This window comes from Brevundimonas sp. (assembly GCF_030682035.1).
GTDB lineage: Bacteria > Pseudomonadota > Alphaproteobacteria > Caulobacterales > Caulobacteraceae > Brevundimonas.
On record NZ_JAUXQZ010000046.1, the window covers coordinates 55950 to 110370 of the forward strand.

Consider the following 54421-nt stretch of genomic DNA (forward strand, 5'->3'; position numbering starts at 1 on the left):
GATGGCGACGGCGCCCCGGCCCGGCGGGGTGGCGAGGGCGAAGATGGTGCTCATGTCTCCTCCCTGTCGCATGGCGATGGAGAGGTGGCGCGCCGCGCTGGCGGCGTGACGGAGGGGTTGCCAGCGGCGAGTGCGGCCGGGGCCCCTCCACCGCTTCGCGGTCCCCCTCCCCACGCAGTAGGGAGGAGACGGCGTTTCAAGGCTTGACGGCCGCTTCCATCAGTTTGCGGAACTGGTCCTGGGCCTGCATGCCGAAACTGGTCCAGGTCTTCATCAGTTCGTCGGGCTGCATGGCGGCCATTTTCTCGTCCATGCGCCGCTTCATCTCGGCGACGAGATGGTCGTTCAGCGGCTCGACATTGGGCAGACCCAAAAAGGCTCGCGCCTCCTCCGGGGTGCATTCGACCTCGACATTGACCTTCATGCCGCCGCTCCATGTTTCACGTGAAACACGACCGTCCGTACCCGGAGGGTCAGGTGTTCATCGACTGGAAGAAGTCCGCATTGTTCTTGGACTGGCGCAGCTTGTCGATCAGGAATTCGATCGCGTCCTGCGGACCCATCGGGTTGAGGATGCGGCGCAGGACATATGTCTTGGCCAGTTGATCCTTGGGCGTGGTGAGTTCTTCCTTGCGGGTGCCGGACTTGAGCACGTCGATGGCCGGGAAGATGCGCTTGTCGGCGACCTTGCGGTCCAGCACGATTTCCGAGTTACCCGTGCCCTTGAACTCTTCGAAGATCACCTCGTCCATCCGCGAGCCCGTATCGATCAGGGCGGTGGCGATGATGGTCAGGGAGCCGCCCTGCTCCACATTGCGCGCGGCGCCGAAGAAGCGTTTCGGCCGCTGCAGGGCGTTGGCGTCGACGCCGCCGGTCAGAACCTTGCCCGACGACGGGACGGTGGCGTTGTAGGCGCGGCCCAGGCGGGTGATGGAGTCGAGCAGGATCACCACGTCCTTCTTGTGCTCGACAAGACGTTTGGCCTTTTCGATCACCATTTCCGCGACGGCGACGTGGCGGGTGGCGGGCTCATCGAAGGTTGAGGCGATGACCTCGCCCTTCACCGTGCGCTGCATGTCGGTGACTTCCTCGGGTCGTTCGTCGATCAGCAGAACGATCAGGAAGACCTCCGGGTGGTTCTTCTCGATCGATTTGGCGATGTTCTGCAGCATGACCGTCTTGCCGACGCGAGGCGGGGCGACGATCAGGCAGCGCTGACCCTTGCCGAGCGGCGCGACGATGTCGATGACCCGTCCCGAGCGGTCCTTGAGCGTCGGGTCCTGGATTTCCATGTGCAGCCGCTCTTCGGGGTAGAGCGGGGTCAGGTTGTCGAACAGGACCTTGGTCTTGACCGTCTCGGGGTCCTCGAAATTGATCGTGTCGACCTTGAGCAGGGCGAAGTAGCGCTCACCCTCCCGCGGGCCGCGCACGGCGCCGTGGATGGTGTCGCCCGAGCGCAGGCCGAAGCGGCGGATCTGCGACGGCGAGACATAGACATCGTCCGGACCCGGAAGATAATTGACATCCGGGCTGCGTAGGAAGCCGAAGCCGTCGGGCAGGATCTCGAGCACGCCGTCGGCGATGATCTCGACTTCCTCATCGGCCAGGGTCTTGAGGATGGCGAACAGCAGATCCTGTTTGCGCAGATTGCCGGCGTTCTCGATCTCGAGGCTTTCGGCGAAGGCGACCAGGTCTTCCGGCGTCTTCTCGTTCAGCTCCTGCAGGGTGATGCGGCCGTTGGGCACGATCGGCTCGCCGTCGTCATCCTCGTCGCCGGACTCCTGGTCGACCATCGGCAGGTCGGCCGCGGCCAGCTCATTGCCGATCTCCGGGCCAACCTCGGGCGCATCGGCCTCGGGAGTCGCTTCGGTCTCTGGGGTGTCGGTGGCATCGGTCATGGCGTGCAATCAAAAGCATCGCCGCGAGACAGGGCGTCGCGCGGGCGGGAAAATCCAGCGATGTCTGGCCTTGCGGCCGGGTGGGAAAGCGACGGGTCGTCCCGGCGAGGTAGGCGGGCGTCGCGAAGAGAGGAACGGCCCCAGACTCCTGCAGGGCAGTCGCCTTGAGCGAAACCACGCGGCGCCGGCTACGTCAAGCTGAGCGGATCAACCGAAGGTCCACTGCGTCGTCACCGACAGCACCATGACGATGGCGATGACGAACGGGATTTCATTGGTCATGCGCCAGAAGCGGCCAGATTTCGTCGAGGTCCCGGCGCGGATGCGCTTCAGTTCTCCGGCGAGGAACCCGTGCCAGGCCGACAGGGCGATCACGCCGGCCAATTTGGCGACCATCCACGGCTGGGCGAGGAAACCCCAGCCTTCGCCGTACTCGAAGACATGGATGCCGATCATCCAGAGGCCGAAGATCCAGGCCGCGGTCATGGCGGGATTGATGATGATCTTCAGCAGCCGCTGCTGCCAGGTCCGCAGCAGGCCGCGCATCTCCGACCGCAGCGGCTCGGCCTTGTCCGCCTGTTCGGCGTCATAGGCATAGAGGCGCGGCAGGAAAAGCATGCCGGCCATCCAGGCGATGACGGCCAGGATGTGCAGGCCGCGCACAATCTCGAACGTCATGCCGCCCTCCGCTTGCAGGACCGCGGACAGGCCTTCCAGTCCGCCCGGCAACCGGGACCGTAGGGCGCCACGTCCGTCCGCGACAAGGCTTCGACCGCCGCCTCGGCCAGGGTCTGGATGAAGGGCGCGGCGACCCCGACCGCCGGGCTGCGGAGGTAGGGTGTTACGCCGAGATTGTGGGCCAGTTCGGCGTATTCGATGTCCAGCTCGACCAAGGTCTCGATATGCTCCGAGACGAAAGCGACGGGCGCGACGACCACGCCCACGCCGTCGCGCGCGGCCTGTTCGATCGCCTCGATCGTCGAGGGACCCAGCCATTTCATCGGCCCGACCCGGCTCTGGTAGCAGATCGACCAAACGCCTTCAGCCAGTCCCACGCGTTCGGCGATGGCGGCGCAGGTCGTTTCGATCTGCTCCTGATAGGGGTCGCCCTTCTTCGCGATCAGGCTTTCGGGAATGCCGTGCGCCGAGAACAGGACGCGGACGGGCCGGTCGCCGGCGTCGGCCAGTTTCGCCCTCACGCCGTCGGCCTGGGCCTCGATCCAGCCGGGAGCCTCAGGGTAGCAACAAACGGTCCGGCTGCCGCCCGGCCCTGTGTAGGCCTCTTGCCAAGCCTTCAGTGAGGACTGGGTCGTCGTGGTTGAGAACTGCGGATAGAGCGGCAGGAGCACGATCTCGTCCGGGGCGAAGGCGGCGACCTCGGTGGCGGTCTCCTCGCTCAGGGGCGACCAGTAGCGCATGGCGACGAAAGTCCGGACCGTGTCGCCGGGCAGGCGGCTCGACAGGACCTCGGCCAAGGCGGCGGCCTGTTTGCGGGTCTCCGCCAGCAGGGGCGAACCACCGCCCATCAGGGCGTAGTTGGCCTGAGACGATGCCTCGCGGCGACTGGAGATCAGGTGCGCCAGCAGCGTGCGGAACGGATTGGGCAGGCCGATGATGGCCGGGTCGCGGAACAGGTTGAACAGGAAGGGTTTGACCGAGGCCTGGTCGTCTGGACCGCCAAGGTTGAACAGCACCACCGCGATGCGGCGGCCGTTCAGGGGGCCGTTCATTGGGCGCCGATCCGCTTCAGCACCTGTTCGACATGATTGATCGGCACGTCGGGGAGGATGCCGTGGCCGAGGTTGAAGATCCACGGCCCCTGCCCCCAGGCTTCGAGCAGCTGGTCGACGCGGCGGTCCAGCATCGGTCCGCCGGCGCGCAGCAACAGCGGGTCCAGCGCGCCCTGGATCGGCTTGATCGCCTGCACGCGCTTGCCGACCTCAAGCGGACAGGCGGTGTCAAGCGCCACGGCCTGAACGTCCACCTCGGCCGCATAGCGTTCCGCCAGAGCTGCGGAGCCGCGCGGGAAGCCGATCAGAGGTACGGTGACGCCCAGCTCCCGCACCCGCCGCACGAGTTTCTGATGCGGCCGCAGGACCAGGCTTTTGAACAGGTCGTCCGGCAGGCCCTCCGCCCAGCTTTCGAAGATCTTGAGCACCTGGGCGCCGGCGTCGGCCTGCATCTTCAGATAATGCGCCGTGGCCTCGACCAGAACGTCCAGCAGGGCGGCAACCTTGTCCGGTTCGGCATAGGCATAGGTCCGGGCCTGGGCGCGCTCTCCCTTGCCGATGGTCCGCGCCGCACCGTCCAGCATATAGGTGGCAACGGTCCACGGGGCCCCGGCGAACCCGATCAGGGCGCGTTCGGGCTCCAGCTCTGCGCGCACCAGAGACAGGGTCTGGCCGACCTGTTTCAGGGCCTCTCCGGCCCCCGCGGTCAGATCGCGCATGGCCTCGACCGGCGGCAGGATGCCCAGCCTCGGGCCCTCGCCCGCCTCGAACCAGACCTCCTGGCCTAGGGCCTGGGGGATCAGCAGGATGTCGGCGAAGACGATGGCAGCGTCGAAGCCGAACCGCCGCATCGGCTGTAGCGTCGCCTCGGCGGCTTTCTCGGGATTGAGGCAGAAGGCGATGAAGTCAGGCGTCGTGGCCCTGAGCGCGCGGTATTCCGGCAGGTAGCGCCCGGCCTGACGCATGAACCAGACGGGCGGCCGGGCTGTCGCCTCGCCGGCGAGAACCTTGAGCAACAGGGGGGCGTCGGGGGAGACAGTCATCTGACCCCGGTCCTACCGGGCGCCCCGGTCCCGCTCAAGCCCGTCCCGTGTCGCACCCTTCCAATCCTTCTCAAGAAAAGAGTCTTGAGATTTGGAAGTAGAAGGCAGGGCCGGGGATGAGGGGGACAAGTCCGGCGTCTCGACCGGTCACGGACGGGTTTTCCGCAAACCGTCACAAGCCGTGGGAAGGGTCTCCACCGGGCTGGTGAAAGCGGGGATAAATCCTAACGAGGCCTTAACAGCGGGTTTTGCGGCGCGGCTGGCGGCTGGGGGTCTGGGCGCCGTTAACCTCTCGTTAAGGATCTCCACAGGGGAGCGGGCGGCGGCGGCCAGCCTTGGGATGAATGGCGCCGTGATATCGGATCCCATCCACCTCTGTCCCCGCTCGCGGCCCGCGTCCGGTCCCGCTATAGGTAAAGGGTGCCCTCTTCGCCGCTGATGGCGCCCCAATGGCGCCCGGGCCCGTCCACAGGAGTTTCGCAATCATGGACAGCCGCCGATGACGCCGGGTTCGTCCAGCCCGGGCCGCGCCTCAGGCCCGCTGCGGCTGGCGACCTATTTCCACGTCCATCTGGTCTCGGACTCCACTGGCGAGACTCTGAACGCCATGGCCAAGGCGGTGGTGGCCCGCTTCGACGGGGTTATTCCGATCGAGCATATCTACGCCCTCGTCCGCTCCAGCAAACAGATGGATCGGGTGCTGGAGGAAGTCGCCGCATCGCCGGGCGTGGTGCTGCACACCCTGGTGGACCGGGAGCTACGCGAACAACTCGAGGAGGGGTGCCGCAAGCTGGACATGCCCCAGATCGCGGCGCTGGACCCGTTGGTCGGCGCCCTGTCGCGGTATTTGGGCGCGGCTCTGTCGACCCGGGTGGGCGCCCAGCACGCTCTGGACACGGACTACTTCAACCGCATCGCCGCCCTCGACTACGCCATGGCCCATGACGACGGCCAGGGCACGGCGGTCCAGCTGGAAGGCGCCGACGTCGTCCTCTGCGGGGTCAGCCGCACCTCCAAGACCCCGACCTGCATCTATCTGGCCCACCGGGGCATCCGCGCTGCCAATGTGCCGCTGGTGCCGGGTCAGGAGGACGGCGAACGCCTCGTCGGGCTGAAGAATCCGCTGGTGGTCGGCCTGACGGTGTCGCCGGACCGGCTGGTGCAGATCCGCAAGAACCGGCTGGACGGACTGAATGCCAACCGGGCCAGCGCCTATGTCGACCATGACGCGGTGCGCGAGGAGACGGTCAGGGCGCGGCGGGCGTTCGAGCGACGCGGCTGGCCCGTCATCGACGTGACCCGCCGTTCGGTCGAGGAGACGGCGGCGGCCATCATCAACCTGTTGAACGAACGCCGGACCCGGCGGCTGGGGGCGGCCTGGTGACTATGTGCTCAGAGCGGCTGATTCTCGCGTCGAAGAGCGCGGCGCGCCGTGCGATGCTGACGGACTCCGGCGTGCCTTTCTCGGTCACGGTCGCCGATGTGGACGAAGATGCGGTCAAGGCCGCGCACGATCCGGCTGACGCCGCGGGGCTGGCGGTCGAGCTGGCCCGGGTCAAGGCGCTGGCGGTGTCGCGCCACGACACCGACGCCTGGGTTCTCGGGGCGGACCAGACCCTGTCCTTCGATGGCGGGCTGGTGTCGAAGGCCGGTTCACTGGCGGCGGCGCGGGCGCGGCTCATGGCCATGAAGGGAAAACCCCACCAGCTGCATTCCGGCGCGGCCCTGGCCCGCAATGGCCAGATCGTCTGGTCGGGGGTGGATACAGCGACGATGCGGGTGCGGGCCTTTTCAGACGCCTTCCTCGACGCCTACCTCGCGGCCGAGGGCGAGGGGCTGCTGGCCTGCGTCGGCTCATACCGGCTGGAAGGCATGGGTTCCCAGCTGTTCGAGGCAGTGGAGGGCGACTATTTCACCGTGCTTGGCTTGCCGCTGTGGCCGGTGCTGGCCGAGCTCCGCCGGGCCGGGGTGCTGAAGTCATGACGATTCTGGCGGGCGTCGCGGGCCGGCCCATCGCCCATTCGCTCAGCCCGTTGATCCACACAACCTGGATCAAGACGGCGGAGCTGGACGCCGAGTATCGCGCCTTTGGGCCGGAGGATGGGGCGGGCTTCGCCGCCCTGGTCACGGATGGGCGCGCCGGGCGGCTGCGGGGTCTGAACGTCACCGCCCCGTTCAAGGAATTGGCGCTGGCGCTGGCGGACGATGCGAGCGCGACAGCCCGGAAATGCGGGTCAGCCAATCTGCTGCTGTTCCAGGATGGCCGGGTCTGGGCCGAAAGCACCGACGGGGCGGGTCTGATCGGGGCGCTGGCGGAACAGGCCCCGGAACTGGATGTCAGGGGTCAATCGGTGGTGCTGCTGGGCGCGGGCGGTGCGGCGCGGGCGGCGGTCGCGGCGCTGAAGGCGGCCGGCGCGGATGTCGGGGTGCTGAACCGGACCCGCGCTCGCGCCGAGGCCCTGACGGCGGATCTCGGCGTCACGGTGGTTGAGGCGAGGGCTCTGAATGAGGCCGCACTGGTGATAAACGCCCTGAGCGTGCCGCCCGATATCGAAGTGTCCCGGCTACGGGACGACGCGGTTTTGATGGACATGACCTACCGACCGCTGCTCACCCCCTTCCTGCTGCAGGGTCGGAGCCGGGGTCTGACCACGGTGGATGGTCTGGCCATGCTGATCGGGCAGGCGCGGCCGTCGTTCCGCGTGATCTTCGGGATCGAGCCTCCTCCGATCGATGTCCGGACCGAGGCCCTCACGGCGCTGGGAGAGGCGCCATGATCGTGCTCGGCCTGACCGGCTCCATCGGCATGGGCAAGTCGACGACGACGGCCATGTTCGCCGACGCCGGCGCCATGGTCTGGAACGCCGACGACGCCGTGCACCGACTCTACGCCAAGGGCGGGGCGGCCGTCGGGCCGGTGGGCAAGGCCTTTCCCGGCGTGGTCGTGGCCGGCGCGATCGACCGGACCCGGCTGGCGGAAGCTCTCGGGCAAGACGGTGAGGCTTTCCGGCGGCTGGAGGCGATCGTCCATCCTCTCGTGCTGAAGGGTCGGCTTGAGAATCTGACGGCTGCCGAGGCGGGAGGCGTGAAACTGGCGGTGCTGGACATCCCCCTGCTGTTCGAGACTGGCGGGAACGTAGCCGTGGACGCCGTCGTGGTCGTGACCGCCCCGGCCGCGGTCCAGACGGCGCGGGTGCTGGCCCGGCCGGGCATGACCGGCGAGCGGTTCGAGGCCATTCTGGCGCGCCAGCTGCCCGATACCGAAAAGCGCCGCCGCGCGGATTTTGTCATCGACACCGGCGCCGGGCTTGAGGCGGCCCGGGCGCGAGTGAACGAAATCGTGGGGATGGTTCTGGCCGAGGGGTGGACGCCGCCCCGGCGTGCTCTTCCGCACGGCGACGAACGGTCTCATTAAGGGTCGATGTCGCGCGAAATTGTCCTCGATACCGAAACCACCGGCTTCGACCCTCGCACGGGCGACCGGATGATCGAGGTCGGCTGTATCGAGATCGAGGATCTGCTGCCGACGGGCCGGACCTTCCACCGGCTGATCCATCCCGAGCGGCTGATCCCGGCCGACGCCATCCGCGTGCACGGCATCACCGATGAGAAGGTCCGGGACGCGCCCAAATTCGCCGAGATCGTCATCGACCTGTGCGACTTCATCGGCGACGCCCCGATCATCGCCCACAACGCCCAGTTCGACCGCAATTTCATCGATCACGAGTTCGGCCGCTGCGGCCGGGTCCTGTTTCCTGAGGACCGCTGGATCGACACCCTGAAACTGGCCCAGACGCGGTTTCCCGGCATGGCCAATTCGCTGGACGCCCTGTGCAAGCGGTTCAAGGTCTCGCTCGTCGAACGCACCCTGCACGGCGCCCTGATCGACGCCCGGTTGCTGGCCGAGGTCTATCTGGAGCTCAAGGGCGGCAAGGAACGCCGGCTGGACCTGTCAGCCTCGCGGTCGGTGACGGCTGCGGCGGCGGCTGTGGCCGCCCAGGGCTATGGACCGCGACCCCGGCCCCTTCCGGTCCGGACCACTGGGGCCGAACAGGCGATGCATCTCGCTTTCTTGCAAGTGAACCTGAAAGACCGGTCGCTGTGGGAAGCCTATGGGCTGGACATGGAAAAGGCGTCCGCTGCCTGACCAACGCTTCTTCGCAGGTCGTCGTCCAGGATCAGGCCTGACCGGCTTCCGCTGGTCCCCGCGCGATCGACTGCTGGCGGGCGACATAGATGCCGGCGAAGTCGATCGGGTCCAGCATGAAGGGCGGGTAGAAGCCGCCGTCCGAGGTCGCGCGGGCGATGATCTCGCGGGCGAACGGGAACAGATAGCGTGGGCATTCGATCAGCAGCAGCGGCTCAATGTCCTGCTCGGGCACGCCGTGCAGGGCGAACAGGCCACCGTACAGCAGTTCGACATTGAACACGGTCATGGCGTCGGTGGTGGCCTTGATGGTCAGGCGCAGATCGACCTCAAACAGGCCGTCGGGACGGCCCTGGGCGTTCATCTCGACGCCCATGTCGATGGCTGGCTTGCCGTCGATGCGCAGGCTGTCGGGGGCCTTGGGGTTCTCGAAGGACAGATCCTTGACGTACTGGGCCACAATGCGGAAGCCGGGGGTCGGCGGGCCCTGGGGTCCGGTGTCGGCGGTGTTGGCGTCGGCGGGAGGTGCGGCGTCGGTCATCGATCGGGTCTGTCTGAAAGAGTGGTCAGCGCCGGAATAAGGCGCCGGGAAGGCGCGGCGACTAGCACGAGGCGCCGGGTGCGGCAACGATGCTCGCCGTCCGACAGGCGCGGTTCAGGTTGCGCGTCCCTATATCAGCCCCTAATCGTCTGTCGTCGCGTCCGGTCACCTTGCCGGCCGCCAGTCAAGGTTTGCCAGTGCCGCCGGTTCAGATCCAGATCATCATCTTCGCCGTCATCGCGGCCGTGGTCCTGTTCCAGCTCTATAATGTGCTGGGCAAGAAGGTCGGCCGTCAGCCGGAAGAGGACGCTCGCTCCAAACCCGTCGCGACGCCGACCGCGACCGCGCCGGACCAGCCCGCCGGCCGGCCCCATGTGCTCGACGCCGTCACCCTGGCTTCGATCGCCGGTCTGAAAGCGCGCGATCCCGCCTTTGACCCGCTGCGCTTCCTGGAGGGCGCGCGTCAGGCGCATGAGACCATTGTCCGCGCCTACGCCGCCGGCGACCGCGATACGCTGAAGCCGCTGCTGACCCCGACCGTCATGGCCTCGTTCGAGGCCGGTATCGCCGCGCGGGAGACCCGGGGCGAGACCGAAGTCGCAGAATTCCTCCATCCCGCCCGCGCCGATCTGGAGCAGGCCTCCGCCGAGGAGAACCGGGCCACGGCCAAGGTCCGTTTCCTGGCTGAACTGCGCAATACGGTGACCTCTCCCGATGCCGCCGCCGGCCCCCAGATCGAGGAACGCCGCGTCGCCGAACTGTGGACCTTTGAGCGAACCCTCGGCGCCAGCGATCCCAACTGGGTGCTGGCCCGCACCGAACCCGCCGCGGCATGATCAGCGGCGGCGCGCGCCGTCGGGGATGCTCCGCGAAGGCCGCCCTTGTCGGCCTCGCCCTGACGCTCGCCGCCTGCGCCACGACGCCCATAGCCCCGCCGGTTCCGCCGGAGATCGGGACGGAGGCGCCCGCTCTTCCTCCCCCACCCGGCCCCGCCCCGGCTTTGGAGGGGCAAAGCCCGGCGACCCTCCCCGGCTGGAATGACGAGGACCATCTGGCCGCCTTCGAGGCCTGGGCCGACAGTTGCCGTGTCGCGCGCGACGCCGCGTCCCGGACCCAGTGCGACCGGGCCATGCACATAAAACAGACCTCGAAACCGGTGACGCCCTCGGCGGCCCGCGCCTTCTTCGAGAGCGGCTTTGTCGTGGTGGCGGCGCAGACGGCGGACGGCGGACCGGGGCTGTTGACGGCCTATTTCGCGCCTGAGTACGCCGCCCGCCGCGCCCCCGACGCCGAGTTCAACATGCCCGTCCTGCCGCGTCCGACGGGCTGGACACGGGGTCAGGTTCTGCCGGTGCGCGCCGACATCGAGGGCGTGCCGCCCACGGACGCGCTCGCCTGGATGCGGGCCGAAGACCTGTTCTTTATGCAGATCCAGGGCTCGGGTTATCTGACCTTTGAGGACGGAACCCGGGCCCGCGCCGCCTATGCCGCCGACAACGGCCGGCCCTTCACCGGCATCGCCCGGCCGATGGCGGAACAAGGGTTGTTGCCGGCCAATGGAACCTCGGGCGAGGCCATTCGCGCCTGGCTGGCGGCCCACCGGGGACAGGAGGCGCGGGCGATGATGGCGCGGAACCCCCGCTACATCTTCTTCGCCGTAGACCCCGATGACGGCGGCCATCCAAACGGGGCGGCGGGGATTCCCCTGATCGCCCGGCGCTCCATCGCTATCGACCCGGCCCACTGGCGCTATGGCGACCTGGTGTGGATTTCAGCCGACGGCGGCAATCTGCGCGGCGCGCGGGCCAGCTATCAAGGTCTGGTCGTGGCGCTGGACACCGGCTCCGCCATCCGCGGCCCGGTCCGCGCCGACTTCTATATGGGCCGCGGCGCGGCAGCGGGCGAGGAGGCGGGCGCGGTGCGCCATCCACTCAGGATGTGGCGGCTGGTTCCGCGGGGATCGGCGAACTGATCTCCTCTGCTGTCGTCATTCCGGGCGAAGCGTAGCGAAGACCCGAAACCCAGCGGCGCGCGAGAGCGCGAAACTGTCGGGAGCACGTCAAGGAGGACGGCCAGTATTTCGCCGCCGTCGCGGCGCCGCTGGGTTCCGGGTCTCCGAGCCGCTGCGCGTCTCTCCGCCCGGAATGACGATAGCGGGGAGAATTTTGTGCGGCTGCGCTCAGAATGTGGCGACGGATCCAAGAATCTCGTTTCTCCGCGAGACAGCAGATTCGAAATCGTCTGGCGAGCGAAGCCTCAACCCGAGGCGATTGCCGTCATGGGAATGCACGATCAGGAATTCCCGGAAACCCGTTCGCCGGCGTTCGAGGTAGTGAATCCCCTTGAGCGGCGTTCGTATTTCCAGCTCCGACCCCCAGGGCGGGACCAGGAGATACCAGGGAAGCTGGAGGTTGAGGATCAGTTCGCGGTCCGTGACTGCGACCATGAGACAGTTGTTCGCACCAGTCGACGCACCCAGAAAACGACTGTCGTTCCAGCCTGAGGCCCATCCTTCGAAGAAGGTGCTGCGCTCCGGAGGTTTGGTGAAGACCGGCTTCCCGGTGGACAGGTGATGCAGCATGGACATCACAATCCGCCCACCGATCCAGAAGATCGGGAAGAGGAAAACCCAGTTCGGAATGGGGGGAAGACTCACCGCCGCCTCAGCCCCCCCAGCAGCCCCCGCAACAGTTCCCGGGTGATCGTGCTTCCCGCCGTGCGCAGGACCGACTTGGTCGCCGCCTCGATCGGGGTTTCGCGGGTTGAGCGGCGCGGCGCCGCGCGGGGGCGGGCGGCTTCGCGGTCGTAGCGGGCCTGTTCGCGGGCTTCCAGCTTCTCGCGGGCGGCCGCAGCCTTTTCGGCCTCCTTCGCGGCCAAGGCGTCGGCCTTCGCGCGGGCCTCGGTCAGTTTGGCGTCGGCGGCGTCCTGATCGGCCTCGCCACGGCGGGCGGCGAGAACCTCCTCGGCGGATTCCCGGTCTATAACGGCCTCATACAGGCCGCGCACCGGGCTGGCGGCCATGACGGCGGCGCGTTCGGCGTCGGTGGCGGGGCCGAGGCGGCTGTCGGGCGGACGGATCATGGTGCGGGCGACGATATTGGGCGCGCCCTTCTCGTCCAGCGTCGAGACCAGGGCCTCGCCGACGCCCAGACCCTGGATGGCTTCGGCGGTGTCGAAGGCCGGGTTCGGCCGGAAGCTGTCGGACGCCGCCTTCAGCCCGCGCTGTTCCGCGGGGGTGTAGGCGCGCAGGGCATGCTGGATGCGGTTGCCCAGCTGGGCCAGGACGCTGTCGGGAATGTCGGCCGGGTTCTGGGTGACGAAATAGACGCCGACGCCCTTGGAGCGGATCAGGCGAACGACCTGTTCGACCTTTTCACGCAGGGCGTCGGGCGTGTCGTTGAAAAGCAGATGGGCCTCGTCGAAGAAGAAGACCAGGCGCGGCTTTTCGGGGTCGCCGACCTCGGGCAGCTGTTCGAACAGCTCCGAAAGCAGCCACAGCAGAAAGGCGGCGTACAGGCGCGGGCTGTTCATCAGCCTGGTGGCGTCGAGGATGTTGACCTGCCCCCGGCCGTCCAGGCCGGTGCGCATCATGTCTTCCAGCTTGAGCGCCGGCTCACCGAAGAAGGCCTTGCCGCCCTGCTGCTCCAGCTGAAGGATGGCGCGCTGGATCGAGGCGATCGAGGCCGGAGCGACATTGCCGACCTCGCGGCCGATGCGGTCGGCATTTTCGCCGACATGGACGAGCATGGCGCGCAGGTCGTCGAGGTCGAGCAGCAGCAGGCCCTCCTTGTCGGCGACATGGAAGATGACCGACAGCACCCCTTCCTGCACGTCGTTGAGGTTCAGCATCCGGGCCAGCAGCAACGGCCCGATCTCGCTGACGGTGGTGCGGATCGGATGCCCCTTGAGGCCGTACAGATCCCAGAACACCACCGGCGCGGCCCTGGGCTGCAGCGTCAGCCCCATGCCGGCGGCGCGAGCCAGCAGCTTCTCGTTCGGGGAGCCCGGCATGCAGATGCCCGACAGGTCGCCTTTCACATCGGCGGCGAAGACCGGCACCCCGGCGTCTGAAAAGCCCTGGGCCATGATCTGAAGCGTGACCGTCTTGCCGGTGCCGGTCGCGCCGGCGACCACGCCGTGCCGGTTGGCACGCTGGAACAGCAGATGCTCGGGCTTGTCAGCTCCGTTGTCCGAGGACTGGCCGAGAAACAGGCCGGGGGTGGCGTCGGGCATGGCAGGCTCCGTTGACAGTCCTCCACCCTCCCTCGCCGAAGGCGTGGCGACAAGACAGCGATTGACGTGAACGCCAATTGTCCGACCATGGCGGGATGAAACTCCCGATCGCCCTTCCTGCCTCCGCGGTGGCCCGCAACGCCCTGGTGCTGATCGCCGTCGTGGCGGGCGGGGCCGCGGTTTACTGGCTGCGGGGGATATTGACGCCGCTGGCCATGGCCATCTTCCTGATGATCATGATTGATGGCGTGAAGCGGTCGATCGAGACGCGGACGCCCGTTCCGAGCCGCTGGGCCGGGGTCGCGGCCCTGCTGGTGGTGGTTCTGGGTTTCATCGCCTCGATCGCCGTCATCACCAATGGCGCGCTGGGCTTCTTCGACCAGGCATCCGGTATCTCCACCCGAATCGGACCGCGCATCGACCAGATACTGCTCGATGTCTCGGAGCTGATCGGGGTGCAAACCGCGCCCACGGCGACCCAGCTGGTCGCCCGGCTGGATATCCCCGCCTACCTCGGGCAAGTCGCCGGACAGGCGTCGGGGGTTCTGGGCGGAGCCTTCTTCGTCATGGTCTATCTGGGCTTCCTGCTGGCGTCCCAGTCCGGGTTCCGGCGCAAGATCGTCGGCCTGTTCCCGGGCCGCGACTCTCGCCTGGAGGCGCTTGAAGTGTTCAACCGGGTCCGGGGCGGCGTTGAGGGCTATCTGTGGGTCCAGACCGTGACCGGGGCCATCATCTGCGCCGCCGCCTGGTTGCTGATGCGGGCGGTGGGTCTCCAGAACGCCGAGTTCTGGACCTTCGTCATCTTCATCGTGGCTTTCATTCCGGTGCTGGGCGGAGCGGTGGCCGGTCTGGCGCCCCCGATGTTCGCCCTGGTCCAGTTCGAGAGCTACTGGCCGGCGCTGATCCTCCTGATCGGCCTGCAGTTCATCCTTTTCGTCGTGGGCAATCTGATCCAGCCGCGGATGCAGGGCGACAACCAGAATATCGACCCGGTGGTGGTGCTGCTGTCCCTGGCGCTTTGGGGCGAGCTGTGGGGCGTGGTGGGCATGTTCCTGTCGACCCCTCTGGCGGTTATGGCCATGGCCGTCCTGGCCGAGTTCAAGGGGTCGCGCTGGATGGCCATCCTGTTGTCCGGCGATGGCGAACCCTATGCCGACGATGAAGAAACCCCGACGGCAAAACCAGCCCGGGCCCGCGTCAACCCGCCGCAGTCCAGGGCCCGCTGAGCGCCCCGGGCGCCCTTGATTGGCCACAACCGGCGCCTATTTCAGACCTGTCGCTGCGGCCCCTCCCCTCCTCAAGCCGCGGCGGAATAGATCGGCGCCAACCCTCCCCCCTCCTGGCGCCGGTCCGAAGCAGGCCGCCGAACGCAAGTTCGGCGGCCTTGTCGTTTCTGGCGGCGGTCAAGTGACCTGCGTCCCAATAGCCACACCCCACGTATGAGCTTCACCGCTGTTCCTCGCAGTCGGAACGCTGGCGTCCTCGCCCAAAGCCGGCCCCTGAAACGGGGCCGGCTTTGTCGTTTGGGGGTTTCCGAGCCGGGCCCGCTGGCCTAGTCAGGCGCCCTCCGACGTGGATGCTTGCCCAGGCGGCAAAGCGGCCTAGTCTGCCCCATCTCCCGGCGGCCTATTTGAGAGGTCGCGTCCACAAGAGACCTGCCCATGTCCGGCGAAACGGCCCCTGCGCACCCTCAGGCAATCACCCTGGAGGCGCTGGAGGCCAGCTTCGACCAGCTCTCGCCCGGCGCGTTGAGCGGCCCGGGCCGGGATTTCCTGCGCCAGGCCTGGGAGGACTACGCCGCCGACGAGACGCCTGAGCTCAGCGGTCCAGACATGGCCAACCTGCTCGCTCTCGCCTGGCGGGCGGCCGAAGGCCGGGCGCACGGCGAGCCGCCGCGGATCACCCTGTCGCCGCTTCACGCCGCGGACGGGATGCCGCTGGGCTATGACGTGCTCTTCGTCATCCAGGACGACCGACCCTTCCTCGTCGACAGCGTGATGGGCGAGCTGGCCGACGCCGGCGTGACGGTGCGGTCAATGTATCATCCGGTGACCGAGGAAGAGGGCGGGCGCGAGTCCAGCATCATCGTGATCCTGGATCCCCTGCCGCAGGAGCGGCGCGACGCCTTGGGCGAAGGCCTGGTCCGGACCCTGACCGACGTGGCCAGCGCGGTTGACGACCACGCCGGCATGGCGGCGCTGATGCATCGGTCGATCACCCATCTGGAAGCGCATCCGCAAGGGGTTGCGGCCGATGTGCTCGCCGAGAACCTGGCCTTCCTGCAGTGGCTGCAGGCCGATCATTTCGTGTTCCTCGGCGCCCGCGACTACGACTATCCACGCAGCAAGGACGGCGGTTATGAGGCCGAGGCGCCCCTGTCCCAGTCCGGCGTCGGCCTGGGCGTGCTGGCCGATCCGGAGCGCACCGTCCTGCGCCGCGCCAATGAACCGGCGGTGCTGACCCGGTCGATGAAGCGGCAGCTGGACCTGTCAGAGCCGGTGACGGTGGCCAAGGCCAATGTCCGCTCCCGCGTCCATCGCCGGGCCTATATGGACTATATCGGGGTCAAGCGGTTTGGGTCCGATGGCCGTCCTTCGGGTGAGACCCGCTTCGTCGGCCTGTTCACCGCCGAGGCCTATGACAAGACCGCGACACAGGTGCCGCTGGTCCGCCGCAAGGTCGCCAACGCCCTGGTCCGCGCGGGCAAGACGGCGGGCAGCCACAGCGAAAAGCGGCTCAAGAACATTCTGGAAAACTATCCCCGCGATGAACTCTTCCAGATCGAGGAGAGCGAACTGCTGGGGATCGCGCTCGGCATCCTGCACCTGCACGACCGCCCGCGGATCAGGACCTTTACCCGTCAGGATCCTTTCGACCGCTTCGTCTCGGTGCTGGCCTTCATCCCGCGCGAACGGTTCGACGCCTCGGTCCGTGAACGGATCGGCAATATCCTGGTCAAGGCCTGGGGCGGCCGTCTTTCGGCCTGGTATCCGCAGCTGTCGGACCAGCCTCTGGTCCGGATCCACTATATTATCGGCGTTACGCCGGGCAATCATCCGTGCCCGGATCAAGCCGCGCTCGACGCCGAGGTCGCCGAGGCGGGACGGAGCTGGGTTGACCGCTTCGAGAGCGCCCTGCGCGACGCGGACGTCAACGACGTCGCCGTCGGACCGCTCAGCGCCAAATGGGCCGAGGCTTTTGGCGCGGGCTATCGCGACCGCTATGACGCCCCCGAGGCTGTACGCGACCTGCAGGCCGTCGATTCCCTGAACAACACCGGACTGAACGACGGCGGCGAGCCGGTGGCGGTGCGGGCCTTCCGCATTGACCGGGACGGTCCGCTGAATTTCCGCTTCAAGCTCTATCGCCGGGGCGCCGCGGTGCCGCTGTCGGACGTCCTGCCGATCCTGGCCGACATGGGCCTGAAAACGCTTGAGGAATGGGGCCATGCCCTGCATCCGGCAGGTGAGGCCGAAATCCATGTCCATGAATTCCTCATGGAGGACCCGCGCGGCGGCGACCTGGATTTCGACGATGTAAAGGGTCCGTTCGAGACGGCCTTTGCAGCCGTCTGGACCGGGCGAACCGAAAGCGACGGCTTCAACCGGCTGGTGCTGGAACTGGGCGTTGACTGGCGCGAGGCGGCGCTGGTGCGGACCCTCGCCCGCTATCGCCAGCAGACCGGGCTCGATCCCAGCCAGGCGGTGCAGGAAGAGGCGCTGCGCGACTATCCGGCCGTGGCGCGGGGCCTGCTGGCCCTGTTCGCGGCGAAATTCGACCCCGCTGCGGGAGGCGACGCGGACAGCCGCGAGGCCGCGGTCGGAACGCTGGTCGCCGGGATCAATGACCTGCTTCAGGCGGTGAAGAGCCTCGACCACGACCGGGCCCTGCGCCGCATGGTTCTGCTGGTGCAGGCGATCAAGCGGACCAACTACTATCAGACCGGCCCCCACGGAGGGCCCAAGGCGCATATCTCGATCAAGATCGCCTCGCGCGAACTGGCCGACCTGCCCCTGCCCAAGCCGTTCCGCGAGATTTTCGTCTGGGCCCCGCATATCGAGGGTGTCCACCTGCGCTTCGGCCCCGTGGCGCGCGGGGGCCTGCGCTGGTCCGACCGCCGCGACGATTTCCGCACCGAGGTGCTGGGTCTGGTGAAGGCCCAGCAGGTCAAGAACGCCGTCATCGTGCCGGTAGGCTCCAAGGGCGGCTTCTTCCCCAAGCATCTGGCGGCCATCGTGCGCGCCGGCGGCGATCGCGACGCCCAGCAGGCGGAGGCCATCCGCGCCTACAAGACCTTCCTGTCCGGCTTGCTGGATATCACCGACAATATCGCCCCGGACGGCGCCGTGATCCCGCCGGCGCAGGTGGTCCGGTTCGAGGGCGACGATCCCTATCTGGTCGTGGCCGCCGACAAGGGCACAGCGACCTTCTCGGACATCGCCAACGGCATCTCGGCCGACTACGGCTTCTGGCTGGGCGACGCCTTCGCCTCGGGCGGGTCGGTCGGCTACGATCACAAGGTCATGGGCATCACCGCCCGCGGCGCCTGGGAGGCGGTCAAGCGCCACTTCCGCGAGATGGGCAAGGACATCCAGTCCCAGCCCTTCATCGTGGTCGGCGTCGGCGACATGTCGGGTGACGTGTTCGGCAACGGCATGCTGCTGTCCAAGGCCATCCAGCTGGTCGCCGCCTTCGACCATCGCGACATCTTCATCGATCCGACCCCGGATCCTGCCTCCAGCTGGATCGAACGCGACCGGATGTTCAAACTGCCGCGTTCGTCCTGGCAGGACTACGACAAGTCGAAGATTTCAAAGGGCGGCGGTGTCTTCCCGCGCTCGGCCAAGTCGATCGAACTGAGCCCCGAGATCAAGACTGCGCTCGACATCCAGGAAGATGTCGTCGACCCGGCGACGCTGATGAAGGCGATCCTGCTGGCCCCGGCCGAGCTGCTCTATTTCGGCGGCATCGGCACCTATGTGAAGGCGCCGAACGAGACCGACGCCCAGGTCGGCGACAAGGCCAATGACGCCATCCGCGTCGACGGCGCCGAGGTGCGCGCCAAGGTCATCGGCGAGGGCGCCAATCTGGGCCTGACCCAGGCCGGACGCATCGCCTTCGCCATGAGTGGGGGCCGTATCAACACCGACGCAATCGACAACTCAGCCGGCGTCGACAGCTCAGACCACGAGGTCAACATCAAGATCCTGACCGGGGCCGCCATCGCCTCGGGCGCGCTGAAGGCCGGCGACCGCAACGCCCTTCTGGCCTCGATGACCGACGAGGTCGGCCTCAAGGTGCTGGCGCACAACTACGATCAGACCCTGGCCGTGTCCCTGCAAGAGGCTGACGGCGCCGAGGCGCTTGATACCCAGCAGCGGTTTATGCAGTGGCTGGGCGCCAAGGGTAAGCTGGACCGCAAGGTCGAGGGCCTGCCCGACGATGTAAAACTGGCCGAGCGCAAGGTGAGCGGACAGGCCCTGACCCGGCCTGAACTGGCCGTCCTGACCGCCTATTCCAAGCTGGAGCTGTTCGACGAGATCGTCGGTTCGACTGCGCCGGACGACCCCTTCTTCAAACAAACGCTGGTCCGCTATTTTCCGGCCCCGCTGGCCAAATACGAAGCCGACATGCAGCGCCACCGCCTGCGTCGCGAAATCATCTCGACCATTCTGTCGAACGAGATCGTCAACATGTGCGGTCCCACCTTCCCCGAGCGGCTGCGGCTCTCTGCGCGGTGCGACACAGCGGCCATGGTCGTCGCCTTCGAGGCGGCCCGGCAGGTGTTCCGTCTCGACCAGGCCTGGGACCAGGTCTCGGCCCTGGACCTGAAGATATCGGCCGAAGCCCAGACGGTCCTGTATCAGGAGATCGCCACCGTCCTGCGGCGTCAGACCTTCTGGCTCTCGCGGCGGGCGATGCGGCCGGGCTGTCCGGTCGATGCCCTGGTCGCCGCCTATCGTCCGGCGGCGGACGCCCTGCGCGCAGCCGGCGGGACCGTGCTGTCCCGCTTCGAACAGGATCGGCTCGAGGGCCGGGTCCAGAGTTTCACCGCCCTGGGCGTGCCCGAGGCGATGGCGCGCGACTTCGCCATGCTGCGCCCGCTGGTCGCCACCGCCGACATTGGCGACCTGTCCCGTCAGGCAGGCTGGCCCGAACCGGGCATGGCCATGCTGTATCACCAGGTCGGCGCGGCCTTCGATTTCGACCGGTTGCGGGCAGGCGCGGGCAATGTGCCTTCGGCGGATCATTTCGACCGGCTGGCGGTGCGCCGCCTGATCGAGGATCTGATGGCCGAACAAGCCACCCTGACCCGCGCAGTCGCCAAGGCGTCGAACGTCTCGGTCGGGGCCAGCGAGGCCACGGCCGAGGCGGCCGTGGACGCCTGGATCGGACCGCGACAGGGGCTGGTCGAGGGGGTTCGCGCCTCAATCGACGAGATCGAGGCCTCGGGTTCGGGCTGGACCTTCGCCAAGCTGACCATCGCCAACAGCGTGATCCGTGAGATAGCTTCGTCAGCCGGCTGAGCCTTCTTGTTGGGCCGTGGTCGGAAGGCTCCGCCTTTTCGACCCGACGCGTCCTGGCGCTTCGCGCATGCGTCCCGGATCTGCTAGCTTGCGGGGCTGAGGGAGAGGCTGATGCCGCGCAAATTTCTGGTGGTCGTCGATGACAGTCCGGAGTTCGAGGCGGCGCTGCGATACGCGTCGCGGCGCGCCCGGTCGACCGGCGGTCGCGTCGCCCTGCTGCGCGTCATCCCCGCCGCCGCTTCGGACGCCCACTGGGCCGGGGTACGCGAAGAGATCGAGCGCCAGACCCGCGTCGAGGCGGAAGCCTTGTTGAACAGATGGGCGGAGGAGGCGGCGGAACGGTCCGGCGCGACGCCCGTGCTGCTGATCGAACGCGGCGAACCGCAGGACGCCATCCGCAAGGTCGTCGGCGAGGATATCGAGATCAAGATTCTCGTTCTGGCCGCAAGTGGAGGCGGACGCGGTCCGGGTCCACTCGTCTCGGCGGTGGTGAAGCAGGGCGCGGCCTTTACGGGGCGCAAACTGCCGGTCACCATCGTGCCGGGCGAGCTGACCGAGAAGGACATCGAGGATCTGGCGTGATTTTGGGCGCGTCTCCCTCCCCCGAAGTGGGGAGGGATGTCGGAGCGCAGCGACGACAGGGTGGGGAAGTTCAGGGCAGCGCAGACCGTGCGGCGGTTCCCCACCCGTCCGCTTTGCGGCCACCCTCCCCATGAGGGGAGGGAGACGTCGCTCTTGAAGCCGCCGCCGCCACGGCGCATTTGAGCGCCATGTTCATCCAGACCGAACCGACCCCCAATCCCAATGTCCTGAAATTCCTGCCGGGCCGCGATGTTGCGGCCGAACCACGGGAATTCCTCAACGCCGATGAGGCCGCTGCCTCGCCCCTGGCCGAGGCCCTGTTCGGACTCGAGAGCGTGGCGGGCGTGTTCTTCGGCGCGGACTATATCTCGGTGACGCGCCGGGCTGACGGTCTGGACTGGACGCAGATGAAGGCCCCGATCCTGGCCGGCATCATGGATCATTTCGTCTCGGGCGCACCGCTGATGCGCGAGGGGGCGGCCGACAGCGCCGACGCCGGCGAGGATTCCGAGATCGTGATCGAGATAAAGCAGTTGCTGGACAGCCGCGTTCGCCCGGCGGTGGCCCAGGACGGGGGCGACATCCTGTTCGACGCCTTTGACGAGGAAACGGGCGTGCTGACCCTGCGCATGCGCGGCGCCTGCGCCGGCTGCCCGTCGTCCACCGCCACCCTGAAGTCCGGGGTCGAGCAGATGATGAAACACTACATCCCTGAAGTGACCAGTGTCGAACAGGTGATCTGAGGCGCGCTCAAGCAGCGAGCCGCCGCGCGGCGAGCGATAGCGCCAAACATCCTGAAACGAATCCGTCCTCGCTTCCCCGGCCGGACGGCGCCATCATCGACCCATGCCCCGTTTCCAGAGCGACAGCGACGCCCGGCGTCTCGGCGAGGCCCTTGCGGCCCTGCGTCGCGACCGCGCCTTGAGCCAGGCCGAGGCCGGCCGCAAGGCGGGCATGACCAGCCAGGGCTGGGGTCTGTATGAGACCGGCAAACGCTCGGGCCTGTACCGCCCAGACGTCCAGCGCCGCCTGACCGCCGCTCTCGACGCCACCCCGGAAGACCTGCTGTTGCATCAGGGGTCGGCGATGCCGGGCATGGCGAGCGAAGGCAAGGCCTTCGTCCACGAGCCGGCGACGCGCCGGCTGCAACTGTCCAATGATGATCTGGCCCCCTGGGCCGCCTCGGGCGTGGTGGTGGAGTACGAGCCGGGCCGCTGGCCCCGGCGCGATCAGGGCTGCGTGATCGAAATGGCCGACGGCGAGGTTCGGGTCCGGCTCTATGAGGGGGCCGACGCCGATGCGCTGACCGTGCGCGGCGGTCCGGGCGGCCTGGCGGCGCATGAGCGGATCGCACGGTCCGAAACCCGCACCGTCTCCACTGTCGTGGCGCGGCTGGAGCGTTGAATGAAACGAAATCATTGCAACGTTTTCGTTTCCATGAAACAGTCCGCTCTCGAAGGGGAGGGAATGAACGGCCATGGCCAGGATCGGCGGACGAGACGAAGTCGATGCCTATGTCGGCGCACGCATCGGGCTGCGGCGCTCGGCGCTCGGCCTGTCCCAAAGCGCCCTTGCCCAGCAATTGGGGATCAGCTTCCAGCAGGTGCAGAAGTACGAAACGGGCCAGAACCGCATCTCCGCCTCGCGCCTGCACCGGGCGGCGACCGTGTTGGGAACCTCGGTGGAAACCTTTTTCCCGCCGGTCGAGACGGCGCGCGGCCTCGCCGACGACGGCTGGGAGACGCTGCGTTTTCTCACCGCGACCGTCGACGGCCGGTCGGTGGCGGCCGGCTTTCCGTTGATCGAGGACCGCGACGTTCGTCGGGCCGTGGCGCGCATCGTCCGGGCGCTGGCGCGGGGCGACTGACGGCGCCTCGAGCGGGAGTTTCGGCATGAAGCTGATGGTCGTCGATACGGCGTTGGGCCTTTGCACCGCCGGGGTGTTCGAGGTCGATGACGCCGGTGCGCGTCGGCTGGGCCTGCGGTCCGAGCCGATGGTGAAGGGCCATTCCGAACGCATCGCCGGTTTCGCCCGCGACGCGGCGGCGCAGGCGGGCGTGGCGTTTGCCGACCTCGATCGCATTGGCGTCACCGTCGGTCCGGGATCCTTCACCGGCCTGCGCGTCGGTCTGGCCTTCGCCCAGGGACTGGCGGCGGCGCTCGACCGGCCGGCGGTCGGCGTCTCGGCGCTGGACGCCCTCGCGGCCTCGGCGGGCGAGGCTCTGACGGTGGCGGCCCTGATCGATGCGCGGCGCGGTCAGGTCTACGCCCGGTTCTGGCGCGTGGGTGAGCCGGAAGGTCCCGCCGAAGCCCTGACCCTCGCTGCGGCGGCGGCCCGAATAGCGGCCATGGGGACCGCCGCCGTCCTCGTCGGCTCCGGCGCAGCCCTGTTCGCCGATATCGCAGCGGGAAGGACTGTCCTGACACCGGACGGGCCGGAGCCTGAGGTCCTTGCCCGGCTGGTGGCAGCGGCCGATCCGGCCTCCGCCCCGGCGCGGCCCCTCTATCTGCGTGCGCCTGATGCGACGCCGCCCACCCGTCTGCCGGGACAGGCCCGCGCGCCGGTCCGAACCGCATGACCGCCGCCGCCAAGGCCGCGCGCCTCGCCGACATTCACACGGCCGCCTTCCCCGCGCCCTGGGACGCCGCGGCCTTTGAGTCCCTGCTGACTCAGAGAGGCGTGTTCGTCATCGAGGAACCGGAGGGTTTCATCCTGCTTCGGGCGGTCGCCGACGAAGCGGAAATCCTGACCCTCGCTGTCCGCCCCGAAACGCGGCGGCGGGGCCTCGGCGCCCGACTGGTCCGTGAAGGCGGGGCGGCGGCAGCGGGGCGCGGCGCTACACGCCTGTTCCTTGAAGTGGCCGACGACAACACCGCCGCCCTCGCCCTTTACGCTCGCGCGGGCTTCGCCGAGGCCGGCCGACGCCCCGGCTACTACGCCCGCCCAGGGGGCGGCGAACAGGATGCGCTGATACTGGCTCTCAACTTGCCGGCGACGCTTCCCTAGCGCGGCCCGCCCGCCTATCCTGCCCGCCATGGACCGGATCGAGAAACTCTGCGCCGAGCGCGGCATGCGCATGACCGAGCAGCGTCGGGTGATCGCCCGCGTGCTGTCCAGCGCCGACGATCATCCGGATGTCGAGGAACTGTACCGCCGCGCCTCCGCCATCGACCCGCATATCTCGATCGCCACCGTCTATCGCACCGTCCGCCTGTTCGAAGAGGTCGGGGTGGTCGAGAAGCATGACTTCGGCGACGGGCGCAGCCGCTATGAAGAGGCCGGGGACGACCACCACGACCACCTGATCGACGCCAAATCCGGCGAGGTCTTCGAATTCTTCGACGCCGAGATCGAACGGCTTAAGACCGAGATCGCCGAACGTCTCGGTTTCAAGCTGATCGGCCACAAGCTGGAGCTCTACGGCGTTCCGATCGAGGGCGCCGAACCGTCCAAGCGCGAAGGGCTCATTTTCCGACGCCATTCGCACACCCACGACGATCTCGGCTCCTGACGGCCGGCCGCGACCTTGCCGTCGATGGCCCGGGCGATCATAGAACGCCCATGACCGAGACCCTGTTTCCGCCGCGGCCGGCGGACGAGACGGGCGCGCCGCGCAAGCGCCTGTTTATCAAGACTTACGGCTGCCAGATGAACGTCTATGACTCAGAGCGCATGGCCGATGTGCTGCGCCCGCTCGGCTATGCGACGACCGACACCGCCGAGGGCGCCGACTTCGTCATCCTCAACACCTGCCACATCCGCGAGAAGGCGGCCGAGAAGGTCTATTCCGAGCTCGGCAAGCTGCGGGTCATGAAGGAAGAACGGGCGGCGGCGGGGCAGGGGGCCATGACCATCGCCGTGGCCGGCTGTGTCGCCCAGGCTGAGGGCGAGGAGATCATGCGCCGTCAGCCGGCGGTCGATCTGGTGGTCGGTCCGCAGGCCTATCACCAGCTGCCCGAGCTTCTGACGCGCACGGCGCGGGCGCGAGGCGAACGGATCGGGGCCGATTTCGCCCCCAATGACAAGTTCGACGCCCTGCCGCTGACCCGCGGGGTCGACGGCCCAACCGCCTTTCTGACGGTGCAGGAGGGTTGCGACAAATTCTGTACCTTCTGCGTGGTGCCCTACACGCGCGGCGCTGAATGGTCGCGGCCGGTGGCGGCGGTGCTGGCCGAGGCGCGGGAGTTGGCCGACAAGGGCGTGCGCGAGGTCACCCTGCTGGGCCAGAACGTCAACGCCTATGACGGGGAGGGCCCGGACGGCGCGCCCTCAACCCTGGCCCGACTGGCCTATGCGCTGGCCGACATCCCGGGGATCGACCGCATCCGCTACACCACCAGCCATCCCAACGACATGTCGGACGACCTGATCGCCGCCCATGGTGCGCTGGAGGCCCTGATGCCGTGGTTGCACCTGCCCGTGCAGTCCGGCTCGGACCGCATCCTGCGCGCGATGAACCGCAAGCATGGGCGGCAGAAATATTTTGACCTGATCGACCGCGTCCGGGCGGCGCGGCCGGACATCGCCCTGTCCGGCGACTTCATTGTCGGCTTCCCCGGCGAGACGGACGCCGATTTCGAGCAGACGATGGATCTGGTGCGGCGCGCCGCTTACGCCTCGGCCTTCTCCTTCATGTATTCGCCGCGGCCCGGCACGCCCGCGGCCGGGATGGCGGGCCAGGTTCCCGCCGCCGTCGCGCGCGAGCGGCTGCATGGGCTGCAGGCTCTGTTGTGGGAGCAGCAGACGGCTTTCAACGCCGCCATGGCCGGACGGACCATGGATGTGCTGTTCGAGAAGAAGGGTCGTCAGCCCGGCCAGGCCATCGGCCGCTCGCCCTGGCTGCAGTCGGTCCATGTCGATGACGCGGATCATCTGATCGGCCGGATCGTTCCGGTCGTGATCGAACACGGCCGGCAGAATTCCCTGAAGGGTCGGCTGGTGAAACAGAAGGCGGTCCATGGCGCGTGAGAGTGAGTTTCTGGCCCTGGGCGACACCGCCCTTCGCGCCGTCATCGGTCCTAACAGCCGGCATCTGGCCCTGATCGAGGACCGGTTCAAGGTTCTGGTCGAGACCCCCGGCGGCGGCGTGTCCATCAACGGCTCGGCCCGCGACCGATCGCAGGCCAAACGTGTCATCGAGACGCTCGCCAGTCGAGCAGAGACCGGGGCCGAGATCACCGAGGCCGACGTGCGCACAGCCCTCGGCGCCGCCGCGGCCCAGTTACGGGCGGGGCAGGGGAGCGTGGCCCCCGACGCCATCGCATTGCCGGTCGGACGGCGCGGCGCCATCGCACCCAAGACGGCGGCCCAGGCCAATTATCTGGCCCTGCTGAGCCGTTGCGAGCTGACCTTCGGCGTCGGCCCGGCGGGGACGGGCAAGACCTTCCTTGCGGCGGCCTACGGCGCGTCTCTGCTGCGGCGTGGGCAGGTGGACCGGCTGGTCATCACCCGGCCGGCGGTCGAGGCGGGCGAGAAGCTGGGCTTTCTGCCCGGCGATCTGAACGAGAAGGTCGATCCCTATCTCGCCCCCATCTGGGAGGCGCTGAACGACATTCTCGGTCCTGACGACGTCCGCCGCCGGCGTGACAAGGGCGAGATCGAGGCGGCGCCGATCGCCTTCATGCGCGGACGGACGCTGGCCCACGCCTACATCATCGTCGACGAGGCCCAGAACACCTCGCGCCTGCAGATGAAGATGGTCCTGACCCGACTGGGCGAGGGCGCGCGCATGGTGGTGACCGGCGACCCGTCACAGGTCGATCTGCTGAACCCGCGGGATTCCGGTCTGAAACACGCCCTGCGCATCCTCGAAGACGTGAAGGGCGTGGGGGTCCAGCGGTTCGAGGCCCAGGATGTGGTGCGCCACGCCATGGTCGAGCGGATCGTGCGTGCCTATGACGCCGATACGGCCAGTCGCGGACCCGCCGCCGATCTGGAAGATCCCGATTCATGATTGAGGTGGAGGTCGAGGATGAGGCCTGGACCTCTGCCCTGCCCGACGCTGTGGCCTTGGTCGAGCGGGCCGCCGCCGCCGCACTGGGCGGGACCGAGGGGGATATCGTCGTCCTGCTGACGGACGATGCAGCGGTGCACGAGCTCAACGCCCGCTTCCGTGACCGGGCCCAGCCCACCAACGTCCTGTCCTTTCCCGCCGCCGAAAGCGCCGCGCCACATCTGGGCGACCTCGTCCTGGCCTTTGGCGTCTGCGTCACCGAGGCCGCGGCGCAGGGCAAGACCTTGGCGGATCATCTGACCCATCTGACCGTCCATGGCGTGTTTCACCTGCTGGGCCGGGACCATGTTGATGAGGCCGAGGCCGAGGCGATGGAGGCCGAGGAGCGAACCCTTCTTGCCACGCTGGGCGTCGCGGACCCATACAGGCCCCATGAACCTTCTTACGGCGACGCTTGACGACGACGGCCCCAATGACGAACGGGGCGCGCGGCTGATCCTGCGGTTCGGCCGGATCGGCCTTGCGCTGGCGGCGGGCGCCGGGGCGGCGCTGGCCCATCCGCCGTTCGGTCTCCTCCCGGGGCTGGCAGGCTATGCCCTGCTGATGTTTCTGGCGGAGCGTTCGACCTCGGTGCGCGGCGCCTTCTGGATGGGCTGGCTGTCCGGGTTCGCCTATTTTTTTATAAGCTGCTGGTGGGTGGCCGAGGCCTTTCTGGTCAATCCGGCCCAGGCCTGGATGGCGCCCTTCGCGGCCTCGCTTCTGCCGATCGGGCTGGGCCTGTTCTGGGGAACGGCGACGGGTCTCTACCGCCGGTTCCTGCCCGGCGGCGTCAAGCGGGCGCTGTTCTTCGCCGCCCTGTTCTGCCTGCTGGAATGGTTGCGCGGCCATGTCCTGACCGGCTTTCCGTGGAATCCCGCCGGAGCCAGCTGGAAGGCCGGCTCGGCGGCGTCCCAATTCGCGGCGGTGGCGGGGGTCTACGGGCTGAGCTTCGTCACCGTGGCGGCGGCCGCTGCGTTCGGGCCGCTGTTGGGGGCCGGTCCGCGCAAGGCCCGTATCGGCGCGGCGGTGCTGGGCGGGCTGGGGATTGTGGGGCTTCTGATCGGTGGCACGGTGCGGCTGTCGCAGGCTCGACTGGAGTTGACCGGCACGGTGGTGCGCATCGTCCAGGCCGATGTCGACCAGGAGTCCAAATGGACGCCCGAGGCCTATCGCGGCATCGTCGACCGCTATGTCAATCTGACCGCGCGGCCGGGCGCGGTGACGCCCGACCTGGTCATCTGGCCCGAGGGGGCCTTGCCTGCTTCGGCCAATCAGGTGTTTGCGCCCGGGTCGCCCGAGGCTATGGCCATCGCCGGCGCGGTGCAGCCGGGCCAGAGTTTGATCATGGGGCTGGGCCGCGGGCTTCCCGACCCCTCAGCGCCGGACGGCGCGCGTTATTTCAACAGCCTGTTCGTCCTGACCGATCAGGGTGGCGACGGGCTGAGCGTTACCGGCGTTTACGACAAATACCGGCTGGTGCCGTTCGGCGAATATCTGCCCGCGGCCGGCTTGTTGGGGGCGTTGGGCGTGCGCAGCCTGACGCACATGCCGACGGACTTCAGCGCCGGCCCGCGCCCCGCGCCGATCGACATTCCCGGCGCGCCGCGGACCCAGCCCCTGATCTGCTACGAGAGCCTCTATCCGGGTTTCACGCCCGGCGCCGCGGGCCGACCGGAGTGGATCGTCAACATCTCCAACGACGCCTGGTTCGGCCGCAGCTCCGGGCCGCTCCAGCATCTGAATCTGGCCAGCTATCGCGCCATCGAGACCGGGCTGCCGGTGGTGCGCTCCACGCCCACCGGGGTCTCGGCCATGATCGATCCCTGGGGTCGGGTGATCGGCGACCAGAGGCTGGAGCCGGGCGAAAGCGGGGTTATCGACGCGCGTCTGCCCCGGCCGACGACGGTGACCCTCTACGGGCGCTTCGGCGACCTGCTGTTCTGGCTGGCGGTGCTCGCCGGACTGGGGACGGCCGTGCCGTGGATACGTCTGCGCCGGAGCGTTTCGCCGCCCGATTCGACCCCAACTCGATGAATTCACGCCCTGCGAGAGCAGGAAATCCGGTTACTCAACCGGGGCTGGACGGTGCGGCGTTGTTTTTGCAATTTTTAATGACAGGGACGAATCGCGAGCGCATTCAGGCATTGCGGAGCAACCGAAGGACGAACGGACGATGGCGAGAGGCAAGGGCGAGGATGGTCCTCATCCGGTGGACCGGCATGTTGGGCGGCGTGTATGCGAGAAGCGCCTGGCGCTCGGCTACAATCAAAGCGACCTCGGTCGCGCCCTGGGTCTGACCTTTCAGCAGATCCAGAAATACGAGAAGGGCGCCAACCGTGTCTCAGCCTCCAAGCTCTGGGACATCGCGCGCTTCTTCAAGGTCGACATCGGCTATTTCTTTGAGGGTCTGACCGGCGCCCAGATCGCCGGCATGGCCGAGGGCGGCGCCGCCTTCGAGCACGACTTTCCGGCCACGCGCTACACCATCGAAATCAGCCGTCTGGCGCCCCAGCTGTCCACCCGCCAGCAGAAACTGGCGCTGGAGTTGATCCGCGACATGGCCGACCGCAAGGAACAGGACCAGGACTGACCGCCCCGTCCGGCGCGGCCGGTCTCTGGTCCTTCTACTCCTCCGACGATCCCGTGCGCCGCCGGCCGAAATTCGGCGCGGCGTCCTTCTGTTCCGCCCAGTAGGCAGCCCCGTCGCGCGGCTTGAACATGGTCTTGGGTACGCCGTCCCGCGACACCACCGCAAAGGTGTTGGTCGAAGCCTGGTACAGCAGCACATCGCCATTCGGGCGCTCGGCCCGGTCCGTCCCGACGGGCGGACGCGACGTGAAGGCCCGGACCTTTGTCAGATAGTCCTGTGCCGTAGCCGCGCCGAAGTCGGCCCCGTTGCGCTCGAACAGCCGGGCGATCTTGGCGTCGACGGTTTCGCGCCGATTGGCGGTCAGCGCGGGCCGGGCCTTCCCCGGAGCGGCATCGCCGGCCTCAGCCGGGGCGCCGGTCGCGGCGGTCAGCGTCGCCTCGGATCCCTCAGCCGCGCGCTCGCGCGTCTCGACGGCCGAGCCGCCGTTGCCACACCCGGCCAGCCCCAGCAACGCCGCAGCCAGCCAAATCGAACCCTTGTTGGCTATCACGAAACTCTCCTTTGGTTGAAATGTGCCGAGCACAAGATAACCACAGGTGGGATGTATCCCCTATGGACATGTAACGCGGTGATGGGCCGTTCGTATAAGTTGCGGCTTGCGAGGGAGAGCAGTCGTGACGCAAGAGAACTTGATACCGGACGGGCTCGTCGCGGGATCACGACACACGTCCGATGTCGTAACGGCGGACGATCGGTTTTTTGCGCAGGCGGACAACACGCTTGTCGCTGTGTTGCCTCTGCCTTTTCCGCAGGTACAGGTAACGTTCCTGTCTATTCGTGTCCGCTATCTGACTCAGACCATAGAGGTTGTTCGCGTCGATGCATCAACTGGCATGATCGAGGGTCTCCCCCCAAGCTATCAGGGCGAGTCACAAGCCACCGATATCGGCGGTGTGCGATTCAACCCGGACATTGCCCTGGATCTGGGCTTGGCGTTGATCGCCCAAGCCAAGCTGTTGCTGCCCAGCGAGATTGTAGAGGCGAAAATTGCCGCAGCTGGCCTAGCCGCGCCGTAACCGCATGGAGAAGTCATTCATTGGCCGCATTGCGGTTGCTGGGGCTATGGCTGGATCAACATGGATTCAGAGCACCCCCGTGCAGCCCGTTTCGGGTGTTAACCCCACCTCTTCATTCGACACGAAGGCCAGCGGCCCCCATATACCTGTGCAACGGGCACCGATCATGAGCGAACCCACAAGCACATATTCGAGGGTCGAGATCGACGCGAAGCTCGAAGTAGCCGCCGAACGGGTGCGCGCCGACCACAACGGCTTGGAGGGCAAGATCGAGGTGGTTCGGAGAGACATCGAGGCCTTGGCCAAGGGCCAGGACCAAGTTTTGAAATCCCTTTCCGTGCTGTCTGAGATGCCCACCAAGAGCGACCTGCGAGATTGGCGGAATCATTGGACGGTGGTGGCTGTGGCCGGAGTCGCATTGATCGTGGGCGGCATCATTGGTGGTCTGGCTTGGATTAAGCCGGACGCACCGCAGCCGTCCGCCGCTTCGCCGATCGTTGTGCAAATCCCGCAGCCTGTGGCACCAACCCCGGCTCCGGCACGATGACAGACCCCGACGAACGCTTTGACCGTCTGCTGGACGCGATGGTCAAGAAGCCCCCGCTGGACGTTTCACCGAAGGAACAGCCAGAGAGTGAGGACGATCTGCGCGAGGACGACGGCGACTAGCGCCGCGATCAGCCAGCCCTCGCGCTTGTCTCTCACGCGCCTCTCGGGAACGACAGCAGCAGCAGGTCGAACATCATGTGCGGCGACCGGCGCAGGTTGTAGCGGAACTCAAACTCGTTGAGGTACGTCTGCATGTGCTTCTGGCTGACCGAGATATAGGTGCCATTGATGCCGCGCTTCACGAGGTTCCAGAAGCCCTCGACGTGACCCGTGGTCTGGCCGTTGACCTTCAACTCCCCGGCGCTGCGCTTGATCGTGGTGTGCTGGTGACCTTGGCCCATACGCAGGACGGAAGAGAACGACACTTCGGCGTCTGACACGACATGGGTTCCCGGCTTGAGGCTGGCGCGCAGCGTGGCGGAAATCGCCGCCAGACGGCGCTGGGGCAGGTGGCGGGCGATGACGCTGCCACGGCGCTCGATCATGCCGAGAACGACCTTCTTGTTGTCCAGCTTGTCGTCGGAGTCCGCACGGCCACCGATGAAGCCGTGGTCAACCTCGACCGGCTGGCCGTCAAAGCCGCCGATAGCGTCGTCGCCGTCCACATAGCCCATGTACTGGCGAACCAGCTTGCACATGCGCCAAGCCGTTTTGTACGTCACGCCGATCTCGCGCTGGACACGCTTCGCCGCCACGCCGTTCCGGGTCGAGGTGAAGAGGAACATCACATAGAACCAGTCGCGGAGGCTCGTCCGGGTCTTCTGGAAGGGCGTCCCGGCGGTCGGATAGACCTGATAGCCGCAATGCTCGCACTCATACGAACGGCGGGCCTTCACGCGGTAATAGCGGGCCTCCCGCTCGCACTTGGCGCAGGTGTGTTTGGCCCCGTAGCGAACCAGCTTCAGATGCTCAAGGCAGCTGTCTTCCGTGGGGAACCGCGCCTGAAACTGGCGGAGGGTCGGGCCTTTAGGGGTGCGGGTCGTTTCCATGGACCCAATATGCCACATCCGGCTCTACATGTCTAGAGGGGATACATCCCCCACAGGTCATGTGTTCGTGCAATGTTCTTGTTTGGCCCGGTTCCTCTCGACGCCGCCCGGCCGCATCGCTAGATCAGCGGCATGACCACGGCCCCGCTGTCCGGACGCAAAATCCTGCTGATCGTCGGCGGCGGCATCGCCGCCTACAAGGCGTTGGAGTTGGTGAGGCTGCTGAAGAAGGCCGGGGCCGAGGTACGGGCGATCCTGACAGAAGCCGGCGCTGCCTTCGTCACACCCCTGTCCCTGGCCGCCCTGACCGCCCATCCGGTGCGCAGTGAACTGTTCCTGCCCGATGACGAGACGGCCATGGGCCATATCGAACTGTCGCGCTGGGCCGATCTGGTGGTCGTGGCGCCGGCGACGGCGGGGTTGATCGCCAAGGCGGCCAACGGTCTGGCTGACGACCTGGCTTCGACGACGCTGCTGGCCACTGACAAGCGGGTGCTTCTGGCTCCGGCCATGAATGTGCGGATGTGGTTGCACCCGGCGGTGCAAGCGAACATGGCGCGGCTCCAGGCCTTCACCGGCTTCCATGGCGTCGCGGTGGTCGGGCCGGACGAGGGCGAAATGGCCTGCGGCGAGTTCGGCCCCGGCCGGATGGCGGAAGCCGCGGCGATCCTGACCGCCATCGAAGACCTGCTGGCCGGTCCCGATGGACGGCCGCTGGCGGGACGACGGGCCGTGGTCACCGCCGGACCGACGTTTGAGCCGATCGACCCGGTGCGCGGTCTGACCAATCGCTCCAGCGGCAAACAGGGCTACGCTATCGCCGAGGCCTTGGCCCGGCTGGGGGCGCGGGTGACGTTGGTGTCCGGTCCTGTGGCCCTGGCCGCGCCGGTCGGCGTCGACCGCCTGTGGGTCGAGACGGCGCGCGAGATGCGGGCGGCGGTGATGGCGGCCCTGCCCGCGGATATTGCCGTCATGAGCGCCGCGGTCGCCGATTGGCGTGTCGACGGCGTCGCCTCGGGCAAGATCAAGAAGGCGCCCGGCGGTCCGCCATCCCTGGCCCTGATCGAGAACCCGGACATCCTCGCGGGCATTTCCGCCCCGGGAAAGAAGCGGCCGAAACTGGTGGTCGGTTTCGCGGCCGAAACCACGGACCTCGAGGCCAACGCGCGCAGCAAGCTGTCGCGCAAGGGCTGCGACTGGATCGTGGGCAATGACGTCTCAGACGACGTCTTCGGCGCCGACGGCAATACGGTCACCCTGTTCACCCGCGACGGTTCGGCCGAAACCTGGCCGCGTCAGTCCAAGGCCGAGGTGGCGCGGAAGCTCGCGGCCCGGATCGCCGATCATTTCAAAGCCTGAAAGCCTCGCCCGCATGACCACCGTCCGCGTCGAACGCCTGCCCCATGCCGAGGGCCTGCCCCTGCCGGCCTATGAGACCGGCGGCTCGGCCGGCATGGACCTGCGGGCGGCAGTCCCGGAGAACGCACCGGTGACCTTGGCGCCCGGCGCCCGGGTGCTGGTGCCCACGGGGCTGAAGATCGCGCTGGAGCCCGGATTCGAGGCGCAGGTCCGGCCGCGCTCGGGGCTGGCGCTGAAACACGGCCTGACCTGCCTGAATTCGCCCGGCACGATCGACAGCGACTACCGCGGCGAGGTCGGCGTCATCCTGATCAACCACGGACAGGAGCCGTTTGTCATCCGACGCGGCGAACGCATCGCCCAGATGGTCATTGCCCGGCACGAACAGGCGGCCATGATCGAGGTCACGGCGCTGGACGAGACCGCGCGCGGCGCTGGCGGATTCGGCTCGACCGGACGATAAGCGGAGCCATTCTCGCCAACCTGCGTTAATCTTGTGTCCGGCCAAGCTTGGGCCGCATCCAGGAGGTTGGCGTAATGGAGTCCTTGTTCGATTCGATCGGTGCGTTTCTGACCGGCGTGTTTGGCCTCGCCCAGGGCGGGTTCGACACCATCAATCAGGTCACCGGCCTGATCATCGCGGTGATCGCGACGTTCATGATGCCCGCCTGGAGCCGGCTGTGGGCCACGTCGCTGGGGGCCGCCTTTGTCTTCATTCTGGTCGGTCTGCTGCGCCCGATGCTCGACGGCGGCGCCTTTGTGATGCCGCCCCTGCTGACGCTGGGCTTCTGGATGACCGTGCTGGCGCTGTTCCTCGGCTTTGCCGTGGTGATCGCGGTGATGTTCTTCATCAAGTCGCTGTTCACGGGCGGCCACGGCCACCGCAAACACGCGCACTGAGGACCAAAGGTTCTCAGCATCTTGTTGGGCCGCGGTCGTCGGCCCTTCGGGACCTCCCGACCCGACCCGACCCGACCCGACGCGGCCTGGCGCTTCGCGCAGGCGTGCCGGAAAAATCTGGAGTCTGCGCTCAAGTAGTGGGCGACCGCGTCGCGAACGTAGCGCCCTCCGGCAGGCGGTGAGCCTGCCAAGGCCTATGCCTGCCGGAATCCCAGCACGTCCTGCATGTCGTAGAGGCCGGGCTTGCGGCTGCGGACCCAGGCGGCGGCGGCCACGGCGCCGCGGGCGAACAGCGACCGGTCGATAGCCGAATGGCTGAGCGTCAGGGTCTCGTCCTCGGAGGCGAACAGGACGGTGTGCTCGCCGATCACGCCGCCGGCCCGCAGCGAGGCGAAGCCGATCTTGCCGACCTCCCGCTCGCCGGTGATGCCGTTGTACGGCGCGGTCCGGACATCGGCCAGATCGACGTCACGGCCACTGGCGGCGGCCTCGCCCAGCATCAGGGCGGTGCCCGACGGCGCATCGGCCTTCCTGCGGTGGTGGTTCTCCAGCACCTCGATGTCCCAGTCGGCCGCGTCCAGCCGCTGGGCTGCGTGTTCCACCAGTCCGATCAATATGTTGACGCCCAGCGAGAAGTTTCCGCTACGGACGATGGCGATCTTCTCCCCCGCCTTGAGGATTTCTGCGTCCTGCTCCGGCGTCAGGCCGGTCGAGCCGATCACCAGGGCGGGGCCGCCGCGTTCGGCGCAGGTCTGCGCCAGCTCGACCGAGGCGTCGGGGGTCGAGAAGTCGATGATCACGTCGCACAGCGACAGGTCGGGCGTCTCGCCGCGGTCGAACCGGACGGCCACGACCACGTCCTCGCGGGCGTCCAGAACCGCCGAGACGGCTCGGCCCATTCGGCCGCGCGCGCCGGAAATGCCGGCGTGGAAGATGGCGCTCAACTCAGACCCCTGTCAGTTCGCAGCCATTGTGAAGGGTTTCTGCCGGACCGTCATCCCAACACCGCTCCGTCATCCTCGGGCTTGACCCGAGGATCAGATGCGGGCCCGCAGAACGGGCGGGGCGGCCTCGAAAAATCAGGGCCGAAACAGGCGTCGCGCACCGGACGTTCCGGCCCTCGGGTCAAGCCCGAGGATGACGGAGAAGGGGTGGGTGGTCCTACTGCGGCGTTTCGGAGCCCACGATGTCGGCCCAGAAGCGTTTGGCCTTGCCGGCGAAGGACGAGTTGCGCGGGGTCTGGCTCTCGCCCAGTGAGGCGGCCAGTTCCTGAAGCAGTTCCTTCTGATGGGCGGTCAGCTCGGTCGGCGTCTCGACGAACAGTTCGACAACCAGATCGCCGCGGTTCTTGCCGTTCAGATGCGGCATGCCCTTGCCCTTGATGCGCACGGTCTTGCCGGTCTGGGCCCCCGCGGGGACGCTGACGGGGGCCCGGCAGCGGCCGTCGCAGGCTTCGGAGGTCAGGCAGGGGGCGTCGATCTCCCCGCCGAGGGCCGCCGTGGTCATGGGCACAGGCACGGTGACCAGCAGGTCGAGGTTGTCGCGCTCGAACAGTTCGTGGGGCGTGACCGAGATGAAGACATAGAGGTCGCCACGCGGGCCGCCGCGCGTACCGGCGTCGCCCTCGCCCGACAGGCGGATGCGCGAGCCGTCGTCGACTCCGGCCGGGATCTTGAGCTGCAGCTTGCGGTTCCGGCGCACCTGACCGTGGCCGGCGCAGGTGGTGCAGGCGTCCGAGGCCGGCAGGCGGGTGCCCGCGCCGCCGCAATGGGGGCAGGTCCGCTCGACCTGGAAGAAGCCGTTGGCCGACCGTACGCGGCCGGCACCCTGGCAGGTGGTGCAGGTGGCGGCCTTGGCGCCCTTGCGGGCTCCGGAGCCCTCGCAGGTCTCGCAGGCGGCGGTGGTCGGGACGGCGATCTCGACGTCGGAGCCCTTGTAGGCCTGCTCCAGGGTGATCTCGAGGTCGTAGCGCAGGTCCGAGCCGCGGCGCGGGCCGTGCTGGCGCGCGCCCCCGCCTTGTCGTCCGCCGAAGACGTCCCCGAATGCGTCGCCGAAGACCTGGGAGAAGATGTCATTGACGTCGGTGAAGCCCTGACCCTGTCCGCCGAACCCGCCGCCGCCGACGCCCGCATGGCCGAACCGGTCATAGGCGGCCCGTTTCTGGTCGTCCGACAGCACGGAATAGGCCTCGGAAATCTCCTTGAAGCGGGCCATGGAGTCGTCGCACCCGCCGTTGCGGTCAGGGTGGTGCTGCATCGCCAGCTTGCGATAGGCGGCCTTCAGGCCGGCGGCGTCGATGACCCGCTCGACCCCGAGGATTTCGTAATAGTCACGCGTCGCCATCCGGCGTTCGTCCTCTTACCCTGCCGACCCGTCTGACATGGGCGCCCGGGGGGATGATGCAAGTTTGTCGCCTCCCTGTTGCGAAGCAACGGGGAGGGGGACCGCGCGCAGCGTGGTGGAGGGGCTCTTTCCGTTCCATGAACGACAGAGCCCGAGGCAGGCAGCCCCTCCACCGCTTCGCGGTCCCCCTCCCCATCCGCAAGCGCGGACGGGGAGGAGACGGTGCTCAGGCGCTCTTCTTCTTCTCGTCGTCGTCGGGCGAGACTTCCTCGAACTCGGCGTCGACCACGCCGTCGTCGGCGGTGGCTGTGGCGTCGTCGCCTTCACCCGAACCCTGGGCCTGGGCGTACATCGCCTCGCCCAGCTTCATCGAAGCCTGGACCAGGGTGTTGGTCTTCGTCCGGATGTCTTCCGGGTCTGTGCCGTCCTTCGCCGTCTTCAGCTCTGCCAGGGCGGTCTCGATCGCGGCCTTCTCGTCGGCCCCGACCTTGTCGCCGTGCTCGGCCAAGGCCTTTTCGGTCGAATGGATCAGGCTGTCGGCGGCGTTGACCGCCTCGACCATTTCCTTCCTGGCCTTGTCGGACGCCGCGTTGGCCTCGGCTTCCTTGACCATCTTGTCGATATCCGCGTCCGACAGGCCGCCGTTGGCCTGAATGCGGATCGACTGTTCCTTGTTGGTCGCCTTGTCCTTGGCGGTCACATGGACGATCCCGTTGGCGTCGATGTCGAAGGCGACCTCGATCTGCGGCATGCCGCGCGGCGAGGGCGGAATGCCCATCAGGTCGAACTGGCCCAGCACCTTGTTGTCGGCCGCCATCGGCCGTTCGCCCTGGAAGACCCGGATCGTCACGGCCGACTGATTGTCGTCGGCAGTCGAAAAGACCTGGCTCTTCTTGGTCGGGATGGTGGTGTTGCGTTCGATCAGCGGGGTGAAGACGCCGCCGAGGGTCTCGATGCCCAGGGTCAGCGGCGTCACGTCCAGCAGCAGCACGTCCTTGACGTCGCCTTGCAACACGCCGGCCTGAACGGCGGCGCCCAGCGCCACGACCTCATCAGGGTTGACGCCCTTGTGCGGCTCCTTGCCGAAGAATTTCTTCACGGCCTCCTGGACCATCGGCATGCGGGTCATGCCGCCGACCAGCACCACCTCGTCGATGTCCGAGGCCTTCAGGCCCGCGTCCTTCAGCGCCTTGGCGCAGGGCTCGATGGTGCGCTGGACCAGGTCTTCGACGAGGGCCTCCAGCTTGGCGCGCGACAGCTTGATGTTCAGGTGCAGCGGGCCCGAGGCGTTCATGGTGATGAACGGCAGATTGACCTCGTACTGGGCGACCGAGGACAGTTCCTTCTTGGCCTTTTCGGCCTCTTCCTTCAGACGCTGCAGGGCCAGTTTGTCGGAGCGCAGATCGACGCCCTGCTCCTTCTTGAACTCGTCGGCCAGATAGTCGACCAGACGCAGGTCGAAGTCCTCGCCGCCCAGGAAGGTGTCGCCGTTGGTCGACTTGACCTCGAACACGCCGTCGCCGATCTCCAGGATCGAGACGTCGAAGGTGCCGCCGCCGAGGTCATAGACGGCGATCTTCTGACCATCGTTCTTGTCCAGGCCATAGGCGAGGGCGGCCGCGGTCGGCTCGTTGATGATGCGCAGGACTTCCAGGCCGGCGATCTTGCCGGCGTCCTTGGTCGCCTGACGCTGGGCGTCGTTGAAATAGGCCGGCACGGTGATGACGGCCTGGGTCACGGTCTCGCCGAGGTAGGCCTCAGCGGCCTCCTTCATCTTGCCGAGGGTGAAGGCCGAAATCTGCTGGGGCGAATAGTCCTTGCCGTTGGCGCGCACCCAGGCGTCGCCGGTCGGGCCCTTGACGATCTCGTAGGGCACCATCTTCTTGTCCTTGGCGACCACGGGGTCGTCGAACGAGCGGCCGATCAGGCGCTTGATGGCGAAGAAGGTGTTGGTCGGGTTGGTCACGGCCTGACGGCGCGCCGGCTGACCCACCAGGGTCTCGCCGCCGTCCTGGATGGCGATGACGGAGGGCGTGGTGCGATTGCCCTCGGCGTTCTCGATGACCTTGGGGGTCTTGCCCTCCATGACGGCCACGCACGAGTTGGTGGTGCCCAGGTCGATGCCGATGATCTTGGCCATAGTGGTCTTTCACTCCATTTCAGCGGGCGATGCGGCGGCCTTTTAAAGCGAAGCGCCGCGCGTGACCGCCCCTGGTGTCAGGGTCTTTGGTCGGTTGGTACGGTTCCGGCCCCAAAGCCCCACGAACTGCGGGGATTTACGGCGGTTGAGGCCGATATGGGAAACACCCCCCCTGCCGCAAGCCCCAAACGGCCTTGAGGGACGATTCAGCAATCAGGGTCCGTCAGATGCAGCCCCGGTCGGGAGATGACATAACGCCGTCATCGCCGCACCGATGAAGGTCCGGCCGCTGGGAGATACTGACGTGAACACCTTCAAGACCATCGCTCGCGCCGCACTGATCATTGCGGCCCTGGGCGCCGCATCCGTCGCCGCCGCCGAGCCCGTGGTCGCCGCCGACAAGGCCGCCGTTTCGGCGCCGGTCCAGTCCCGCGACGGCCTGAACCGCCGGGTGCGCATCCACAACAACACCGGCTGGACCATGCTGCGCTTCTACGCCTCCGACTCGCGCGTCACGTCATGGGAGGAAGACATGCTGGGCCGCGGCACCCTGGCCGCCGGCAACAGCATCATGATGAACATCGACGACGGCTCGGGCACCTGCCTGTATGACTTCAAAGCCGAGTTCACCAACGGTCAGGTGCTGACGCGCTTCAACATCAACGTCTGCCAGATCGCCGACTACTACTACACGCGTTGATTTTGGGGCGCTAACGCTCGCCCGCCAGGGCGCATGGCGACCGGACCCCTCCACCGCTTCGCGGTCCCCTCCCCACGCTCGCGTGGGGAGGAAACGCGGTCGCCCGCTGCTTGAGCGCTCCAGAGACCGCGCCTACCTTGGGCGATGGCTTCCGCGCACGAGATCGATACGGGAATGGAGGGCTTCCGGTTCTGGCCGGGAGCCCTTTCCGCGTCGGAACAGGCGGATCTGCTGGCTGAGGTGCTGGCCGCCGTGGAACGGGCGCCTTTCTACCGCCCCGTGACGCCGGGCGGGCGGCCGTTTTCGGTGGAGATGACCAGCCTGGGGCCTCTGGGCTGGGTCTCGGACCGGGCCGGGTACCGCTACCAGCCGACCCACCCGGCGACCGGCGCGCCATGGCCGCCCATGCCGGAGCGACTGACCAACCTTTGGCGCGACCTGACCGGCTGGCCGGAGCCGCCCGACGCCTGTCTGGTTAACCGCTATCGGGACCAGGCGAAGATGGGAATGCACCAGGACCTCGACGAGTTCGATCACAGCGCGCCCGTCCTGTCGGTCTCCCTCGGCGATGCGGCGGTGTTCCGGATCGGCGCGGCCGCTGGCGGGCCGACGCGGACAGTGCGGCTGGCCTCGGGCGATGTCTGCGCCCTGACTGGTCCGGCGCGGCTGGCGCGCCACGGGATCGACCGGGTGGTCGCGGGTTCCTCGACCCTGGTTCCTGGCGGTGGCCGGATCAATCTGACGCTTCGAAAGGCCGGTCCAGCTTCACGGCAAACGTGACTCGACGGCGGGCGCAGGCGCGGCCAGTCTTCCGCCTCCCAAGACCGGAGCCGCTCGATGCCGAACCTGATCCGTCCCGACGGACCCGAGGCCGACGATTTCCGCTTCAGCCGCCGCGCTCTGGCGACCGGTGTGGTCGGCGGGCTGGCCTTCGCCGGCTACGCCCCGGCGGCCCTGGCGCGGCAGGCTGCGCCCATCACCACGGACGATGACGGCCTGACCCTGGAGCAGACGACCATCCCGGCCCCGGACGGCTTCGCCCTGCCGATCTTTGCCGTGCGGCCCACCGGCGACGGCCCGTGGCCGGTGGTGGTGGTCGCCTCCGAGATTTTCGGCGTCCACGAATATATCCGCGACCTCTGCCGGCGGTTGGCCAAGGCGGGCTATGCGGCGGTCGCCCCGTCGTTTTTCAACAGGGTCGAGGATCCGGCGGGACTGTCGGACATGTCCCGGGTGCAGGAGATCGTCGGCGCCGCCAACTATGAGCAGGTCATGGGCGATGTCTCGGCGAGCCTGGACTGGGTCAGCCAGCAGCTTTGGGCCAATTCCGACAAGGTCGGGATCACCGGCTTCTGCTGGGGCGGCAAGGTGGTGTGGCAGGCTTGCGCCCGTTTCGCCGCGCTGGACGCCGGGGTGGCATGGTACGGTCGGCTGGCGCCTTCGCCCACCGCCACGCCGGAACAGGCGACCGCGGGCCAGCCATGGCCGGTCGATCTGGCCGCCGACCTGAAATGTCCGGTTCTGGGCCTGTACGGTGGTCAGGACCGCGGCATCCCCATGCCCAGCGTCGAGGCCATGCGGGAGGCCCTGCAACGCGCCGGCCAGACCGACAGCGGCATCCACGTCTATCCAGACGCCCCGCACGCCTTCCATGCCGACTATCGCGACAGCTACCGCGCCGCCGACGCGGCCGACGGCTGGGGCCGGCTGCTGAGGTTCTTCGAGGCGCGGCTGCGTTGACTGTCTCCTCCCTGTTGCGAAGCAATGGGGAGGTGGCTCGACGGCGTAGCCGGCGAGACGGAGGGGTTGGCGGCGGCCGCTTCGCCCCTCCACCGCTACGCGGTCCCCCTCCCCATCTGCGATGGGGAGGAGACGACTACGCCTTCTGGTCGAAATTCCCGCCGGTGGCGCCGGCTGCGACATAGGCCGCATTGCCCGCCGCCGCGCCGGAGCCCTTGGCCGCGACCACCACCATGGCCGGACGCACCGTGCGGCCGAACAGGGCGTAGCCGGCCTGCAGCGTCTGGATCACCTGACCGCCCTGCACGCTGTCAGACACCTGTTCCATCATGGCCTGATGCAGGTGCGGGTCAAAGGCCTCGCCCGGCTCGGGTGCGACGCGCTTGAGATTATTGCTCTCAAATGCGTGGAGCAGCGATTTCTGCGTCAGCTCCAGCCCCGTGACCAGGCCGGCCTCACCGGCGTCGGCGTCCTTCGGGGCGGCCTGAAGCGCCCGCTCCAGATTGTCCGCGACGCCCAGCAGGTCGCGGGCGAAGCGCTGGATGGCGTAGGCGCGGGCGTCGTTGGACTGGGTCTCCGCGCGCTTCTTCGTATTCTCGGCCTCGGCCACGGCGCGCAGGGCGCGGTCCTTCCACTGGTCGCGCTCGGCGATCAGGGCGTCGATCGGGCCCATGCCGTCGTCGTCATCGCCCGGGTGTGAATCCAGACCGGCCTCGGCGTTGGCTTCGGCTTCATCGTCAAAGTCGTTCTGTATGTCGCTCAAGTCTCTTGTCCGTCCAGTATCCGGCCCAGCACCCGGGCGGTGTAGTCCACCAACGGGATGATACGGGCATAGTTCAGTCGCGCGGGTCCGATCACGCCGATGGCGCCCAGAACCCGCTGTCGGCCCGTCATATAGGGCGCCGCGATCACGGCGGAACCCGAAAGCGAAAACAACCGTGTCTCCGCCCCGATAAAGATGCGCACCCCTTGCGCCGTCGAGACCCCGTCCAGCAGGCCGATCAGCTGTTCCTTCTGCTCAAGGTCGTCGAACAGGATGCGGACCTTTTCCAGATCCTCGGCCGTCTCGCGGTCGTGCAACAGATTGGCCCGGCCGCGTACGATCAGCGACCGCTCGCGCTCGGCCCCGCCGGACCATGCGGCCATGCCGTCCTCGACCAGCCGGGCGGCGGCGGCGTCCAGCTCGCGGCGGGCGGCGTCCAGTTCGGTGCGCATCTCGGTGCGCGCCTCGTGCAGGGGCCGGCCCTTGAGCCGGGCGTTGAGGAAGTTGGAGGCCTCGGTCAGGGTCGAGGGCGTCACCCCCGCCTTCAGCGGCATCAGCCGGTTCTCGACCGAGCCGTCGTCGCCGACCAGCACGGCCAGCGCCTGATTGTGGCCGAGGGCGACGAACTCCACATGCTTGACCCCGGCCTCTCGGATCGGGCTGGCGACGATGCTGGCGCCGCCGGCCAGGCCTGACAGCAGGCTGGAGGCCTCGTTCAACGCCTCGTCGAAACTGCGCCCGCGCCCGGCCAGCCTCGCGTCGATCTCGCGCCGCTCTTCCGCCCCGACATCGCCGATCTCCAGCAGGCCGTCGACGAACAGGCGCAGGCCCGCATGGGTGGGGATCCGGCCCGCCGAGGTGTGAGGCGACCCCAGCAGTCCCGCCATGGTCAGATCCTGCATGGTGTTTCGGATCGAGGCCGGGGACAGGGCGATACCGGTTTGCGACAGGGTGCGCGACCCCACGGGCTCTCCGGTCTGCAGATAGCTCTCGACGATCCGACGAAAGATGTCGCGCGCTCGCTCGTCCAGCGCGGCGAGGCCAGCGGCGCTGCCGCCGAACGGCGAAGGGTTGGGGGCATACAGGCTCACGGTTTCAGGATAAGCAGCGCCGCCGCCCCGTCCAAGCGGCATCCGAGGAAATCGCGCATGACCACCCCCCGTCCCTCCGGCCGCACCCCCGAACAGCTCCGCGCGGTGACGCTGGAAACCGGCGTCAACCGCTACGCCGAGGGCTCGTGCCTCGTCACCTTCGGCCATACCAAGGTGCTGGTGACGGCCTCGGTCGAGGAAAACGTCCCCGGCTGGATGCGCGGCAAGGGCGCGGGCTGGGTCACGGCCGAATACGGCATGCTGCCCCGCGCCACCCACACCCGCGGCCGCCGCGAGGCCGCCGCCGGCAAACAGAGCGGCCGGACCCAGGAAATCCAGCGACTGATCGGCCGGTCGTTGCGCGCCGTGGTCGATCTGAAAGCGCTGGGCGAGCGTCAGGTGGTGCTGGACTGCGACGTCATCCAGGCCGACGGCGGCACGCGCACGGCCGCGATCACCGGGGCCTGGGTCGCGATGGCCTCGGCCTTCGACTATCTGCGCGCCGAGGGCGTGCTCAGGAGCGACCCGATTCTCGACCAGGTCGCGGCGGTGTCGTGCGGCGTCTGCAACGACCAACCGGTGCTGGACCTCGACTATGAGGAGGACTCCAACGCCGAGGCCGATTCAAACTTCGTCCTGACCGGCGCGGGCGCGATCGTCGAAATCCAGGCCACGGGCGAGAAGCGCGGCTTCTCCCGCGCCGAATTCGACCGCCTGTTCCAGCTGGCGGAGGGGGGGTGCGCCGAACTGTTCGCCCTGCAGCGGGCCGCTCTGGGCCGCTGATCCGGGCGCTGATGCTTCCGTAGCGAGGCGAACCGTGCCTATGCTGCCGCTTCTCGCGACCGATCGGAATGCCCATGCGCCGGACCGTAATCGCCCTTCTGGCCGTGACCGCGTTGGTCGCCGGTTGTGAACGCCCCGCTGAAGCGCCGGCGGATGAGCCCGCTGCCGCGGCGGCCCCTGAAATGCCCGCCGATGCGCCGCCGCAGGAGGAGGTCGATCCTGCCGTGGCCATGACGCCCGTAGGCGCGCCGGTCTCCTGTTTGAACGACATCGGGGCCGAGGCGGCGCAGCGGCTTGTGGATCGGTGCATCGCGGTCAGCCCCGCCACCCGCCCGCCGTGCAACGTCGCCAACCCCTGCGAGATGATCCAGGGCGAGATCGACCGGTCCTGCGAAATGTATGCGCCCGGCGAGGCGAAACCCTCGGAATGCGCGGCCTGACGCCCGTCCCGGACGCCGTTTAACGGTTCCTGTACCCCCGACCGCTAGTCTGCGGGCCATGACGCCGGTTCCGACGCCCCCCGATCTCCGCGCCCTCACCACCCTGCGGTTCCTCGCGGCCCTGTGGGTGGTGCTCTACACCGCCTGGCCCCATCTGGATGTCGGCTTCGTCCCCGTGGCGGTGACCAAGGGCTATCTGGGCGTCGAGACCTTCTTCATCCTGTCGGGCTTCATCCTCAGCCACGTCTATCTCGAGGCGGCGGGCGAGAAGCGGTTCAGCTACGGCGGTTTCCTGTGGGCGCGGCTGGCGCGGGTCTATCCCCTGCATCTGGTCACCCTGTTCGGCATGATCGGCCTGGGGCTCGCCGCCGGCGTCGCCGGTCTGAGCATCGACGGCAGCCTGACCGACTGGCGGGCCCTGCCGGCCAATCTGACCCTGACCCACGCCTGGGGGCTGGCCCCCAGCTCGGCCTTCAACCATCCGTCCTGGTCGATCTCGGCCGAATGGGCGGCCTATCTCAGCTTCCCCGCCTTCGCCTTCGTCGCCTGGCGGCTGCGTGACCGCCCGGTGCTGGCGACGGCGCTGGCCGCGGCCTTCGCGCTCGGCCTCTACGCCGCCTTCGAGCCGCTGGCCGGCTATTCCCTGACCGAGGCCACCTTCCGCTGGGGCGCGCTGCGGATCGTTCCCTGCTTCGCCCTCGGTTGCGTGCTCTATCTCATCCATCGCCGCGGCGGCGTGCCCTTCGCCGGCCCGGTTGCCCTCATCAGCGGCGCGGCCGTGTTGGCCAGCGCCTCTCTCGGCCTGTGGGACGCAATCACCGTGCTTGCCGCAGGCGGACTGATCCTCGGCCTCGGTTCCCTGGACAACACCCGCGCGGGCGTTCTGGGCTCGAAGGCCGGGGTCTATCTCGGCGAGATCAGCTATTCGATCTACATGGTCTGCGCGCCCGTCCTGCTGCTGACCACCAATGTCGCCGCGCGCCTGACCGGGGCGGACGACAAGCGGTTTCACATCATTGTGTGGTTGGCGCTGGTGGCGGCGATTCCCGTCGCGGCCATGATCACCTACCACCTCGTCGAACGCCCGGCCCGCAAGGCTTTGAGAGGGATCGCAAAACGGCGCACAGGCCACTCAGCCGCGGCGAAAGCGCGCACGGACTCGCCTGAAAGGGTTCTTCAACCCTCGGAAACTATCGTCTAAGGCTAGCGGACTGAAACAGGTCGGGACCTACGTCAGCATGATGAAACGGCTCACAGCCGCTGTGGTTGCAGCGACCCTCGGATTTTCTGCGCTGGGCTATGCGCCCGCCGCGAAGGCCGATGAGCCTTACTGGCAGTGCGTGACCTTCGCCCGCATGTTCTCGGGCATCAACATCTTCGGCGACGCCCTGACGTGGTGGCGTCAAGCCGAGGGCCGGTTCCGCACCGGCGGCCGGCCCGAGACCGGTTCGGTGCTCGCCTTTCAGCCCAGCGGCCGCATGACGCGCGGCCACGTCTCCGTTGTCTCCGAAATTCTGACCGACCGCGTCATCCGCGTGACCCACGCCAACTGGGGCGGTTCTCGCGGCCGGGTCGAGGAAAACGTGACGGTCGTCGATGTCTCGCATGACGGCGATTGGACTGCGGTCAAGGTCTGGTACAACCCGATTCATGACCTCGGCACGTCCGTCTATCCGACCTACGGCTTCATCTACAAAGCCCCGACGCTGCCGTCCGACGGCGTGCTCATGGCCGCGGCGCCGGCCTCCAACGGCCAGCCCTGACCGACAGGCCCTGGTCGGGGTCCTCGCATGATCCGCGTCTATCGTTCCGGCTGCACGGCTTGCGAGCCGTCCACGGTTGATGTTTCGGACTGGGCGCTCCCGCCGGACGCGATCTGGATTGATCTGATCGAACCGACGCGCGGGGAAGACATCGCCGTCGAAAAAGCGCTGGGACTGTCCATTCCGACGCGCGAGGAGATGGCCGAGCTGGAGGCCTCCAGCCGGATCTATCGCGAGAACGGCGCCACCTACGCCACCGCCGACATCATCACCCATGGCGACGACCCGCTTCCGGGGGTCGAACCGGTCACGTTTGTCCTGACCGACGGTCCTCTGGTGACCATTCGCTACGCTGACCCAAAACCCTTCGCCCTGCTGATCGACAAGCTGGAGCGGGAGCCCGCCCTCTGCGCGTCCGGGACGGACATGTTCCTGAACCTGATGGAGGCGGTGATCGACCGAGCCTCGGACATCCTGTCCAGGAACGTCTCGCGCGTCGAAGCCATCGCCGGCCACGTCTTTTCCGGCAAGAAGGCGGTGGGGTTCGACAAACTGATCACCCAGCTGGGCCAGGCCCAGATGGCCAACGCCCGCATCGAACAGAGCCTCGCCGGCCTGTCACGCATCTTCGCCTTTATCGGCGTGGACGAGCGGGCCGACACGGATGACGCCCGTGCCCATCTGCGGTCGCTCAGTCGCGACGCTGAAAGCCTGATGGCGCACAACCACTCGGTCGCGGCCTCGATCAATTTCCAGCTCTCGGCGGCGCTGGGCCTGATCAACATCGAGCAGTCGTCGATCATCAAGATCTTCTCCGTCGCGGCCGTCGCCCTGCTCCCGCCGACCCTGATCGCCTCCATCTACGGCATGAATTTCGAATTCATGCCCGAACTGTCCCAGCCGTGGGGCTATCCGGTCGCCCTGGTCGCCATGGTGGTGTCGGTCATGGTCCCGCTGGCCTGGTTCAAGCGCCAAGGCTGGCTTTAAGGCCTGCGACGGGCTTGACCCCCGACCCGCCTCCGCGCTTTCTGGCGCCAACCCCGGAGTCCCCATGCGTTCCGCATTCGCCGCCCTCGCCGCCCTCGCCGTTGCCCTCGCCGCGTGTTCGCCGGCCGAAGAACCCGCGCCACCGCCTGAGGCGCCCGAGCCGGCGCCTGTGCTCGGCGGGGTCGATCTGGCCCAGCCGGTCCGCGCCCTCGGAACCGAGCCGTTCTGGAGCGTCGAACTGACCGGGACGGAGATGGTCTATACGACCCCCGAACCGCCCGGGCAGCGCGCCCCCCAGCCCAATCCGGTGGTCCGGGGCACGACAGCGACCTGGGAGGCGGAAACCGCCGACGGGACCGACCTGAGCGTCACCCTTGTCGCGACGGAGTGCTCCGACGGCATGAGCGACCGGACCTATCCGCTGACGGCCATGGTCAAAATCGGTGATCAGGAACTGACCGGCTGCGCCGCCTCGTCCGCCGCCGTCATGTCTACCGGCGAAAGCCGCCCGGTCGTCGAATAGGGCCTCAGCCCGCCGCCGGATCCCGCAAGGTCCGCATCGCCCCCAGCCGGGCGAGGGCGATAGTCAGAGCCTTGCGCCGCGCCGGAGCCAAGGGTGAGGTGGGCGCATCACGCAACACCGCCCCGCCGAATCCGTCGGCGACGATTAATCCGGGCTCGTCAGGCAATATGTTGCTGGGAAACTCGGGCGCGACGGCGAAATAGAAGGCGTCGCAGAACGGTCCGTACTCGCCCCATTTGCGATCGACCCGATAGTCCTCCGCGCCTGACTTGACCTCGCAGATGACGATGTCCCCGCGCGGGCCCAGCGCCATGACATCGGCGCGGCGACCATTGGGCAGGCAGACCTCAAGCAGCGGCGCATAGCCGAGGTCGACCATCAGCCGCGCCGCGCCGCGCGTCACCGCCAGCGTCGTTTGCGACCGGCTGAAGACAAGGTCGATCTGGAGCAGGGCGGCGGCCATGCCGCCTTTATGTTCGGCATATGTTCCGATTTCAAGCCGCGGGGGGTCTCCGCAAGTGGTCGCTCGCGCCTATCGGCCCGTATGCACCACCGCGCCTGTGTTGAAGCCCAGGGCGCGGGCGCGGGCGAGCAGACGGGTGCGCTCGGCTTCGGACGGGCTCTGGCTGCGGTGCCAGACCCACCAGTCGGACTTGTTCGGGAGAGCCATGATGGCCCAGCTGTAGTCGGGCGCATGGTCCCAGACCCAATAGTTCTGCCCCGCCAGACCGCCCACGCCGAGCAGGCCCGTCAGGGTGAAGCGGAACCGGGCGTTGGTCCCCGGATCGGTGACGCGGGCATTGGCTCGCAAGGTCTCGACTACGCCGTCCGCGCGGCGGGTGCAGGTGACGGTGATGGAATAGCGGTTCGGCCGGTCCTGTGGATTGAAGTCGATCTGGGCCCGGCGGCAATCTTTCTGGGCGTCGTTTGGACTGCGCGATATCTCGAACCAGCGACCGTCGAACTGGTCCAGCACCACATCGCGCGACTGGGCCATAGCGGGCACGGCGACAGACATCAGGGCGGTGGCGATAAGAGCGGGTCGGATCGGATTCATCGGGCGTCCTCGGGTCGGCGTCTCGCCAAGATACGTCAGAACCCGCCGTGAGGTTGCCTTTTCAGAGAATAAACCGGCTCAGATCGGCGTCGCGCGCCAGCTCGGCGACCAGATCCCGTACGCGATCGCCGTCGAAGGCGACGGTCTGGCCGGCCAGGTCCGAGGCCTTGAAACTGGTTTCCTCCAGCACCCGCTCGATCACCGTCACCAGCCGCCGCGCGCCGATGTTCTCGACCGCGCCATTGGCCGCCACGGCTGCGTCGGCCAAGGCCTCGACCGCGTCCGGCGTGAAGGTCAGGGTCACATCCTCGGTGGCCAATAGCGCCTGGTTCTGGCGGATCAGGTTCGCCTCGGGCTCGGTCAGGATGCGCACGAAATCGTCTCGGGTCAGAGCCTTCAGCTCGACCCGGATCGGCAGACGCCCCTGCAGCTCGGGCAGCAGGTCCGAGGGCTTGGCCACATGAAACGCGCCCGAGGCGATGAACAGCACATGGTCCGACTTCACCGGCCCATATTTAGTCGAGACAGTCGTGCCTTCGATCAATGGCAGCAGGTCGCGTTGAACGCCCTCGCGGCTGACGTCGCCGCCCGAGCGATCCGACCGGCCGGCGACCTTGTCGATCTCGTCGATGAAGACGATGCCCTCGTTCTCGGCCAGCATCAGGGCTTCGGTGGTCAGGCTTTCCTGATCCAGCAGCCTGTCGCTCTCTTCGGTGATCAGGGGCGTTTGGGCGTCCTGGACCCGTAACTTGACGGTCTTCGTCCGTCCGCCGCCCAGCTTGCCCAGCATCTCCGACAGATTGATCATGCCGACATTGCCGCCGCCGGGGATGTCCAGCCCATGCATCGGCGAGGCTGTGTCGGCCAGCTGGAGCTCGATCTCCTTGTCGTCCATCTCCCCCGACCGCAGCTTCTTGCGGAAGCTGTCGCGGGTGGCCGGCTGGGAGCCGGGACCGACCAAGGCGTCGAGTATCCGCTCCTCGGCCGCCGCTTCCGCCTTGGCCTTGACCCCGCTCCGCCGCTTGTCGCGCACCATGACCAGGGCCGCCTCGACCAGATCGCGCATGATCGAATCCACGTCGCGGCCGACATAGCCGACCTCGGTGAATTTGGTCGCCTCGATCTTTAGGAAGGGCGAACCGGCCAGCTTCGCCAGCCGCCGGGCGATCTCGGTCTTGCCGACGCCGGTGGGGCCGATCATCAGGATGTTCTTGGGCGTGACCTCGTCGCGCAGGTCGTCCGGCACCCGCTTGCGCCGCCAGCGGTTCCTCAGGGCCACGGCCACGGCGCGCTTGGCGTCGTCCTGGCCGACGATGAAGCGGTCGAGTTCGGAGACGATTTCGCGAGGGGAAAGGTCGGTCATGGGGTTGAGATAGGGCGGAGGGCCGGGCTCCGGGAGGGCTGGTTCATCACGAAGGACACCAAGGGGGACACTAAGGACACGAAGGGGTCAGAGCACGAGGCGACGAAGGCCGCTCTTGAGCAATACAGTGTTGAAATTGATCAGGTAGCCCAAACGCACTCCGGAGAAGCGGAGGTAGGTCAGAACCTGGGCCGTATGGATCGACGCCAAGGCGTCGATCGATTTGACTTCAATCACCACAGCCTCTTCGACCAAGAGATCGAGGCGATAGCCGACTTCCATGCGAACTTGGCCGTAGGCGACGGGCACGCCCACCTGACGTTCGACCTTGAGGCCAGCCTGCTGGAGCTCCTCTGCAAGGCAGGTTTCATAGACGGATTCGAGCAGTCCCGGACCCAGCGCCTTATGAACCGCGAAAGCGGCGTTCAGAACTGCCCGGCCGATACGCTCGGTGCTCCCCGGCAAGGGCGCGGTCTCTTCGTGTCCTTCGTGCATCCTTGGTGTTCTTTGTGATGAACCAGCCGTCGTCGGCCAAAGCCGCAACTATTCCAGCGTCTCAACCGTCAGATTGCCGTTCGTATACACACAGATATCAGCGGCGATCGCCATGGCGCGACGGGCGATCTGTTCGGCGTCCATGTCGGTATGGTCGATGAGGGCCCGGGCCGCCGACAGGGCGAAATTGCCGCCAGAGCCGACGGCGGCCACGCCATGTTCGGGCTCCAGCACGTCGCCGACGCCGGTGACGGTGAATATCGCGCTCTTGTCCGCGACCAGCAGCATGGCTTCCAGCCGGCGTAGATAGCGGTCGGTACGCCAGTCCTTGGCCAGATCGACGCAGGCGCGCGCCAGTTGGTCGGGGTACTGTTCCAGCTTGGCTTCCAGCCGCTCGATCAGCGTGAAGGCGTCGGCCGTCGCCCCGGCGAAGCCGGCCAGCACCTTGCCCCCGGCCAGCACCCGCACCTTGCGGGCGGCGCCCTTGACGATGGTCGGACCCATGGAGACCTGACCGTCGCCGGCGATGACCGTCCGGCCGTTCTTGCGCACCGCCAGGATGGTGGTGCCGTGCCAGTCGGGGAAGTTCGGGTTCGCATTCGTCATCCGTTGCAGATGGAGACCGAATTGCGGCCCGGCAAGCGGAAACTAAGCGAAATCAACGGCGACGCCTGGACACATTCTGGCCGATGTAACGCATTACATCGACAAACCATACCCCACATTCTGCCATCAAAGGGAAGCGTCGTGCTTCATCGCGTGATCTATGCCAGCGAAGCGGTTGGAGCGACGGGCGCGTCGACCCTGTCGATCGCCCAAATTCTGGGCGTGTCCGAGCGCAACAACCGTCGGGACCACATCTCCGGCTGCCTGATGTTCCACGGGGGCCACATCCTCCAGGTGCTGGAAGGCCGGCGGGCCGACCTCGACCGGCTGATGCGCCGGATTCTGACCGATCCGCGTCACACCGGCGTGCGGGTTCTTTCGGACATGCCGATCACGGCGGGCCTGCTGGCCCAGCCGATGGAGTTGTGCGGCGATCCCGCCACCCTGCTGCAGCGCATCGGCCTGGCCTGTATTTCCCGGGTCACCGCCAACGAGGCTGAGGCCATGCTCGACATCCGCAAGGCTGCCTGAGGCCTGATGCGTGGACCTGTCGGTCCGCACGCCCTAACTGGGTGCGGTGACCTTCTCCGACGATGAAATCGAACGCTACGCCCGCCATCTGGTGCTGGCCGAGGTCGGGGGCCCCGGACAGCAACGGCTGAGGGCCGCCCGCGTGGGTCTGGTCGGCCTGGGCGGGGTCGGGGCGCCGGCGGCCCTGTATCTGGCGGCGGCGGGGGTCGGAACGCTGCGTCTGATCGACGACGACACGGTCGCCCTGTCCAATCTGCAGCGCCAGATCGCCTTCAGCGGCGCCGACGTCGGCCGTCCCAAGGTCGAGGCCGGAGCCGCAAACCTGACGGCGCTTAATCCCCATGTCGCCGTCGAGGCGGTCGCGGAGCGTCTGGAGGCGGCGAACGCGTCGCGCCTGCTCGCCGGGTGTGACGTGGTGATCGACGGCACGGACGATTTCGCCAGCCGGTTCGCCATCAACGCGGTCTGCGTCGCGGCGGGCGCGCCGCTCGTGTCCGGGGCGCTGGGACGCTGGAGCGGGCAGGTGAGCGTCTTCACCGGCCGGCCCTGCTACCGTTGTCTGGTGCCGGACGCTCCGCCCGACGCCGACACCTGCGCCCGGGTCGGCGTCATCGGGGCTCTGGCGGGCGTCATTGGAGCGATGACGGCGCTGGAAGCGGTCAAGCTGATCACCGGCGCGGGCGAGGCCCTGACCGGACGGCTGTTGATCTACGACGGCCTGGCGGGAACGGCGCGGACGGTCGTCGTCGCCGCCGATCCGGCCTGCGCGGTCTGCGCGGCCGGCTAGAGCATGGCCGGAATCACCCGGTCCGGCGGCCGGTGGCCGTTGGCGAAGGTCTGGATATTGGTGATGACCCTGTCCCCCATATCCTGCCGCGCCTCCAGCGTCGCCGACCCCAGATGGGGCAGCAGAACGACATGGGCGTGGCCCAGCAGGCCGGGGTGGATGGCCGGCTCGTGCTCATAGACGTCCAGACCTACGCCGGCGATCGCGCGGCGGGCCACGGCGTCTGACAGGGCCGCCTCGTCAATCAGCTCGCCGCGGGCGGTGTTGATCAGAATGGCCTGCGGCTGCAGCCGGGCCAGCCGCTCCGCCGACAGAAGGTGGTGGGTCTCCTTCGTCGCCGGACAGTTCAGTGAGATCAGGTCCATCCGCGCCAGCATCTGGTCCAGATCGTCCCAGTATGTGGCCCCCAGCTCTTCGGCGATCATGGCCGGGACGGGTTTGCGGTTGTGATAGTGGACCTGCATCCCGAACGCCCTGGCGCGCCGGGCCAACGCCTGTCCGATGCGGCCCATGCCGACGATGCCCAGCCGCTTGCCCCACAGTTTGCGCCCGGTCATCCAGGTCGGGGTCCAGCCCTCGAACCGGCCCTCGGCCACCACCTGGGCCCCCTCGACGATGCGACGGCTGACCGCCAGGATCAGCGCCATGGCCAGATCCGCCGTGTCCTCGGTCAGGACCCCCGGCGTATTGGTCACGATCAGGCTGCGCCCCACGGCCGCGTCGACATCGATGTGATCCACGCCCGCGCCGAAATTGGCGATCATCTTCAGTTGATCGCCCGCCGCAGCGATCAGTGCGGCGTCGATCGTATCGGTGATGGTCGGGACCAGTACATCGGCGTAGCTCACCGCCGCCGCCAGTGCGGCGCAGTCCATCGGCCGGTCGGTCAGATTCAGCTCGGCGTCGAACAGTTCGCGCATGCGCGTCTCGACCGCGTCCGGCAGCCGTCTGGTTAACACGACCTTAAGTCTGGGCGCGGACATTGGCGGCCTTCGGTTTCAATCACTTCGGCTTATTGGCGCATCCGGTGTCTGGCAAGGCTCGCTCCCGCTTCCAACGATTTGCCGTTCTCGGCGCTGTCCTGACCGCCGCCGTCCTGGCCGGGGCGGGCCAGGTCATGCCCGACGGCCGGCCAACGCCCAGCGGTCAGCCCGTGCCGCGCTGGCTGTCGCTGAAGTCCGACGAGGTCCGGGCCCGGTTCGGTCCCGGTCTCGACTATCGCATCCTGTGGGAATACCAGGTTTCGGGCCTGCCCGTGCAGGTGGTCGCCGAGACGGCGGAATGGCGCAAGATCTGCGATCCCGAAGGCGGCGTCGCCTGGGTTCACCGCAGCGTGGTGTCCAGCCGCCGCAGCGCCTTAAACGCCTCCGACGCGGAGATCCCGATCCGTTCGGGACCGTCCACGACGGCTTCACTGCGGGCCCGGCTGACGCCGCACGCCCTGGTGTCGATGGAGGATTGTGAAGACGGCTGGTGCGAGGTGCGGGTGCGCCGGATGCGGGGCTTCGTGCGCCAGCGCGACGTCTTCGGCGGTCAGGAACGGGCCCTGTGCAGCGCCGCCCGCCCGGCGGGACGCGGGCGTTAGGCGTCCGCCGACCACCGCCTTTCGCTTGGCCCGCTAAAAAGTTGAGCCGTCGGTTCCCGTCGTGTAACCCGAAGGCAACACCGGCCCCAGCCACGCAAAGCGTGCCGGGCCGCCACAAAGCGAGAGCCTCCTTGAGCCAGTCCAAACATTCGTCGTCGTTCGATTATGAGGCCCTGCTGGCCTCGGGCCGGGGCGAGCTGTTCGGGCCCATGAACGCCCAGCTGCCGGCCCCGCCCATGTTGATGTTGGACCGGATCGTCACGATCAACGCCGACGGCGGCGCGCACGGCAAGGGCTATGTCGAGGCCGAGCTGGATATCCATCCTGACCTCTGGTTCTTCCAGTGCCATTTCATCGGCGATCCGGTCATGCCAGGCTGTCTGGGGCTGGACGCGATGTGGCAGCTGGTCGGCTTCTATCTCGCCTGGATCGGCGGCGGCGGCAAAGGCCGGGCGCTGGGCGTCGGCGAGGTCAAATTCACCGGCCAGGTCCAGCCTGACGTCAAGA

General features: G+C 67.7%; 62 protein-coding genes (2 of these 62 only partly in view). 40 read left to right on the forward strand and 22 right to left on the reverse strand.

Annotation, left to right across the window (positions count from 1 at the left end; translation table 11 throughout):
- From mnmE to hemE, 6 genes are all read right to left on the reverse strand, one after another.
- Positions 1–54: the start of a tRNA uridine-5-carboxymethylaminomethyl(34) synthesis GTPase MnmE gene (gene mnmE, locus Q8K49_RS13980; RefSeq protein ID WP_305306702.1), read on the reverse strand. The gene continues 1251 nt to the left of window position 1, outside the view; 54 of the gene's 1305 nt are visible here — the first part of the coding sequence; its start codon is at positions 52–54; its stop codon lies beyond the left edge, outside the window.
- A gap of 142 nt (positions 55–196) precedes the next feature.
- Complete coding sequence (locus Q8K49_RS13985; protein WP_305306703.1) at positions 197–424, reverse strand: DUF6489 family protein; 228 nt, start codon at positions 422–424, stop codon at positions 197–199.
- Positions 425–473: 49 nt separating this feature from the next.
- On the reverse strand, positions 474–1898 hold the full coding sequence (gene rho / locus Q8K49_RS13990) for a transcription termination factor Rho (RefSeq protein ID WP_305306704.1): 1425 nt from the start codon (positions 1896–1898) through the stop codon (positions 474–476).
- A gap of 207 nt (positions 1899–2105) precedes the next feature.
- A complete protein-coding gene (locus Q8K49_RS13995) occupies positions 2106–2576 on the reverse strand; it encodes a CopD family protein (protein WP_305306705.1) in 471 nt (156 codons plus the stop codon).
- Positions 2573–3628, reverse strand: a complete 1056-nt coding sequence (hemH, locus tag Q8K49_RS14000) for a ferrochelatase (protein WP_305306706.1) — start codon at positions 3626–3628, stop codon at positions 2573–2575. The genes Q8K49_RS13995 and hemH overlap by 4 nt, the downstream gene beginning before the upstream one ends.
- On the reverse strand, positions 3625–4671 hold the full coding sequence (gene hemE / locus Q8K49_RS14005) for a uroporphyrinogen decarboxylase (RefSeq protein ID WP_305306707.1): 1047 nt from the start codon (positions 4669–4671) through the stop codon (positions 3625–3627). The genes hemH and hemE overlap by 4 nt, the downstream gene beginning before the upstream one ends.
- A 499-nt stretch (positions 4672–5170) precedes the next feature.
- Between hemE and Q8K49_RS14010 the strand changes: the two genes are divergently transcribed.
- Genes Q8K49_RS14010 through dnaQ form a run of 5 tightly spaced genes read left to right on the forward strand, consistent with a single transcriptional unit; the run spans position 5171 to position 8818 of the window.
- Positions 5171–6055, forward strand: a complete 885-nt coding sequence (locus tag Q8K49_RS14010; RefSeq protein ID WP_305306708.1) for a pyruvate, water dikinase regulatory protein — start codon at positions 5171–5173, stop codon at positions 6053–6055.
- A 2-nt stretch (positions 6056–6057) separates the two neighbouring features.
- On the forward strand, positions 6058–6654 hold the full coding sequence (locus Q8K49_RS14015) for a nucleoside triphosphate pyrophosphatase (protein WP_305306769.1): 597 nt from the start codon (positions 6058–6060) through the stop codon (positions 6652–6654).
- Positions 6651–7448, forward strand: a complete 798-nt coding sequence (locus tag Q8K49_RS14020; protein WP_305306709.1) for a shikimate dehydrogenase — start codon at positions 6651–6653, stop codon at positions 7446–7448. The genes Q8K49_RS14015 and Q8K49_RS14020 overlap by 4 nt, the downstream gene beginning before the upstream one ends.
- Positions 7445–8086 (forward strand): dephospho-CoA kinase, encoded by a 642-nt coding sequence (gene coaE / locus Q8K49_RS14025; protein WP_305306710.1) that lies wholly within the window; start codon positions 7445–7447, stop codon positions 8084–8086. Before Q8K49_RS14020 ends, coaE begins: the two co-directional genes overlap by 4 nt.
- 6 nt (positions 8087–8092) lie before the next feature.
- Positions 8093–8818 (forward strand): DNA polymerase III subunit epsilon, encoded by a 726-nt coding sequence (gene dnaQ, locus Q8K49_RS14030; protein ID WP_305306711.1) that lies wholly within the window; start codon positions 8093–8095, stop codon positions 8816–8818.
- A 31-nt stretch (positions 8819–8849) separates the two neighbouring features.
- Here the strand turns inward: dnaQ and secB are convergent, their stop codons facing one another.
- Complete coding sequence (gene secB / locus Q8K49_RS14035) at positions 8850–9359, reverse strand: protein-export chaperone SecB (protein ID WP_305306712.1); 510 nt, start codon at positions 9357–9359, stop codon at positions 8850–8852.
- A 191-nt stretch (positions 9360–9550) separates the two neighbouring features.
- Between secB and timA the strand changes: the two genes are divergently transcribed.
- The gene (gene timA / locus Q8K49_RS14040; protein WP_305306713.1) at positions 9551–10195 is read left to right on the forward strand and encodes a TIM44-related membrane protein TimA; all 645 of its coding nucleotides are present in this window, start codon (positions 9551–9553) and stop codon (positions 10193–10195) included.
- Entirely contained in the window at positions 10192–11331 is a 1140-nt protein-coding gene (locus Q8K49_RS14045) for an MltA domain-containing protein (protein WP_305306714.1), read from the forward strand. The genes timA and Q8K49_RS14045 overlap by 4 nt, the downstream gene beginning before the upstream one ends.
- Positions 11332–11538: 207 nt before the next feature.
- Here Q8K49_RS14045 and Q8K49_RS14050 read toward each other — a convergent pair whose 3' ends face one another.
- Both Q8K49_RS14050 and Q8K49_RS14055 read right to left on the reverse strand, forming a co-directional pair.
- On the reverse strand, positions 11539–12015 hold the full coding sequence (locus tag Q8K49_RS14050) for a hypothetical protein (RefSeq protein ID WP_305306715.1): 477 nt from the start codon (positions 12013–12015) through the stop codon (positions 11539–11541).
- Positions 12012–13592 carry a helicase HerA-like domain-containing protein gene (locus tag Q8K49_RS14055; protein ID WP_305306716.1) on the reverse strand — a complete coding sequence of 527 codons (1581 nt, stop codon included), beginning with the start codon at positions 13590–13592 and terminating at the stop codon, positions 12012–12014. Before Q8K49_RS14055 ends, Q8K49_RS14050 begins: the two co-directional genes overlap by 4 nt.
- 95 nt (positions 13593–13687) lie before the next feature.
- Between Q8K49_RS14055 and Q8K49_RS14060 the strand changes: the two genes are divergently transcribed.
- From Q8K49_RS14060 to Q8K49_RS14125, 14 genes are all read left to right on the forward strand, one after another.
- The gene (locus Q8K49_RS14060; protein WP_305306717.1) at positions 13688–14818 is read left to right on the forward strand and encodes an AI-2E family transporter; all 1131 of its coding nucleotides are present in this window, start codon (positions 13688–13690) and stop codon (positions 14816–14818) included.
- A gap of 435 nt (positions 14819–15253) precedes the next feature.
- Complete coding sequence (locus Q8K49_RS14065) at positions 15254–20119, forward strand: NAD-glutamate dehydrogenase (RefSeq protein ID WP_305306718.1); 4866 nt, start codon at positions 15254–15256, stop codon at positions 20117–20119.
- Between the two features lie 111 nt (positions 20120–20230).
- Entirely contained in the window at positions 20231–20701 is a 471-nt protein-coding gene (locus Q8K49_RS14070; RefSeq protein ID WP_305306719.1) for a universal stress protein, read from the forward strand.
- A gap of 188 nt (positions 20702–20889) precedes the next feature.
- Entirely contained in the window at positions 20890–21444 is a 555-nt protein-coding gene (locus tag Q8K49_RS14075; protein ID WP_305306720.1) for a NifU family protein, read from the forward strand.
- A gap of 103 nt (positions 21445–21547) precedes the next feature.
- On the forward strand, positions 21548–22105 hold the full coding sequence (locus tag Q8K49_RS14080; protein ID WP_305306721.1) for a helix-turn-helix domain-containing protein: 558 nt from the start codon (positions 21548–21550) through the stop codon (positions 22103–22105).
- A gap of 73 nt (positions 22106–22178) precedes the next feature.
- Positions 22179–22568 carry a helix-turn-helix domain-containing protein gene (locus tag Q8K49_RS14085; RefSeq protein ID WP_305306722.1) on the forward strand — a complete coding sequence of 130 codons (390 nt, stop codon included), beginning with the start codon at positions 22179–22181 and terminating at the stop codon, positions 22566–22568.
- Positions 22569–22593: 25 nt separating this feature from the next.
- Positions 22594–23280: a tRNA (adenosine(37)-N6)-threonylcarbamoyltransferase complex dimerization subunit type 1 TsaB gene (gene tsaB, locus Q8K49_RS14090; RefSeq protein ID WP_305306723.1), complete on the forward strand. Its 687-nt coding sequence runs from the start codon at positions 22594–22596 to the stop codon at positions 23278–23280.
- On the forward strand, positions 23277–23708 hold the full coding sequence (gene rimI, locus Q8K49_RS14095; protein ID WP_305306724.1) for a ribosomal protein S18-alanine N-acetyltransferase: 432 nt from the start codon (positions 23277–23279) through the stop codon (positions 23706–23708). The genes tsaB and rimI overlap by 4 nt, the downstream gene beginning before the upstream one ends.
- 28 nt (positions 23709–23736) lie before the next feature.
- Positions 23737–24213: a Fur family transcriptional regulator gene (locus tag Q8K49_RS14100; RefSeq protein WP_305306725.1), complete on the forward strand. Its 477-nt coding sequence runs from the start codon at positions 23737–23739 to the stop codon at positions 24211–24213.
- A 50-nt stretch (positions 24214–24263) separates the two neighbouring features.
- Entirely contained in the window at positions 24264–25670 is a 1407-nt protein-coding gene (miaB, locus tag Q8K49_RS14105; RefSeq protein WP_305306726.1) for a tRNA (N6-isopentenyl adenosine(37)-C2)-methylthiotransferase MiaB, read from the forward strand.
- A complete protein-coding gene (locus Q8K49_RS14110) occupies positions 25660–26655 on the forward strand; it encodes a PhoH family protein (protein WP_305306727.1) in 996 nt (331 codons plus the stop codon). Before miaB ends, Q8K49_RS14110 begins: the two co-directional genes overlap by 11 nt.
- Positions 26652–27113 carry an rRNA maturation RNase YbeY gene (ybeY, locus tag Q8K49_RS14115; protein WP_305306728.1) on the forward strand — a complete coding sequence of 154 codons (462 nt, stop codon included), beginning with the start codon at positions 26652–26654 and terminating at the stop codon, positions 27111–27113. The genes Q8K49_RS14110 and ybeY overlap by 4 nt, the downstream gene beginning before the upstream one ends.
- Complete coding sequence (gene lnt / locus Q8K49_RS14120) at positions 27088–28728, forward strand: apolipoprotein N-acyltransferase (protein ID WP_305306729.1); 1641 nt, start codon at positions 27088–27090, stop codon at positions 28726–28728. The genes ybeY and lnt overlap by 26 nt, the downstream gene beginning before the upstream one ends.
- A gap of 139 nt (positions 28729–28867) precedes the next feature.
- On the forward strand, positions 28868–29284 hold the full coding sequence (locus Q8K49_RS14125) for a helix-turn-helix domain-containing protein (RefSeq protein WP_305306730.1): 417 nt from the start codon (positions 28868–28870) through the stop codon (positions 29282–29284).
- Between the two features lie 34 nt (positions 29285–29318).
- On the opposite strand, the gene Q8K49_RS14130 is transcribed toward Q8K49_RS14125, so the two are convergent.
- Positions 29319–29834 (reverse strand): S-type pyocin family protein, encoded by a 516-nt coding sequence (locus Q8K49_RS14130; protein WP_305306731.1) that lies wholly within the window; start codon positions 29832–29834, stop codon positions 29319–29321.
- Positions 29835–29958: 124 nt separating this feature from the next.
- On the opposite strand from Q8K49_RS14130, the gene Q8K49_RS14135 reads away from it, so the two are divergent.
- The 3 genes from Q8K49_RS14135 (at position 29959) to Q8K49_RS14145 (ending at position 31029) form a co-directional block, all read left to right on the forward strand.
- Complete coding sequence (locus tag Q8K49_RS14135; RefSeq protein ID WP_305306732.1) at positions 29959–30360, forward strand: hypothetical protein; 402 nt, start codon at positions 29959–29961, stop codon at positions 30358–30360.
- Positions 30361–30526: 166 nt separating this feature from the next.
- Positions 30527–30907, forward strand: coding sequence for a hypothetical protein (locus tag Q8K49_RS14140; RefSeq protein ID WP_305306733.1), 381 nt, complete (start codon positions 30527–30529; stop codon positions 30905–30907).
- Positions 30904–31029 (forward strand): hypothetical protein, encoded by a 126-nt coding sequence (locus Q8K49_RS14145; protein WP_305306734.1) that lies wholly within the window; start codon positions 30904–30906, stop codon positions 31027–31029. The genes Q8K49_RS14140 and Q8K49_RS14145 overlap by 4 nt, the downstream gene beginning before the upstream one ends.
- Positions 31030–31061: 32 nt before the next feature.
- On the opposite strand, the gene Q8K49_RS14150 is transcribed toward Q8K49_RS14145, so the two are convergent.
- Positions 31062–31958 (reverse strand): IS1595 family transposase, encoded by an 897-nt coding sequence (locus tag Q8K49_RS14150; protein WP_305306735.1) that lies wholly within the window; start codon positions 31956–31958, stop codon positions 31062–31064.
- A gap of 132 nt (positions 31959–32090) precedes the next feature.
- Here Q8K49_RS14150 and coaBC point away from each other — a divergent pair, with 132 nt between their 5' ends.
- The 3 genes from coaBC (at position 32091) to Q8K49_RS14165 (ending at position 34217) form a co-directional block, all read left to right on the forward strand.
- Complete coding sequence (coaBC, locus tag Q8K49_RS14155) at positions 32091–33317, forward strand: bifunctional phosphopantothenoylcysteine decarboxylase/phosphopantothenate--cysteine ligase CoaBC (protein ID WP_305306736.1); 1227 nt, start codon at positions 32091–32093, stop codon at positions 33315–33317.
- A 13-nt stretch (positions 33318–33330) separates the two neighbouring features.
- The gene (gene dut / locus Q8K49_RS14160; RefSeq protein ID WP_305306737.1) at positions 33331–33780 is read left to right on the forward strand and encodes a dUTP diphosphatase; all 450 of its coding nucleotides are present in this window, start codon (positions 33331–33333) and stop codon (positions 33778–33780) included.
- Between the two features lie 74 nt (positions 33781–33854).
- Positions 33855–34217: a hypothetical protein gene (locus Q8K49_RS14165; protein WP_305306738.1), complete on the forward strand. Its 363-nt coding sequence runs from the start codon at positions 33855–33857 to the stop codon at positions 34215–34217.
- 194 nt (positions 34218–34411) lie between these two features.
- Here Q8K49_RS14165 and dapB read toward each other — a convergent pair whose 3' ends face one another.
- The 3 genes from dapB to dnaK all read right to left on the reverse strand — a co-directional run bounded on the left by dapB (position 34412) and on the right by dnaK (position 38700).
- Positions 34412–35161 (reverse strand): 4-hydroxy-tetrahydrodipicolinate reductase, encoded by a 750-nt coding sequence (gene dapB / locus Q8K49_RS14170; RefSeq protein ID WP_305306739.1) that lies wholly within the window; start codon positions 35159–35161, stop codon positions 34412–34414.
- A gap of 217 nt (positions 35162–35378) precedes the next feature.
- Positions 35379–36560, reverse strand: coding sequence for a molecular chaperone DnaJ (gene dnaJ / locus Q8K49_RS14175; RefSeq protein WP_305306740.1), 1182 nt, complete (start codon positions 36558–36560; stop codon positions 35379–35381).
- 226 nt (positions 36561–36786) lie between these two features.
- Positions 36787–38700 (reverse strand): molecular chaperone DnaK, encoded by a 1914-nt coding sequence (gene dnaK / locus Q8K49_RS14180; RefSeq protein ID WP_305306741.1) that lies wholly within the window; start codon positions 38698–38700, stop codon positions 36787–36789.
- A gap of 304 nt (positions 38701–39004) precedes the next feature.
- Between dnaK and Q8K49_RS14185 the strand changes: the two genes are divergently transcribed.
- The 3 genes from Q8K49_RS14185 (at position 39005) to Q8K49_RS14195 (ending at position 41140) form a co-directional block, all read left to right on the forward strand.
- Positions 39005–39400, forward strand: a complete 396-nt coding sequence (locus Q8K49_RS14185; protein WP_305306742.1) for a hypothetical protein — start codon at positions 39005–39007, stop codon at positions 39398–39400.
- A gap of 144 nt (positions 39401–39544) precedes the next feature.
- Positions 39545–40180 (forward strand): alpha-ketoglutarate-dependent dioxygenase AlkB, encoded by a 636-nt coding sequence (locus Q8K49_RS14190; RefSeq protein WP_305306743.1) that lies wholly within the window; start codon positions 39545–39547, stop codon positions 40178–40180.
- 57 nt (positions 40181–40237) lie between these two features.
- Positions 40238–41140, forward strand: coding sequence for a dienelactone hydrolase family protein (locus tag Q8K49_RS14195; protein WP_305306744.1), 903 nt, complete (start codon positions 40238–40240; stop codon positions 41138–41140).
- Positions 41141–41276: 136 nt separating this feature from the next.
- Here the strand turns inward: Q8K49_RS14195 and grpE are convergent, their stop codons facing one another.
- Both grpE and hrcA read right to left on the reverse strand, forming a co-directional pair.
- Entirely contained in the window at positions 41277–41846 is a 570-nt protein-coding gene (gene grpE, locus Q8K49_RS14200; protein ID WP_370867786.1) for a nucleotide exchange factor GrpE, read from the reverse strand.
- Between the two features lie 53 nt (positions 41847–41899).
- A complete protein-coding gene (gene hrcA, locus Q8K49_RS14205; RefSeq protein WP_370867785.1) occupies positions 41900–42994 on the reverse strand; it encodes a heat-inducible transcriptional repressor HrcA in 1095 nt (364 codons plus the stop codon).
- Positions 42995–43051: 57 nt separating this feature from the next.
- On the opposite strand from hrcA, the gene rph reads away from it, so the two are divergent.
- The 6 genes from rph to Q8K49_RS14235 all read left to right on the forward strand — a co-directional run bounded on the left by rph (position 43052) and on the right by Q8K49_RS14235 (position 47490).
- The gene (gene rph, locus Q8K49_RS14210) at positions 43052–43777 is read left to right on the forward strand and encodes a ribonuclease PH (RefSeq protein WP_305306746.1); all 726 of its coding nucleotides are present in this window, start codon (positions 43052–43054) and stop codon (positions 43775–43777) included.
- Positions 43778–43851: 74 nt separating this feature from the next.
- On the forward strand, positions 43852–44217 hold the full coding sequence (locus tag Q8K49_RS14215; RefSeq protein ID WP_305306747.1) for a hypothetical protein: 366 nt from the start codon (positions 43852–43854) through the stop codon (positions 44215–44217).
- Positions 44218–44275: 58 nt separating this feature from the next.
- Entirely contained in the window at positions 44276–45418 is a 1143-nt protein-coding gene (locus Q8K49_RS14220; RefSeq protein WP_305306748.1) for an acyltransferase, read from the forward strand.
- A gap of 37 nt (positions 45419–45455) precedes the next feature.
- Positions 45456–45980 (forward strand): CHAP domain-containing protein, encoded by a 525-nt coding sequence (locus tag Q8K49_RS14225; RefSeq protein WP_305306749.1) that lies wholly within the window; start codon positions 45456–45458, stop codon positions 45978–45980.
- Between the two features lie 27 nt (positions 45981–46007).
- Positions 46008–46967, forward strand: a complete 960-nt coding sequence (locus tag Q8K49_RS14230) for a magnesium transporter CorA family protein (RefSeq protein ID WP_305306750.1) — start codon at positions 46008–46010, stop codon at positions 46965–46967.
- A gap of 64 nt (positions 46968–47031) precedes the next feature.
- Positions 47032–47490 carry a COG3650 family protein gene (locus Q8K49_RS14235; protein ID WP_305306751.1) on the forward strand — a complete coding sequence of 153 codons (459 nt, stop codon included), beginning with the start codon at positions 47032–47034 and terminating at the stop codon, positions 47488–47490.
- 4 nt (positions 47491–47494) lie between these two features.
- Here Q8K49_RS14235 and mmcB read toward each other — a convergent pair whose 3' ends face one another.
- The 5 genes from mmcB to hslV form a co-directional block, all read right to left on the reverse strand.
- Entirely contained in the window at positions 47495–47953 is a 459-nt protein-coding gene (mmcB, locus tag Q8K49_RS14240; protein WP_305306752.1) for a DNA repair putative endonuclease MmcB, read from the reverse strand.
- Between the two features lie 69 nt (positions 47954–48022).
- Positions 48023–48547 carry a lipocalin family protein gene (locus tag Q8K49_RS14245; RefSeq protein WP_305306753.1) on the reverse strand — a complete coding sequence of 175 codons (525 nt, stop codon included), beginning with the start codon at positions 48545–48547 and terminating at the stop codon, positions 48023–48025.
- A 61-nt stretch (positions 48548–48608) separates the two neighbouring features.
- The gene (gene hslU, locus Q8K49_RS14250; RefSeq protein WP_305306754.1) at positions 48609–49910 is read right to left on the reverse strand and encodes an ATP-dependent protease ATPase subunit HslU; all 1302 of its coding nucleotides are present in this window, start codon (positions 49908–49910) and stop codon (positions 48609–48611) included.
- An 87-nt stretch (positions 49911–49997) separates the two neighbouring features.
- Positions 49998–50405 carry a GxxExxY protein gene (locus tag Q8K49_RS14255; protein ID WP_305306755.1) on the reverse strand — a complete coding sequence of 136 codons (408 nt, stop codon included), beginning with the start codon at positions 50403–50405 and terminating at the stop codon, positions 49998–50000.
- Between the two features lie 48 nt (positions 50406–50453).
- Positions 50454–51011, reverse strand: a complete 558-nt coding sequence (hslV, locus tag Q8K49_RS14260) for an ATP-dependent protease subunit HslV (RefSeq protein WP_305306756.1) — start codon at positions 51009–51011, stop codon at positions 50454–50456.
- Positions 51012–51152: 141 nt separating this feature from the next.
- Between hslV and Q8K49_RS14265 the strand changes: the two genes are divergently transcribed.
- Both Q8K49_RS14265 and Q8K49_RS14270 read left to right on the forward strand, forming a co-directional pair.
- Entirely contained in the window at positions 51153–51542 is a 390-nt protein-coding gene (locus Q8K49_RS14265) for a BLUF domain-containing protein (protein ID WP_305306757.1), read from the forward strand.
- A gap of 46 nt (positions 51543–51588) precedes the next feature.
- Entirely contained in the window at positions 51589–52329 is a 741-nt protein-coding gene (locus tag Q8K49_RS14270; RefSeq protein ID WP_305306758.1) for a molybdopterin-synthase adenylyltransferase MoeB, read from the forward strand.
- On the opposite strand, the gene Q8K49_RS14275 is transcribed toward Q8K49_RS14270, so the two are convergent.
- Positions 52326–53312 (reverse strand): D-glycerate dehydrogenase, encoded by a 987-nt coding sequence (locus Q8K49_RS14275; RefSeq protein ID WP_305306759.1) that lies wholly within the window; start codon positions 53310–53312, stop codon positions 52326–52328. The two genes, Q8K49_RS14270 and Q8K49_RS14275, sit on opposite strands and share 4 nt — an antisense overlap.
- Before the next feature lie 44 nt (positions 53313–53356).
- Here Q8K49_RS14275 and Q8K49_RS14280 point away from each other — a divergent pair, with 44 nt between their 5' ends.
- Both Q8K49_RS14280 and fabA read left to right on the forward strand, forming a co-directional pair.
- On the forward strand, positions 53357–53914 hold the full coding sequence (locus tag Q8K49_RS14280; RefSeq protein ID WP_305306760.1) for an SH3 domain-containing protein: 558 nt from the start codon (positions 53357–53359) through the stop codon (positions 53912–53914).
- Between the two features lie 131 nt (positions 53915–54045).
- Positions 54046–54421, forward strand: partial view of a 3-hydroxyacyl-[acyl-carrier-protein] dehydratase FabA gene (gene fabA, locus Q8K49_RS14285; RefSeq protein ID WP_305306761.1) — the 5' portion only. 155 nt of this gene lie beyond the right edge of the window; 376 of the gene's 531 nt are visible here — the first part of the coding sequence; its start codon is at positions 54046–54048; its stop codon lies beyond the right edge, outside the window.

Coding starts and splice junctions, on each gene's coding strand:
- Q8K49_RS14055 (WP_305306716.1), bottom strand. CDS start 13,592: ATGCCCGACGCCACCCCCGGCCTGTTTCTCGGCCAGTCCTCGGACAAC.
- Q8K49_RS14045 (WP_305306714.1), top strand. CDS start 10,192: ATGATCAGCGGCGGCGCGCGCCGTCGGGGATGCTCCGCGAAGGCCGCC.
- Q8K49_RS14190 (WP_305306743.1), top strand. CDS start 39,545: ATGGCTTCCGCGCACGAGATCGATACGGGAATGGAGGGCTTCCGGTTC.
- Q8K49_RS14110 (WP_305306727.1), top strand. CDS start 25,660: ATGGCGCGTGAGAGTGAGTTTCTGGCCCTGGGCGACACCGCCCTTCGC.
- Q8K49_RS14085 (WP_305306722.1), top strand. CDS start 22,179: ATGGCCAGGATCGGCGGACGAGACGAAGTCGATGCCTATGTCGGCGCA.
- Q8K49_RS14245 (WP_305306753.1), bottom strand. CDS start 48,547: ATGAATCCGATCCGACCCGCTCTTATCGCCACCGCCCTGATGTCTGTC.
- Q8K49_RS14100 (WP_305306725.1), top strand. CDS start 23,737: ATGGACCGGATCGAGAAACTCTGCGCCGAGCGCGGCATGCGCATGACC.
- Q8K49_RS14220 (WP_305306748.1), top strand. CDS start 44,276: ATGACGCCGGTTCCGACGCCCCCCGATCTCCGCGCCCTCACCACCCTG.
- lnt (WP_305306729.1), top strand. CDS start 27,088: ATGAACCTTCTTACGGCGACGCTTGACGACGACGGCCCCAATGACGAA.
- miaB (WP_305306726.1), top strand. CDS start 24,264: ATGACCGAGACCCTGTTTCCGCCGCGGCCGGCGGACGAGACGGGCGCG.
- rph (WP_305306746.1), top strand. CDS start 43,052: ATGACCACCCCCCGTCCCTCCGGCCGCACCCCCGAACAGCTCCGCGCG.
- rho (WP_305306704.1), bottom strand. CDS start 1,898: ATGACCGATGCCACCGACACCCCAGAGACCGAAGCGACTCCCGAGGCC.
- rimI (WP_305306724.1), top strand. CDS start 23,277: ATGACCGCCGCCGCCAAGGCCGCGCGCCTCGCCGACATTCACACGGCC.
- Q8K49_RS14060 (WP_305306717.1), top strand. CDS start 13,688: ATGAAACTCCCGATCGCCCTTCCTGCCTCCGCGGTGGCCCGCAACGCC.
- Q8K49_RS14225 (WP_305306749.1), top strand. CDS start 45,456: ATGATGAAACGGCTCACAGCCGCTGTGGTTGCAGCGACCCTCGGATTT.
- Q8K49_RS14080 (WP_305306721.1), top strand. CDS start 21,548: ATGCCCCGTTTCCAGAGCGACAGCGACGCCCGGCGTCTCGGCGAGGCC.
- Q8K49_RS14020 (WP_305306709.1), top strand. CDS start 6,651: ATGACGATTCTGGCGGGCGTCGCGGGCCGGCCCATCGCCCATTCGCTC.
- dut (WP_305306737.1), top strand. CDS start 33,331: ATGACCACCGTCCGCGTCGAACGCCTGCCCCATGCCGAGGGCCTGCCC.
- mmcB (WP_305306752.1), bottom strand. CDS start 47,953: ATGGCCGCCGCCCTGCTCCAGATCGACCTTGTCTTCAGCCGGTCGCAA.
- Q8K49_RS14015 (WP_305306769.1), top strand. CDS start 6,058: ATGTGCTCAGAGCGGCTGATTCTCGCGTCGAAGAGCGCGGCGCGCCGT.
- Q8K49_RS14125 (WP_305306730.1), top strand. CDS start 28,868: ATGGCGAGAGGCAAGGGCGAGGATGGTCCTCATCCGGTGGACCGGCAT.
- dnaJ (WP_305306740.1), bottom strand. CDS start 36,560: ATGGCGACGCGTGACTATTACGAAATCCTCGGGGTCGAGCGGGTCATC.
- Q8K49_RS14165 (WP_305306738.1), top strand. CDS start 33,855: ATGGAGTCCTTGTTCGATTCGATCGGTGCGTTTCTGACCGGCGTGTTT.
- Q8K49_RS13995 (WP_305306705.1), bottom strand. CDS start 2,576: ATGACGTTCGAGATTGTGCGCGGCCTGCACATCCTGGCCGTCATCGCC.
- Q8K49_RS14235 (WP_305306751.1), top strand. CDS start 47,032: ATGCGTTCCGCATTCGCCGCCCTCGCCGCCCTCGCCGTTGCCCTCGCC.
- Q8K49_RS14215 (WP_305306747.1), top strand. CDS start 43,852: ATGCGCCGGACCGTAATCGCCCTTCTGGCCGTGACCGCGTTGGTCGCC.
- hslU (WP_305306754.1), bottom strand. CDS start 49,910: ATGACCGACCTTTCCCCTCGCGAAATCGTCTCCGAACTCGACCGCTTC.
- secB (WP_305306712.1), bottom strand. CDS start 9,359: ATGACCGACGCCGCACCTCCCGCCGACGCCAACACCGCCGACACCGGA.
- Q8K49_RS13985 (WP_305306703.1), bottom strand. CDS start 424: ATGAAGGTCAATGTCGAGGTCGAATGCACCCCGGAGGAGGCGCGAGCC.
- Q8K49_RS14150 (WP_305306735.1), bottom strand. CDS start 31,958: ATGGAAACGACCCGCACCCCTAAAGGCCCGACCCTCCGCCAGTTTCAG.
- hemH (WP_305306706.1), bottom strand. CDS start 3,628: ATGAACGGCCCCCTGAACGGCCGCCGCATCGCGGTGGTGCTGTTCAAC.
- Q8K49_RS14230 (WP_305306750.1), top strand. CDS start 46,008: ATGATCCGCGTCTATCGTTCCGGCTGCACGGCTTGCGAGCCGTCCACG.
- Q8K49_RS14275 (WP_305306759.1), bottom strand. CDS start 53,312: ATGTCCGCGCCCAGACTTAAGGTCGTGTTAACCAGACGGCTGCCGGAC.
- coaE (WP_305306710.1), top strand. CDS start 7,445: ATGATCGTGCTCGGCCTGACCGGCTCCATCGGCATGGGCAAGTCGACG.
- tsaB (WP_305306723.1), top strand. CDS start 22,594: ATGAAGCTGATGGTCGTCGATACGGCGTTGGGCCTTTGCACCGCCGGG.
- Q8K49_RS14065 (WP_305306718.1), top strand. CDS start 15,254: ATGTCCGGCGAAACGGCCCCTGCGCACCCTCAGGCAATCACCCTGGAG.
- Q8K49_RS14255 (WP_305306755.1), bottom strand. CDS start 50,405: ATGCACGAAGGACACGAAGAGACCGCGCCCTTGCCGGGGAGCACCGAG.
- Q8K49_RS14140 (WP_305306733.1), top strand. CDS start 30,527: ATGAGCGAACCCACAAGCACATATTCGAGGGTCGAGATCGACGCGAAG.
- dnaK (WP_305306741.1), bottom strand. CDS start 38,700: ATGGCCAAGATCATCGGCATCGACCTGGGCACCACCAACTCGTGCGTG.
- Q8K49_RS14070 (WP_305306719.1), top strand. CDS start 20,231: ATGCCGCGCAAATTTCTGGTGGTCGTCGATGACAGTCCGGAGTTCGAG.
- Q8K49_RS14075 (WP_305306720.1), top strand. CDS start 20,890: ATGTTCATCCAGACCGAACCGACCCCCAATCCCAATGTCCTGAAATTC.
- dnaQ (WP_305306711.1), top strand. CDS start 8,093: ATGTCGCGCGAAATTGTCCTCGATACCGAAACCACCGGCTTCGACCCT.
- Q8K49_RS14145 (WP_305306734.1), top strand. CDS start 30,904: ATGACAGACCCCGACGAACGCTTTGACCGTCTGCTGGACGCGATGGTC.
- hslV (WP_305306756.1), bottom strand. CDS start 51,011: ATGACGAATGCGAACCCGAACTTCCCCGACTGGCACGGCACCACCATC.
- coaBC (WP_305306736.1), top strand. CDS start 32,091: ATGACCACGGCCCCGCTGTCCGGACGCAAAATCCTGCTGATCGTCGGC.
- hemE (WP_305306707.1), bottom strand. CDS start 4,671: ATGACTGTCTCCCCCGACGCCCCCCTGTTGCTCAAGGTTCTCGCCGGC.
- Q8K49_RS14010 (WP_305306708.1), top strand. CDS start 5,171: ATGACGCCGGGTTCGTCCAGCCCGGGCCGCGCCTCAGGCCCGCTGCGG.
- ybeY (WP_305306728.1), top strand. CDS start 26,652: ATGATTGAGGTGGAGGTCGAGGATGAGGCCTGGACCTCTGCCCTGCCC.
- Q8K49_RS14195 (WP_305306744.1), top strand. CDS start 40,238: ATGCCGAACCTGATCCGTCCCGACGGACCCGAGGCCGACGATTTCCGC.